65 protein-coding genes and 2 pseudogenes (1 of these 67 running past the window's edge) are annotated in these 52,570 nt (G+C 52.4%); 27 read left to right on the forward strand and 40 right to left on the reverse strand.

Annotated elements, in window-relative coordinates:
• Window positions 1-73 carry the start of an LPD7 domain-containing protein gene (locus JJD66_RS16320; RefSeq protein ID WP_200648563.1) on the reverse strand. The gene continues 2,957 nt to the left of window position 1, outside the view, so only the first 73 of its 3,030 coding nucleotides appear in the window; the start codon lies at window positions 71-73; the stop codon falls past the left edge of the window.
• Window positions 74-287: 214 nt separating this feature from the next.
• Here JJD66_RS16320 and JJD66_RS16325 point away from each other — a divergent pair, with 214 nt between their 5' ends.
• The gene (locus tag JJD66_RS16325; protein WP_004666778.1) at window positions 288-821 is read left to right on the forward strand and encodes a hypothetical protein; all 534 of its coding nucleotides are present in this window, start codon (window positions 288-290) and stop codon (window positions 819-821) included.
• Entirely contained in the window at window positions 808-1,506 is a 699-nt protein-coding gene (locus tag JJD66_RS16330; RefSeq protein WP_200648564.1) for a hypothetical protein, read from the forward strand. Before JJD66_RS16325 ends, JJD66_RS16330 begins: the two co-directional genes overlap by 14 nt.
• 51 nt (window positions 1,507-1,557) lie before the next feature.
• Here the strand turns inward: JJD66_RS16330 and icmT are convergent, their stop codons facing one another.
• The 6 genes from icmT to mobA form a co-directional block, all read right to left on the reverse strand.
• On the reverse strand, window positions 1,558-1,818 hold the full coding sequence (icmT, locus tag JJD66_RS16335; RefSeq protein WP_004666780.1) for an IcmT/TraK family protein: 261 nt from the start codon (window positions 1,816-1,818) through the stop codon (window positions 1,558-1,560).
• Between the two features lie 4 nt (window positions 1,819-1,822).
• Window positions 1,823-2,992 carry a plasmid transfer ATPase TraJ gene (gene traJ, locus JJD66_RS16340; RefSeq protein WP_106116939.1) on the reverse strand — a complete coding sequence of 390 codons (1,170 nt, stop codon included), beginning with the start codon at window positions 2,990-2,992 and terminating at the stop codon, window positions 1,823-1,825.
• Window positions 2,989-3,873, reverse strand: a complete 885-nt coding sequence (locus tag JJD66_RS16345; protein ID WP_200648565.1) for a type IV secretory system conjugative DNA transfer family protein — start codon at window positions 3,871-3,873, stop codon at window positions 2,989-2,991. The genes traJ and JJD66_RS16345 overlap by 4 nt, the downstream gene beginning before the upstream one ends.
• A 14-nt stretch (window positions 3,874-3,887) precedes the next feature.
• Window positions 3,888-4,346 (reverse strand): DotD/TraH family lipoprotein, encoded by a 459-nt coding sequence (locus tag JJD66_RS16350; protein WP_106116938.1) that lies wholly within the window; start codon window positions 4,344-4,346, stop codon window positions 3,888-3,890.
• Window positions 4,347-4,408: 62 nt separating this feature from the next.
• Entirely contained in the window at window positions 4,409-6,619 is a 2,211-nt protein-coding gene (gene traI, locus JJD66_RS28325; RefSeq protein ID WP_309578211.1) for a TraI/MobA(P) family conjugative relaxase, read from the reverse strand.
• Window positions 6,616-6,921 carry a plasmid mobilization protein MobA gene (mobA, locus tag JJD66_RS16370; protein WP_106116936.1) on the reverse strand — a complete coding sequence of 102 codons (306 nt, stop codon included), beginning with the start codon at window positions 6,919-6,921 and terminating at the stop codon, window positions 6,616-6,618. The genes traI and mobA overlap by 4 nt, the downstream gene beginning before the upstream one ends.
• Before the next feature lie 242 nt (window positions 6,922-7,163).
• Here mobA and JJD66_RS16375 point away from each other — a divergent pair, with 242 nt between their 5' ends.
• The 7 genes from JJD66_RS16375 to JJD66_RS16405 all read left to right on the forward strand — a co-directional run bounded on the left by JJD66_RS16375 (window position 7,164) and on the right by JJD66_RS16405 (window position 11,418).
• Window positions 7,164-7,604, forward strand: coding sequence for a hypothetical protein (locus JJD66_RS16375; RefSeq protein ID WP_106116935.1), 441 nt, complete (start codon window positions 7,164-7,166; stop codon window positions 7,602-7,604).
• Complete coding sequence (locus JJD66_RS16380; protein ID WP_200648567.1) at window positions 7,594-8,295, forward strand: nucleotide-binding protein; 702 nt, start codon at window positions 7,594-7,596, stop codon at window positions 8,293-8,295. The genes JJD66_RS16375 and JJD66_RS16380 overlap by 11 nt, the downstream gene beginning before the upstream one ends.
• A complete protein-coding gene (locus JJD66_RS16385) occupies window positions 8,288-8,926 on the forward strand; it encodes a hypothetical protein (RefSeq protein ID WP_106116933.1) in 639 nt (212 codons plus the stop codon). The genes JJD66_RS16380 and JJD66_RS16385 overlap by 8 nt, the downstream gene beginning before the upstream one ends.
• 98 nt (window positions 8,927-9,024) lie before the next feature.
• Window positions 9,025-9,525: a hypothetical protein gene (locus JJD66_RS16390; RefSeq protein WP_106116932.1), complete on the forward strand. Its 501-nt coding sequence runs from the start codon at window positions 9,025-9,027 to the stop codon at window positions 9,523-9,525.
• A gap of 68 nt (window positions 9,526-9,593) precedes the next feature.
• On the forward strand, window positions 9,594-9,812 hold the full coding sequence (locus JJD66_RS16395; protein ID WP_106116931.1) for a hypothetical protein: 219 nt from the start codon (window positions 9,594-9,596) through the stop codon (window positions 9,810-9,812).
• 98 nt (window positions 9,813-9,910) lie between these two features.
• Window positions 9,911-10,462, forward strand: coding sequence for a GNAT family N-acetyltransferase (locus JJD66_RS16400; RefSeq protein ID WP_071667625.1), 552 nt, complete (start codon window positions 9,911-9,913; stop codon window positions 10,460-10,462).
• Entirely contained in the window at window positions 10,459-11,418 is a 960-nt protein-coding gene (locus tag JJD66_RS16405) for a tyrosine-type recombinase/integrase (protein WP_106116930.1), read from the forward strand. Before JJD66_RS16400 ends, JJD66_RS16405 begins: the two co-directional genes overlap by 4 nt.
• Before the next feature lie 14 nt (window positions 11,419-11,432).
• Here the strand turns inward: JJD66_RS16405 and JJD66_RS16410 are convergent, their stop codons facing one another.
• The 12 genes from JJD66_RS16410 to JJD66_RS16465 form a co-directional block, all read right to left on the reverse strand.
• Complete coding sequence (locus tag JJD66_RS16410; protein ID WP_004666699.1) at window positions 11,433-11,729, reverse strand: hypothetical protein; 297 nt, start codon at window positions 11,727-11,729, stop codon at window positions 11,433-11,435.
• Window positions 11,730-11,790: 61 nt separating this feature from the next.
• Window positions 11,791-11,976 carry a hypothetical protein gene (locus JJD66_RS16415; RefSeq protein ID WP_106116929.1) on the reverse strand — a complete coding sequence of 62 codons (186 nt, stop codon included), beginning with the start codon at window positions 11,974-11,976 and terminating at the stop codon, window positions 11,791-11,793.
• A gap of 76 nt (window positions 11,977-12,052) precedes the next feature.
• Complete coding sequence (locus JJD66_RS28295; RefSeq protein WP_004666701.1) at window positions 12,053-12,271, reverse strand: TrfB-related DNA-binding protein; 219 nt, start codon at window positions 12,269-12,271, stop codon at window positions 12,053-12,055.
• Window positions 12,272-12,292: 21 nt separating this feature from the next.
• Window positions 12,293-12,484 carry a hypothetical protein gene (locus JJD66_RS16425; RefSeq protein ID WP_234452248.1) on the reverse strand — a complete coding sequence of 64 codons (192 nt, stop codon included), beginning with the start codon at window positions 12,482-12,484 and terminating at the stop codon, window positions 12,293-12,295.
• An 89-nt stretch (window positions 12,485-12,573) separates the two neighbouring features.
• On the reverse strand, window positions 12,574-12,873 hold the full coding sequence (locus JJD66_RS16430) for a hypothetical protein (protein WP_106116927.1): 300 nt from the start codon (window positions 12,871-12,873) through the stop codon (window positions 12,574-12,576).
• Between the two features lie 25 nt (window positions 12,874-12,898).
• Entirely contained in the window at window positions 12,899-13,087 is a 189-nt protein-coding gene (locus tag JJD66_RS16435) for a hypothetical protein (RefSeq protein ID WP_106116926.1), read from the reverse strand.
• 82 nt (window positions 13,088-13,169) lie between these two features.
• A complete protein-coding gene (locus tag JJD66_RS16440; RefSeq protein WP_106116925.1) occupies window positions 13,170-13,364 on the reverse strand; it encodes a hypothetical protein in 195 nt (64 codons plus the stop codon).
• Window positions 13,365-13,460: 96 nt separating this feature from the next.
• Complete coding sequence (locus JJD66_RS16445; RefSeq protein WP_106116924.1) at window positions 13,461-13,781, reverse strand: hypothetical protein; 321 nt, start codon at window positions 13,779-13,781, stop codon at window positions 13,461-13,463.
• Window positions 13,782-13,823: 42 nt separating this feature from the next.
• Entirely contained in the window at window positions 13,824-14,051 is a 228-nt protein-coding gene (locus tag JJD66_RS16450) for a hypothetical protein (RefSeq protein WP_146133231.1), read from the reverse strand.
• Between the two features lie 215 nt (window positions 14,052-14,266).
• A complete protein-coding gene (locus JJD66_RS16455) occupies window positions 14,267-14,629 on the reverse strand; it encodes a hypothetical protein (protein WP_106116922.1) in 363 nt (120 codons plus the stop codon).
• Window positions 14,630-14,851 (reverse strand): hypothetical protein, encoded by a 222-nt coding sequence (locus tag JJD66_RS16460; protein WP_106116921.1) that lies wholly within the window; start codon window positions 14,849-14,851, stop codon window positions 14,630-14,632.
• On the reverse strand, window positions 14,848-15,345 hold the full coding sequence (locus tag JJD66_RS16465) for a hypothetical protein (protein ID WP_106116920.1): 498 nt from the start codon (window positions 15,343-15,345) through the stop codon (window positions 14,848-14,850). Before JJD66_RS16465 ends, JJD66_RS16460 begins: the two co-directional genes overlap by 4 nt.
• A gap of 151 nt (window positions 15,346-15,496) precedes the next feature.
• On the opposite strand from JJD66_RS16465, the gene JJD66_RS16470 reads away from it, so the two are divergent.
• Window positions 15,497-15,925, forward strand: a complete 429-nt coding sequence (locus JJD66_RS16470; protein WP_106116919.1) for a LexA family protein — start codon at window positions 15,497-15,499, stop codon at window positions 15,923-15,925.
• Window positions 15,915-17,198 carry a Y-family DNA polymerase gene (locus JJD66_RS16475; protein WP_200648568.1) on the forward strand — a complete coding sequence of 428 codons (1,284 nt, stop codon included), beginning with the start codon at window positions 15,915-15,917 and terminating at the stop codon, window positions 17,196-17,198. Before JJD66_RS16470 ends, JJD66_RS16475 begins: the two co-directional genes overlap by 11 nt.
• Before the next feature lie 567 nt (window positions 17,199-17,765).
• Here the strand turns inward: JJD66_RS16475 and JJD66_RS16480 are convergent.
• The 8 genes from JJD66_RS16480 to JJD66_RS16515 all read right to left on the reverse strand — a co-directional run bounded on the left by JJD66_RS16480 (window position 17,766) and on the right by JJD66_RS16515 (window position 25,934).
• Window positions 17,766-18,734 (reverse strand): ParB/RepB/Spo0J family partition protein, encoded by a 969-nt coding sequence (locus JJD66_RS16480; protein WP_234452249.1) that lies wholly within the window; start codon window positions 18,732-18,734, stop codon window positions 17,766-17,768.
• Between the two features lie 70 nt (window positions 18,735-18,804).
• The gene (locus JJD66_RS16485; RefSeq protein ID WP_016355665.1) at window positions 18,805-19,935 is read right to left on the reverse strand and encodes a ParA family protein; all 1,131 of its coding nucleotides are present in this window, start codon (window positions 19,933-19,935) and stop codon (window positions 18,805-18,807) included.
• A gap of 169 nt (window positions 19,936-20,104) precedes the next feature.
• Window positions 20,105-21,169: a DNA cytosine methyltransferase gene (locus JJD66_RS16490; protein ID WP_106116915.1), complete on the reverse strand. Its 1,065-nt coding sequence runs from the start codon at window positions 21,167-21,169 to the stop codon at window positions 20,105-20,107.
• Between the two features lie 641 nt (window positions 21,170-21,810).
• A complete protein-coding gene (locus JJD66_RS16495) occupies window positions 21,811-21,990 on the reverse strand; it encodes a hypothetical protein (protein ID WP_004666715.1) in 180 nt (59 codons plus the stop codon).
• Between the two features lie 92 nt (window positions 21,991-22,082).
• Window positions 22,083-22,397, reverse strand: a complete 315-nt coding sequence (locus tag JJD66_RS16500; RefSeq protein ID WP_004666716.1) for a hypothetical protein — start codon at window positions 22,395-22,397, stop codon at window positions 22,083-22,085.
• A gap of 149 nt (window positions 22,398-22,546) precedes the next feature.
• Window positions 22,547-23,476: a replication initiator protein A gene (locus JJD66_RS16505; protein ID WP_055001373.1), complete on the reverse strand. Its 930-nt coding sequence runs from the start codon at window positions 23,474-23,476 to the stop codon at window positions 22,547-22,549.
• 187 nt (window positions 23,477-23,663) lie between these two features.
• On the reverse strand, window positions 23,664-24,497 hold the full coding sequence (locus tag JJD66_RS16510; RefSeq protein WP_016355669.1) for a hypothetical protein: 834 nt from the start codon (window positions 24,495-24,497) through the stop codon (window positions 23,664-23,666).
• A gap of 171 nt (window positions 24,498-24,668) precedes the next feature.
• Complete coding sequence (locus tag JJD66_RS16515) at window positions 24,669-25,934, reverse strand: replication initiation protein (RefSeq protein ID WP_106116914.1); 1,266 nt, start codon at window positions 25,932-25,934, stop codon at window positions 24,669-24,671.
• A 978-nt stretch (window positions 25,935-26,912) separates the two neighbouring features.
• Between JJD66_RS16515 and JJD66_RS16520 the strand changes: the two genes are divergently transcribed.
• From JJD66_RS16520 to JJD66_RS16595, 16 genes are all read left to right on the forward strand, one after another.
• The gene (locus tag JJD66_RS16520; protein WP_004666720.1) at window positions 26,913-27,668 is read left to right on the forward strand and encodes a DotI/IcmL family type IV secretion protein; all 756 of its coding nucleotides are present in this window, start codon (window positions 26,913-26,915) and stop codon (window positions 27,666-27,668) included.
• Window positions 27,669-27,680: 12 nt separating this feature from the next.
• A complete protein-coding gene (locus JJD66_RS16525) occupies window positions 27,681-29,015 on the forward strand; it encodes a DotH/IcmK family type IV secretion protein (protein ID WP_234452250.1) in 1,335 nt (444 codons plus the stop codon).
• Between the two features lie 7 nt (window positions 29,016-29,022).
• Complete coding sequence (gene traO / locus JJD66_RS16530) at window positions 29,023-30,372, forward strand: conjugal transfer protein TraO (protein ID WP_004666723.1); 1,350 nt, start codon at window positions 29,023-29,025, stop codon at window positions 30,370-30,372.
• A 23-nt stretch (window positions 30,373-30,395) separates the two neighbouring features.
• Window positions 30,396-31,100, forward strand: coding sequence for a hypothetical protein (locus JJD66_RS16535; RefSeq protein WP_106116913.1), 705 nt, complete (start codon window positions 30,396-30,398; stop codon window positions 31,098-31,100).
• Window positions 31,101-31,110: 10 nt separating this feature from the next.
• Window positions 31,111-31,644 (forward strand): conjugal transfer protein TraQ, encoded by a 534-nt coding sequence (gene traQ / locus JJD66_RS16540; RefSeq protein ID WP_004666725.1) that lies wholly within the window; start codon window positions 31,111-31,113, stop codon window positions 31,642-31,644.
• An 18-nt stretch (window positions 31,645-31,662) separates the two neighbouring features.
• Window positions 31,663-32,106: a DUF6750 family protein gene (locus tag JJD66_RS16545; protein WP_004666726.1), complete on the forward strand. Its 444-nt coding sequence runs from the start codon at window positions 31,663-31,665 to the stop codon at window positions 32,104-32,106.
• A gap of 45 nt (window positions 32,107-32,151) precedes the next feature.
• On the forward strand, window positions 32,152-32,877 hold the full coding sequence (locus tag JJD66_RS16550; protein WP_106116912.1) for an HNH endonuclease signature motif containing protein: 726 nt from the start codon (window positions 32,152-32,154) through the stop codon (window positions 32,875-32,877).
• Window positions 32,878-32,887: 10 nt separating this feature from the next.
• Window positions 32,888-35,944, forward strand: coding sequence for a conjugal transfer protein TraU (locus tag JJD66_RS16555; protein WP_032704376.1), 3,057 nt, complete (start codon window positions 32,888-32,890; stop codon window positions 35,942-35,944).
• Entirely contained in the window at window positions 35,944-37,188 is a 1,245-nt protein-coding gene (gene traW / locus JJD66_RS16560) for a conjugal transfer protein TraW (RefSeq protein WP_004666729.1), read from the forward strand. Before JJD66_RS16555 ends, traW begins: the two co-directional genes overlap by 1 nt.
• Window positions 37,188-37,781 carry a hypothetical protein gene (locus JJD66_RS16565; RefSeq protein ID WP_106116911.1) on the forward strand — a complete coding sequence of 198 codons (594 nt, stop codon included), beginning with the start codon at window positions 37,188-37,190 and terminating at the stop codon, window positions 37,779-37,781. Before traW ends, JJD66_RS16565 begins: the two co-directional genes overlap by 1 nt.
• Window positions 37,778-39,964 (forward strand): DotA/TraY family protein, encoded by a 2,187-nt coding sequence (locus tag JJD66_RS16570; RefSeq protein ID WP_106116910.1) that lies wholly within the window; start codon window positions 37,778-37,780, stop codon window positions 39,962-39,964. Before JJD66_RS16565 ends, JJD66_RS16570 begins: the two co-directional genes overlap by 4 nt.
• A gap of 120 nt (window positions 39,965-40,084) precedes the next feature.
• Complete coding sequence (locus JJD66_RS16575; protein ID WP_106116909.1) at window positions 40,085-40,582, forward strand: hypothetical protein; 498 nt, start codon at window positions 40,085-40,087, stop codon at window positions 40,580-40,582.
• 38 nt (window positions 40,583-40,620) lie between these two features.
• Window positions 40,621-41,421, forward strand: a complete 801-nt coding sequence (locus tag JJD66_RS16580; RefSeq protein ID WP_106116908.1) for a hypothetical protein — start codon at window positions 40,621-40,623, stop codon at window positions 41,419-41,421.
• 27 nt (window positions 41,422-41,448) lie between these two features.
• Window positions 41,449-41,661 (forward strand): hypothetical protein, encoded by a 213-nt coding sequence (locus JJD66_RS16585; RefSeq protein ID WP_004666734.1) that lies wholly within the window; start codon window positions 41,449-41,451, stop codon window positions 41,659-41,661.
• Between the two features lie 21 nt (window positions 41,662-41,682).
• The gene (locus tag JJD66_RS16590) at window positions 41,683-42,363 is read left to right on the forward strand and encodes a hypothetical protein (RefSeq protein ID WP_106116907.1); all 681 of its coding nucleotides are present in this window, start codon (window positions 41,683-41,685) and stop codon (window positions 42,361-42,363) included.
• A 61-nt stretch (window positions 42,364-42,424) separates the two neighbouring features.
• Complete coding sequence (locus JJD66_RS16595) at window positions 42,425-42,994, forward strand: single-stranded DNA-binding protein (RefSeq protein WP_106116906.1); 570 nt, start codon at window positions 42,425-42,427, stop codon at window positions 42,992-42,994.
• Between the two features lie 29 nt (window positions 42,995-43,023).
• On the opposite strand, the gene JJD66_RS16600 is transcribed toward JJD66_RS16595, so the two are convergent.
• The 13 genes and pseudogenes from JJD66_RS16600 to JJD66_RS16665 all read right to left on the reverse strand — a co-directional run.
• Window positions 43,024-43,812: a hypothetical protein gene (locus JJD66_RS16600; protein ID WP_200648569.1), complete on the reverse strand. Its 789-nt coding sequence runs from the start codon at window positions 43,810-43,812 to the stop codon at window positions 43,024-43,026.
• Window positions 43,813-43,815: 3 nt separating this feature from the next.
• Window positions 43,816-43,998: a hypothetical protein gene (locus JJD66_RS16605; RefSeq protein ID WP_004666741.1), complete on the reverse strand. Its 183-nt coding sequence runs from the start codon at window positions 43,996-43,998 to the stop codon at window positions 43,816-43,818.
• Window positions 43,999-44,066: 68 nt separating this feature from the next.
• Window positions 44,067-44,984 carry an Abi family protein gene (locus tag JJD66_RS16610; RefSeq protein ID WP_004666742.1) on the reverse strand — a complete coding sequence of 306 codons (918 nt, stop codon included), beginning with the start codon at window positions 44,982-44,984 and terminating at the stop codon, window positions 44,067-44,069.
• Window positions 44,985-45,485: 501 nt separating this feature from the next.
• Window positions 45,486-45,728 (reverse strand): annotated as a pseudogene (locus tag JJD66_RS16620) (antirestriction protein ArdR); the annotation flags it as partial.
• Window positions 45,729-45,988: 260 nt separating this feature from the next.
• A complete protein-coding gene (locus JJD66_RS16625; protein ID WP_146133230.1) occupies window positions 45,989-46,258 on the reverse strand; it encodes a hypothetical protein in 270 nt (89 codons plus the stop codon).
• Between the two features lie 32 nt (window positions 46,259-46,290).
• Window positions 46,291-46,572, reverse strand: a complete 282-nt coding sequence (locus JJD66_RS16630) for a hypothetical protein (protein ID WP_106116904.1) — start codon at window positions 46,570-46,572, stop codon at window positions 46,291-46,293.
• A 299-nt stretch (window positions 46,573-46,871) separates the two neighbouring features.
• Window positions 46,872-47,069, reverse strand: a complete 198-nt coding sequence (locus tag JJD66_RS16635; RefSeq protein ID WP_106116902.1) for a hypothetical protein — start codon at window positions 47,067-47,069, stop codon at window positions 46,872-46,874.
• Between the two features lie 94 nt (window positions 47,070-47,163).
• Window positions 47,164-47,433 (reverse strand): hypothetical protein, encoded by a 270-nt coding sequence (locus JJD66_RS16640; RefSeq protein WP_234452252.1) that lies wholly within the window; start codon window positions 47,431-47,433, stop codon window positions 47,164-47,166.
• 349 nt (window positions 47,434-47,782) lie between these two features.
• Window positions 47,783-50,422, reverse strand: a pseudogene (locus tag JJD66_RS16645) (Tn3 family transposase); the annotation flags it as partial.
• Between the two features lie 167 nt (window positions 50,423-50,589).
• The gene (locus JJD66_RS16650) at window positions 50,590-51,459 is read right to left on the reverse strand and encodes an HD-GYP domain-containing protein (protein WP_223198360.1); all 870 of its coding nucleotides are present in this window, start codon (window positions 51,457-51,459) and stop codon (window positions 50,590-50,592) included.
• A 91-nt stretch (window positions 51,460-51,550) separates the two neighbouring features.
• Window positions 51,551-51,817: a DUF3391 domain-containing protein gene (locus JJD66_RS28330; RefSeq protein ID WP_306419109.1), complete on the reverse strand. Its 267-nt coding sequence runs from the start codon at window positions 51,815-51,817 to the stop codon at window positions 51,551-51,553.
• A 156-nt stretch (window positions 51,818-51,973) separates the two neighbouring features.
• Complete coding sequence (locus JJD66_RS16660; protein WP_001054412.1) at window positions 51,974-52,354, reverse strand: hypothetical protein; 381 nt, start codon at window positions 52,352-52,354, stop codon at window positions 51,974-51,976.
• Window positions 52,351-52,570: hypothetical protein (locus JJD66_RS16665; RefSeq protein WP_106117528.1), on the reverse strand; the 220-nt coding region annotated here is incomplete at its 5' end. The genes JJD66_RS16665 and JJD66_RS16660, both read right to left, overlap by 4 nt.

The following is a 52,570-nucleotide window of genomic DNA, read 5'->3' on the forward strand; positions in this document are numbered from 1 at the left end:
TTTGTGGCGAGCTGTGTTTTTCGTACACAGCTTGGCGAAACTCTTGCAGTAAAGCTTCTGATTCAACGCTCATGGGCGCTCCTGCCTCTGTGGAGGTGGTGGGGAGTCCTTTGCCCGTTACTCCGCAAGCTAAGCGTGAAGTTGCGAGCTTCACATTGACCGCTTTCGGGCTGGACCGTGGCTGCTTAAATTTCGTATTGTGTATATTATTCAAAATAGCACGGATTTGGAAGAACCGTGTACAGAGGCCGAGGCAGGCGCTTTACAGCTTCATTTGAGGGGAGCAAATGTCTATCGACACTGATGAGATTCACCCGATCTGTGGGACAGATTTGGAGAGATGGCGAATCGAAAATGGTCTGACCAAGGTTGCGGCAGCGGATGCCTTTGGTCTGCAGAAGGCCAAATGGGAGGAATTGACGAATCCTGAGCAGTCAGCAGAGCAAATCAGTGATCCAGTGATTGCAATGCTGCTGCATCTGTACCGTCAACACCCTGCATCGTCGCCTGTTCAGCCACCGCTGGACATCAGGGAGTTTTATGAGTTTTTAGGGTTACAGGATTCCCCCCAAGATCGAGACGCCTTCGCGACTCTGATTGGAAGATCCCCACCCTCGGTTTATCGTCTAATGTTGCATGATGGCAAGCCAGGTAGGCCGGTGATGCGATGGATCGAAGCGCTCAAGAGACTTGCGCTTACTCCTAAGCAATGCAAACGCTTGATGCAGGATGTAGCGAGCAACGTAGGAGATCGCCAGAAGGTTGAAAAGGTCTTGATTCAGGGTTGGTCAAAACAAGGTGGCATAGGTGAGCACGACTGATAAGCCAGACTCACATATTATTGAGTTATCGAGCGTATATTTTTATTCCGGGCCAGCCCCGAGGGCAATTGCCCTCAAGGATTGCGGCGTGCCGACTGACGCACCGATTTCGGGTGCATTTCCAGCACTGTACGGTTATCAAAGCAAGCAAGATGGCTTTATGGCTGCACGTGCGTACGCGGACAAAAACAGACTCCAGTTCACCGTTGTGGATTTTTTGGTTGAACTGGATCAAAAACAGAACCCCAACATGATGCGTCCTGACGATATTCCAAACCACGATTTTATATCGTTTGCGAGAATGTCCAGGAGCATGATGGATGACCTACAGGCGGTGCTACACGAACGCCTGGCCAAAGAAGGGATCACACCAAGTAAGCTGGAACTGGCTAAGCCTCATTTGCTTTTGCAGCAAAGACCGGATCTGGTGTCATCGCTCATTGAGGCCCCGGGCTGGGATCATATGAAAGTGATCGCTTATCCAGCAAAATTAACAATCAGCGAAAAGCCACTGACAGTGGGGATCGTCCCCCATTCTCACTGGGATTCGATCAAGGAGGCTTCATGCCGGCTGAATCCTGGTATCCGCATTACCTTGGAACCGCCGAATCCAAGCCAAGTGGATTCAGCCACCTCCGCAGTAGCCTCACCATCCCTGAAAGATAGGGGACCGAGGAGCCGGTGAATCACTGCCAGGCAACTACGATAAAAAAACCGCCTGCTTAGGCGGTTTTTTTTAATCTCGAAAACGCTTTCGGAACCACCAGGGCCTGGCATAGATGACCCCTCCGCGTAAAAAACCAAGAAACTTGTTCCAGCAAACGCTCAAGGTCCAGCCCAGCTTGGCCAAAATCCCAAACATGATGATTACACCCGCGGCCACGTAGAACGTCAGCCAGCTCGGAAAGTACATCCAACCGAACAAGGGCAAGTAAGCCGAAACCGGAATGCCCAAAGCAGTCAAGGGTTCAGATGCGGCTCTCCAAATCGAAGGCATATATCTAGTTCTCCTGCGCGCTCAGCGAGCGCCTTCTGAATTCCTTCATGCCTGCAACACCGACAAATTCATCCTGCAGGATCCTGCCGTCCTGAAACAGCTTCCAAGCCTTATCATCAAGAGTGGCCTCGGCATCTTCAAGCTTGGTACGAATCAACAGAGCCCACTCGTTGTAAGGAAGACTTTGCATATCCGACCTGAACTCACGGTCAAAGACCAGGTACTCGCGAATAGCAGTTCGTTTCCCATCAGTCGTCTTAAGGAGCCGTTGTACAATAATAACCCGCAAAGCCCCAGCTAGACGCGACGCTATCCCAGACTGTTGCTCGGGTGGGTAGGTTTGGATGGCCCGGTTGATCGTTTCTGCGACAGACTTCGTGTGCATTGTGGCGTAACACGTATGACCAGACAGGCTGGCCTCAACCATTGCTTCGATAGAAACACGGTCCCGAGCCTCGCCGATACCAATGATGCTGGGCTTACGGCGAACAGCATTCCGCATTGCCTTTGGAAAGTCTTTGATGTCACGACCGATTTGCGATTGGGCCGGCTGTGGACCTTTCCAGTGTGGTCCACCCAGCACGAATTCAATTGGATCGTCGAACGTGATGACCTTGCGGTCAGGCATCTTAATTCCGATGTGCCCGTAGGTGCCCGCTAGCAAAGTCGTCTTCCCTGAACCTGTAGGTCCACAGACGATGACCAACCCTTCTTCAGGAAACAGCTCCTCAAAAAGGTCAGGCTCGATCTCCATTTTGGTAATATCGGGGAGGTCGACCGGAATCACTCGCATAGTGATCGAGAACGCTTCATCCAGATTCGCAATACGCGCTTGGACAAAGTTGGTACGAAAGCGCAGCGACATCCCACGCTCAAGACCAATATCGCTACCGGTAATCTCAAGAGGGCGGTCTACACCTTCGTCGCCTTGTTTGATCAGGCTCTCAATCTCAGGAGACCACACAGAGGCAATCAGGACTGAAAGTTGACCCTGTTTCACAGTTGAAACGGATCCCCGAAGCTGCCTCCCGTGCAATTCAACCCAGATGTAGTCGCCACCCTGGACCAACACATCTGATACGTTTCGATCCGAGCATAATTTTAAGAACCTCTTGAAATTATGTGGGCTGAGATCCCCCTCAAAATTAAAGGGTTCAAATTGCGGGTGAATCATTGCGCCGGATCCTGGGCAGCTGGTGTGACCGTAGGTACTTTCTTCGGCAAATCTTTCTTGACGCTAGGACGCCACTTACCAGGGTCCGTAACGAATTTGGCCTTGTCTGTAACCCTGCGCAGCTTGTCGCCTAACATCAGCTGTTTGCCGTCACCAGTTACGGTTTGCTGGGATTCAGCCACACGAGTAGTCGTGATCATGTCAGCTTGGAGCAGGGTTGAATAAAGGTGCATGCCGGTGTAATCGCGAGTGAGGCGATGAAAATTCGCTTCAAGAATCGCGTCCGCTTGCTTGTAGCCATCCGCCCAACCTTCACGGACTGCCTTTTTCCAGATCTGGTCTTCAGCATCATCCTGCGGTCGAGCTTCGAAGGCCGGGAGCTCCACCGACTGACGTACTGGTAATCCAACGTAAAGGTAGTCCCGCCAGGTGGGTGGGACGCTGACGAAGCGTTCTTCACGCTCAATCTTGTATACACGATTAGCGGTACGGATCTGATCCGGGGTAAATGCTGCCAGGTCACGAGCTTCAACGATAACCGGAGGTAGCGTCCCGTTTTTGGCAATCATCGGGGCGAATTTGTACATAGCGTCTAAGGCAGGCTCCCGACTGTTAAGCCCGTCAACCAGCTCGTGACCACGAGCAGCCATTCCCCCGCGAAAGCCCACTGTATGGCCAACGCCCGATAGCAGTTGAGAGCGGATATCGGTCACTTTGGTAGACGCTTGGGATTGAGGATTGAGCAGTGCGTCCAGATCTGGAGGCGACGTTTCTACAGTGGACTTTGTATCGCTACTCGAAGGATCGAGCACTGGCTCCTCAGCAGCGTGCGCGGCGAAGGAAACCACCAAAGGGAGAACCGCGAACATAAACCGTTTCATAGAAGTCCCCCTATTCAGCCTTGGGGCCGGTTGTATTGCAGAACCAGCTTACCTGGTGCCTCAGTAATGACGGCACGGTACCCGATTTGCGCGCGCAACATGGAAAGCACCGTCTGATACTGCACACCCTTTACGTCGATGTTCACAGGCAACGGCATGCGTAAACCCATAAACTCAAAACGCTCGCCGCGGTCTTGTGCGAGCTTTGTGAGAAGCTGCACAGCGTCGCCCTGCCAGCTAATAGTAACGAACTGTTTGTCGTCCAGATTGGTGTTGGGATTGCGCATCACAACACGGCTATTCAAAGCACCAGCCTGATACAGGTCGACCTGAGCAGCCTCAATTTTCTGTGAAGCTTCAAGGATCTGCTGGTCGATCAGAGCCTGCGCGCTGACATCTGGCTGCTTGGAAGCACAACCTGTCAGAGCGACAGCAGCAAGCAACGCGACAAACGGGTATCGGTTCAGGTCCATAGGATTATCTCCGTTGATTTCGTATGAATACTACAATACGGAAAACAGCATAACAACGTTTGTTATGCACGTGGCCCGCGTTTTATAGGCTTGGCCTTTGCCAAGGCCTGCTGGTCAGCCAAGGCTTTGAGTCGAGCGTTCAAGGTCGGATCGGCAAGATCACCGGAGTAACCACGCACAATAAGTGCCTTTAGAGCTGCGTCAACGAATTCGGGGGTACCTTTTATCTCAATAGGCCGCTCCCACCGAGCGCGTGTGTCATCAAGTGCATGGGCGAGCAGCTCGTCGTCGAGGAGACCTCCAGGGAAAGAAACCTTACCGCCGTGATCCACAAAACCCGGATCTCCTTCAGCCCTACGAAAAACTACGGCTCCATCACGGCGGACAGTGCCAGCGGAAAACAGATTTGAACTTGAAGTAGGATCAATATCCCCTGCAAAAATGATCGCGTTACCTCCCGTATTTGCTTTGCGTCTATCGCCATAAGTAAACCCACGTAACTGACTAATCGCACCAGGATCGCCGTTAGAAGCCTCCCGCTCTACCCACTCACGGAATGTAAGTTTCTTATTCGAAGGATCACTCCTTAACTCGCGACGTAACAACTGGATTTTAGTCTTGAGTTCCTCACGAGACCTTAATGTTTCAAAAGCAAGAATACTGTAGAATGCTTTACGATCAAGTGGATTATTGATTCGCGCTTTTATATCTGCCCGTTGTTGGCGGGCTTGATCGCGGATCATCATAAACTGTTGCTTTACCCACTCTTTATCAATTCGGCGTGTAACAAACGCAACACGGTAGGCATCATAACGTGCCCGTGTCGCTTTACGAAGCTGCGCACGTTCTTCTCGGCGATTTTGACGCTCCAAAGGATCTCGTTTAGGTGCAGCGTACTTATCGTAAGTTGAGCTGCTATTAAAGTCTTTAGGTAGCGCACGTTCTTGAAATTCGCCAATGCGTTTTACAAGCCGTGCCAACGACAATTGCTCGTGCATATCGCTAGCCTTGATACCTGTCGCTGACATTTCCTTGAAGTCATAGATAGATAAACCACGACCTTTAGGTCGAATACCTAAACCAAATTTGGCTAAGCATGAATGGAGTGTTTGCCATGAAAGATTTTCAGATTTTAAAAGCTTACCAATCTGCTTACGTGGTTCCCCACGCGCATAGGAGTGAAGGCTTTCCTGATCAGCATGGCGCTCCATATCGGCGGCTTTAGTAGGTATTTTACCCTGGAATTTAGGCTTCTTAGAGCTCCATTCAATCGTACGGTGACCATTGCTATCTACAACCTTACTTGGACCATTCACGTGCCTCCATCCAAACCGCATTTCGAGTTCACGCATAGCGTAATCTAACTTGAAGTAATCGCGATCTGGATACACAGCGTTGAAAGATTCAGGATGGACGCGATTGACTGTCATATGTAGGTGAACACAATCAGTATCGTGGTGGATGGCAAAAACGTACTGATGATCCCTCATGCCAACTGCTTCCATAGCATGTAAACCTGATTCAAAAGCTTGAGCGTCCGTTGGAAATTCATCGGGAGGCCAGCTCAAAATGACATGATAGACGGGGTCTTTGACTCTCGCATTCTGATCGGCAACGGCGCGCATTTCGGAAGCTGCGGTTTCAAGGCTCAAACAGTTATGCTGGCAAGATACGCCAGATCTGGAAGTAACGTTAACTGCGTCGCCTAGTAATGCGCCTAATTCGAGGTCGGCAATAGCGTCTCGCTCATCTGCTGCAACTCCTCGGTGAGCGGCTGCAGCATGAAACGTAATTGCGGCTCTACGGGCTCGGGCTCGTGTCTCAAAGTGAGGGTCAGTTCGAGTAGCTTGTCTGAGATGACTTGCTGCTGTTGCAAGATACTTTCGAGCAAGGGTAAGACTTCTTTCATTTTCATCGGACGTTACTCCTTCGGCGTCTCTGCTACGAGGCTCGTCAGTGTGGTTTGGAAGTCCGTATGTATCCGCGACAAGTCGACGCCCATTGGGATCAAGAGCCCTTCGAGCACTTCCAAGACGTTTTCGGATGGCATCTGCATCAAGAGAACTAATTCGTCCAGACGCTCGCAGATGATCAGCTGCTCTTTCGAGATGCGCTCTAGCAGCTTCAAGAATTGTGTTGTCTCTTCTGGAGTAGCTTGGATCGAGCTCATCAGTAAGTACCTTTTTTTCGTCTTCACGTTTAGTGGCGTATTCAACAAGCTTGGCGAAACTTGACTTGCCATCCGATCTACGTGGAGGGACCTTAGCGATCATGAAGAACCGATCCTCGAAATCGCAGCTTTCAGTTCTATCAGTACCTGCGCGTACTCCTGTGAGAGCTTTCCACCACCTTCATTGAACAGGTGTTTTTGAAGCCCTCCAAGGCGCCGTAATTCGTTAAGAATATGACCCTCCATTTTGCTTCGCGTAGGACGACCTAAAGCAGCTGACAGCATGAATGCACCCACGCTCAAACCGCAGTCATACGCTTTTTGCCTCACGATCTCCTCCTCCTCCTCAAAACACCTTACCGAGGGGAGAAATTTCGTTCGCCGCCGATTTTCACTATTACTCATACGTAAGCCTTTACGCGTTCAAGGGGTCTCGGGGCGTAGCCCTGAGCAAGGAGGTAGGCAGCGCAAGGGAGTGAAACGACTGCAGCGCTGCCGGTTGTGAGCACGCCATTTATGGCGGTAGCACAAACCCTACCTTGTCCTAAATTCTAAACCGCATTTCGTATGCAGGCTATCGTACGGACCTTGACTGCGCAAGAGATGCCCATACAATCGAGGTAAATGCACGTTTCGAGGAAAGGCGAATGGCGATCAGCGTTTCGCAGATTGAGATACTCAGGGGTAAGCTTGAGGAGATGCCTCAGGTGGAAGATCCAGATCGAAAGATTTCAAATCTGGAAGCAATAAGGATGATGGCTTCGTCTATTCGAGACTTGCAGTCTCGGGGGTACAGCATCGAGAAAATTACAGAGATCCTCAGGGAAAGTGGATTGGAGATCGCTCCTACAACGCTAAAAAGCTATCTCACGAAGGTGAAGGTTTCTCCAGCGAAGTCGAATACTCGGTCAACCAATAAACCGCGCCGATCATCAGCAACCACCAGCCGTGGGGACAAGAAAAAAGCATCTGAAAAAGCCGTTCCTGGGGTCGAATCCAAACCAGCGAGCAGCACGAAAAATTCAACCGGAGTAACTCCGGTTCCACCAGGTAGTTTCACACCTAAGGACGATACTGATGAAATCTAAAGAAGCTAAAAAAGGTGATATTTATTTCGTTGGCGGGGGTAAAGGCGGTGTAGGGAAAACATTCACTACGATTGCCCTCGTTGATGCGCTCGAACAAGCAGGTGTGAAGGTTCTGCTTATTGAATCGGACACATCCAATCCAGACGTTTGGAAGATGTACAAGGATCAAATTGAAACTCGACTGATTGACCTTGACGATGCAAATGGCTGGATTGATCTTGTAAACGCCTGCGATGAGTTCAAAGATCATGTCGTAGTGATCAACACAGCAGCGCGAAATAACAAAGGTGTTGTTGCCTATGGCGAGACACTGAATAGCACACTCGTGGAGCTGGGCCGTGAATTGACAACGCTATGGGTGATCAATCGTCAGAGGGACAGCCTGGAACTCCTAAAAGAGTATCGAGACGCTCTGCCTGGTACGAAGGTTCATGTGATCCGAAACGGATACTTCGGTAACGAGCAGAAGTTTGAACTCTACAATTTCTCTAAAACACGAGAAATGATTGAAAGTGAAGGTGGAAAATCTCTTTTGCTACCAGATCTTGCGGACAGGGTTAGTGATGATCTCTACAGCAAACGGTTGTCGGTTTCACAAGCAATGACCGAACTTCCTATCGGCAATCGTGCCGAATTATCAAGGTGGCGGCGTGATGCTGCACGAATGATTGGTGAGGTGATCGATGGATGACATCGAAAGTAGTTTTAAAGCGTTACTCGGTCGTCAGCCTTCTGACAAAGAAGTCGAACGATTATACCGAGTGAAAAACGCACTCAACATACGTGATAATGATGCTATGTGGATGATTCTGATGGCTTTGGAATCGTACGACACATTATATAGCAAGTATCCGGCTCTGATTGCAGGCCAGGTAGATGTAGTTATCGAAAAGCAACGTGAACTGATTGCTGAAATAGTTGATGCTGAGAGTAAAAAAGCATTAAGCACTCTGTCTTCTGCTGTTGCCCAAACAAGTCAACTTGTTGCTACGAAAGTAGCAGACACTGCCCGTTGGCAAGCCTGGGGTTGGGTGTGTGTTGGATTAATTGCATTCGGAGCGCTGTGCCTAACTGCTGGAGTTGTTCTTGGCAGCGGCAATATGCCTTTCTGGGCTTCAACTCATCGGTCAAGCAATCCACTTGAGATAGTTATTTCGATATTGATGAAAGCTCCTGTTGGATGGCTGGTACCACTAATCAGTTCTGCAGTGGTTATCGTAACACTTGCAAGCAATCGGCAGGTGCGCATCAACAAACCTATTATTATCAGCTTGATAATGATGGTGGTACTGTCAATTTTTTGCATACACACGATCATTTAGGGCAACGGGGGCTTTTTATTTAGCCCCCGCATTCCGTATAATGCCTACAATACGGAAATAAAAAGATATAATGGACGCCGATGTCCACGGAGGTGACTATGAAAGGGTATGAGAACATAAAGGCATTCAGGGCAGTTGCGCTTACATTGAAAGGATACAGTGAAGAGGAGACTAGTAACGGGCTTGCTTGGTCATGCAAAGTCTACTGCGATAACAAGAAAATAGGCACAGTCAGCAACACTGGTAATGGTGCTGTTACAGCTTGTGATGTAGCTATTGATAAACAAGTCGCTCTCGTGAGCAGCCTTAAATCGAAAGGTTACCAACTGACGCCGAGCCTCGCTGGTCAAGTCTGTACAGAACCAGCCGATCCTGATGAGTGGTTCGTTGCAGCAATAAGTCAAATGGTTGATGAAGTCACGCGCTTACGTCAGTTAAAGCGCTTGGTAAAAACCCATTTGATTATTCGTCAATACTCGTCTGAACATGAGTTTTCGTTTTACAAAGCTGTCCCCAGTGCTGCATCAAAAGCACGACTCCTAAGGCAACTGGGTAGTGATTTAATCTGCTTTATGAACGATGAAATTCATGGCCTGTAACCTGTCCGAAGGTGCAGGCATATCCGATCCTAGCCTGTAGCGTTTACCTGCCGATTCCGAGAGGGTTTATGGGCCACGATGACCTGACTGCCGACACCTCACTTGCCTACATAGCCTACGTAGAAGCCTGGGCATTTAGCAGTTCCCCAGCAGAAGTTCGCCTGAAACACGACGCCTCGACCGGCGAGATCAAAGGGACGATTGCCGTGGTGGCAATGACACGTATCGCGCTTGGAGATCCAGAATTTGAAGAAGCGTTTCCTGAATACGTACACGCAAAATCATAAAAATCTCAGCTAGACGCCAGTCTCGAAAGCTGATCTGAACCTTTCCCTATTTATGGTGATAAAATACGTTATCACCACTTTTAAAGGCAGAAGGGCGCATGGCACTTTTTGACCCCATCCGCGACTATTTCCATAGACGCCAAGCCAAAATTCTGAATGAACAAGCCTCCCGCGTTCACCTGGTGAATCGACGGCAGGAATCCCATCGCGGCAACTTTGTGTTTCCCGGTACCGACTTTGTGGATGACATCGAGGTCGGTGGCCAGCGCGTCGGATATGTCAGCTACGGCATCAATCCGCTGGATGACCGCGTGTACATCAACAAGATTGACATCGAGCTGCAGCATCAGCGCCAAGGGTTTGGCTTGGGGGTGCTTTGGTGCCTTTGGCTTAAGCACCAGGTGCCCATCGTGCCGCTTTACCAGTACGGCGCCTCTAACGGATTCTGGAGCCTGGCTCGTCAGCGGTTCTTGGCAGCCGGTGCGCTGATAGAAGATCAACTGCGCACTGACACTGAGCTTGATGCCGCCAAACAGCGCTGGCAGCATCTGGTGCCCGAGCTGGCACACGAGCGGCAGATCCGCGAGATGATGGCCTCGCCGGATTGGCCCGAGATCGAGGCTGGGTTCATAGCGAGGCAGAAGTTATGAGCGAGCTCGTCAGTTCGGGCGGCGCCGGTGAACGTCGACTGACTTCCGCTGAGTTCCAGCAGTTGGCCAGTGTGCCAGCTGCAGTCGAGTGGTTTGCCAATATCGACAACCCACGTACCCGACGTGCCTATCAGAATGACCTGGAGGACTTCTGCAGCTTTGTCGGCCTCACCGGCGCCGATGAATTTCGTGCTGTTACTCGCGCACATGTGCTGGCATGGCGTGCCCAGCTGGAATCCCGGGGCCTGGCCGGGGCCACGATCCGGCGCAAACTGGCCGCGCTGGCCAGCCTGTTCGATCATCTCCTGGAGAACAATGCCGTTGCCGGTGGGAACCCTGTGCATGGGGTCAAGCGACCCAAGATCGAAACCAACGAAGGGAAAACACCGGCACTCGGCGACGACCAGGCTAAAAGGTTGCTGGACGCTCCTGATACAGAAACAGTGAAGGGAGTGAGGGATCGGGCGATCTTGGCCGTATTGCTGTATCACGGGCTCCGACGGGAAGAGGCAGCAAGACTGACAATGAGTGACCTGGTGGAACGCCGAGGCATAAAGCATCTTCGGGTGCATGGAAAGGGAAAGAAAATTCGCTTCCTACCACTCCACCCAGTAGCTGCTGAGCGGATCTATGCGTATCTGGAGCGCGATAGTGTCCGGGATACATCGTCGGGACCGCTATTCAGATCCGTCCGGGGCAAAACTACCGGCGCGGGAGTTACAGCGAATGGGCTATATACGGTGGTGGCGCACTGGGCGCGTGTTGCTGGCATCGAGGTCGACGGCTTGGGCGTGCATGGGTTGCGGGCTACGGCCGCGACAAACGCGTTGGACCATGATGCCGATATTGCAAAAGTCCAAATGTGGCTTGGCCATGCAAACATCAGCACCACGAGACTGTACGATCGGCGCGGACAGCGACCGGAGGATTCACCTACGTATAAGGTTAAGTATTGAGTACGAACACATAGTCAGGCTGGGAGGTTGACAAAAACTGGGAAGTTAACCGCCGAAACGCAAACTTCAGCACTTTCGTCGCAGTCCCAGCAACCGCGATCATCGTCCCATGCGACAGGGCTAATACACCCTGCAGTTTCCATTTCTATTTCACCAGCATCGTTCAATGTCACGGCGTAGACTTCACCATCTTCGAGGAAGACGGCCCCGCCGTCAGGCAGACGTAGCGCCTTGCCCGGTTGGCTTTGGAGCACGGTGGAGTAAGCCGAATACATCGCATCAAAGGTCAGATAGTTAGGTGATAGGTTCATAGCTAGTTTTCCTTGAGATGGTGGAGTGGCCCGGCGAACCGGGCAGCGAGTGAGTTATCAGTTATTTTTTTAAGTTCTTAAAACTGGTCCACTTTTCCTCATCCATCAGCTCAGCATCACCAATCTCACCTTCTTCAAAATAAACAAATGAAGCGCGGAGCTTGGCATGTTCGGCATTGTCCGCTACAAAAACCACTGGCTTCGTTCCGCCTTCATTTAGGTTAATTGTCACTTGATAGCTCTGCATTTGACGCCCTCGATGATCCGTTTAGACAAGGCAATTATACGCCTATAGAGGCGTACAGACAAACACATTTCCAGCTTTATTTAACTTCGAAAACCTCACAGATTTCCTGATACGCATCGCGATATCGCACTACGGCGTCACCCACCGTTGAGCGTGTTGCGCCCGTTTCACGCATTGCATCCGCCTGAGCTATACCGTCAACTAAAACGCGCCTTGCAGCACGGTTTGCGGCACTCTCTGGATTACCGCGCATGAGCTTCACCAGCACGTCGTACTGGCTCCCCTTCATCACCATTAAATAATTCTCCGAACAATGTCACTCAAGCGCGCTGGATGCTGCTGTGAGCACCTTGCGGGCAGTTTCAGTTGCATCTAATCCTTTTGCCCAGGATTGCTGTATGTAAAAAGCCTGAGCGTCCACCACGCCTGATGCGTCTGAATAGCTGATCTCCATTGATTCAGCGAGCTGCTGGACAACAGCCGTTTCCCATTCGGAATAATTATTCATCGCCTTCTCCATCTTTGAACACACCTTCGCTGCAATCGTCGAGAAGGACCGGCGACTATTAATCCCGGCCCTGCCCTTGCTGTATGTGGTTAAGAAGCTGGCTGCTTGTCACAGGCCCAACTGCCGAGCGCCCAGTTGGTGTTCGCTCCGTCAGGTACCACTGCCAGCTCAAACGAGCAGGCAGCTTGCCCTGGGGCTTTGGTAGTTGCTGTAGCTGTGTACAAATCCTGCTTGGTGATTGTCACGTCTACTACAGAAGCATCGACACCGTAGAACTGGGAAGCGAAGGAGGCAGCGGTCGACGCTGGCGTGCTCTCGTTTGGAGCTTGTGCATGAGCAGCTTGCGCGGTAGCGATCAATAGTGCTGCGAAAAGGACTTGGTACTTCATGGTTTTCAATTCCTTGAATAGTTTGTTAGAGGAAATTCATCGAGCAAACAGAGTAACCAAGCAACCGAGCTTTCTTACCAGCGCTGGCTTTAGTGTTGGCATCAATGCAGATCCAGCTACGAACATCCGTACGTAGATCAATCACTTCAACCTCAAATCCGTAGACCGTTTTACCGGCCCCTAAAGGGGCTTTATAGGTGGCGGTGTAGTTCATTTCTTTGGCCTCACTTTTCCGTTTCAGTGAGGCTATTTTGAACTATAGTTAATTTCACTGCAAGCAATTTATTAACTATAGTTCAATTTTCTGCATCTGGAAGGCCGCGTACAGCATCATCCCAATGGGGTGCTCTATCCGGATTTTTCAGGATTTTGCTGATCCAGGCTTCTGATACTTCCCACCGCAAAGCAAGGGTTTTTCCGGTCCATCCGCGCTGTCTAAACAGGGCTTTGAACTCTACTGGGGACAAGCGCTGGGTAGCTGCTTCACTCATGTTCAGATCCAATCTCTATCATTGAAATGATTACTGTCGAAAACCGTCTGTATGAAAGAAACCTTTCGACAGGGCCAGCGCACTGGCCATGAGGGTTTAACTTAACGTCCGTAGCCATTTTTGCACCACAGTCGTGGTGTCAGTCATGCAATTCAATAGGGACGCTGCGAGGCCTTCACTGCTGGAGTCTTCAAGCCGCTCGAACCATACCACTCCGTCCCAGTCCTCGCCCTCGTCAAAGCAGTGCTGCGCTAAGCTCTCAGCCGCTGTGTTGGCCAGATCTAAGAGGTTGCCATACCCTACAGATACAAGGGATCGATCCAGCTTCTCTGCATTAAACTCCACGTACCTTATGAGTGCATGAAACAGCACACCTATGTCTTCGTTGTCTTTGGAGCGTTCGTTTGTAAGGATCATGATTCACCTCGGGTTGAAGGCCCGGATGACCGGGCCATTGTTTCAAATTGTCGACTTTAGATACTTGGCGAGGTCATTCGCCTGATCTCTGGTGTCGCAATCCTCAACCCACATGTGCAGTCCCTCAGCGGTCTGTGCATATACTCCAAAGAATTCAGCTTCACAGTCGACCGACTCTTCAACGCCATTTTCGTCACTTGTGCAGCCACGGATCTGAACCATTCCGGTCCACGTTGCCGGCATTTCGAATATGGCTTGCGGGATACTCATAAAGACACTCCTCATTGGTTTGTTCAATGAGGTTATTTTGAACTATAGTTAATTATTTGTCTACCTAAATTAACTATAGTTCAATTAAAAGCCTTCTACAATCCGAGCACATCGCGTCTTGTTACACCTGCCAGCCTGTCACCTACCGACTGCCACACCTGCCAGCCTGTCACCTACCGACCGCCACACCTGCCAGCCTGTCATCTGTGCATCTATTACAGCCCACTTGATCTAGACGCCCAACTGTTAGCCGCGGATCCGGCGTCAGACTCGGTCTCAAAGCGCTCATAGAACCAGCTAACATTTTCTTCCGTGTCGATCTCAGGGGAATCGTTGCCCAATTTCACAAGCTCCACGTGCACCGTGCCGAGCCAGGCAGCAAACAGTTGGTCATCACGCCTGCCGCCACTTTCCATCAAGTCACGTAGCTCATCGACAAACTCCTCTTGCTGCTGATCAGCACGTCGTATGTCCTGGAGCACTTCTAGGAGCTCACCCCGAGTGGCATCGAGAGGTACATTGAAGCCAGCGGAGTCCAATTTATCTCTCACGGCCAGGAACTCAGGTTGAGTAGCCATTTAGCACTCCTTGTTAACCGCAGTAGAAAGAGCCGTGAAGAGGGCTCGGCAAGCATCATTGTACGCTTCCAACAACAGAGAACTCTGTCGCTTGTAATCCTCAAGATTGACCCCTGATAGAGGCGCATCACCAAGATGTTTCGGCTGATTCATATAATTATTGTGAGCCTCATGGGCAGCGTCTAAATGGACTTTAATAGAGTCAACATCGATCATAGTCATACAAAGTTATCCCCACTTGGTGACAAAGAAATTAGAATCTTTCCAAAATCGCCACTTTTAACTGCGCTGCACAATGAAAATTCATAGCAGCCTGCTTTGAAGTTCAACTGAGGCTGATCACAGAAGAACGCACACTCTTCTAAACAGGTTTCATCATCTGCTAACCCAACGCGGAGGATGTACAGTGCTTTGTAATCCTCTGGGGTATCTAAACTTGTGATCGCCGTTACATTTTCAAGACCAGCGCTAATGACGTTAGCCCACGACTGGGATGAAATTTCATCAAAGTGTTCTATCTGGGTGTTTTCACTAAAATGCAAAACGTATCTGATTCGATCAGATTTCGAATTATGAAGTATGGGCAGCGTCCTAGCTACCAAAGCAATACGTACCGCAAGCGCCTCTGCAGCAGTCGTGATAAATCCAGCTCCTAACGGTGAATCCGCCATAAGATCTGGTAAAGCGTCGCCTACTGATCCGTCAAACTTAGTCATGTGTGATCCTTCGTCTGGTTATTTTTAGATTATACACATGCGTACGTACGTACGTAAAAGTAATGTCGTGCCCTACTCCTTCGGTCGGCCAACCACTGGTGGGATTGCCTGCACTCGTTTACTGTATATAAAAACAGTGCCTGGTGATCCTATGAACGTAGCAGCTATCCACCACCTAACCCCGTCAACGTTACGGTTGCAGTTCATTTCTGGGACGGCGGCCGGTGGCTTTCCCAATCCAGCCGCTGACTACTACCAGGCGCCAATCTCGCTGGACGATCTGCTCAATATTCGCGCTCCTCACGTGTTTATCGTCCAGGTGGAAGGACACAGCATGACAGGGGCTGGCATCCTGCATGGTTGCCGCCTGGTGGTGGACAGGACTATTACGCCTATGTCTGGCCACATAGTTCTCGCTTACGTTGACAATCAACCGATTGTTAAACGACTTCTTCACGAAGGTGGGAAATGGTTACTGGCGTCTGAACACCCGGACTTTCCTCCACTCGTACAAACAGACTTTTCTGAGATAACAACATTCGGCGTTGTAACATGGAATTTCAACCAACATGCGTGTTGAATGTAAGCCTGTATTTGGACTTGTTGACGTCAACGAGTTTTATTGCAGCGTAGAACGCATCTTTAGACCTGAATTAAAAAACAAACCAGTTGTTGTTCTAAGTAACTCAGATGGTTGCATAGTCGCTCGAAGTAAGGAAGCAAAAGCTCTGGGTTTGAAAATGGGAGAACCATTCTTTAAGATCCGAGCGTTTATCGAAAAGCACGATGTTTCAGTTTTTAGCAGCAACTACACTTTATATGGCGAGTTCAGTCACAGGCTTTCTTTAGCTATTTCCTCACTTGCTCCGGCTGTTGAAGCCTATAGTTGCGATGAATCGTTCGTAAGACTTGATGGTTTGCCCGAGCCATTAAAAGATGTAGCGAAGGCAATTCAAGCCCGTGTTCTGCAGTGGACAGCGCTCCCCGTTGGCATTGGCCTGGGGCACACTAAAACCCTCGCTAAAGCAGCCCAGCATGCCTCTAAGGTGTGGAAAGCCAAAACTGGTGGCGTCGTAGACCTCCGCTCCAAGGAGGCCGTGGAGTGGCTCCTGAGGCGCATGCCGGTGGAAGAGGTTTGGGGGGTCGGGCGGCGGATGAAAGACAACCTCCAACCTCTCGGCATAACAACTGCCTGGGAGTTAGCGCAGTGTGACCCGCGAGTGCTTGGAAAAAAGTTTTCCGTTGTCCTGGAGCGTACGATCCGTGAGTTAAATGGGGAACAGTGCCTAGACCTTGAGCCTGTTGGATTACCGAAACAATCCATCTGTTGCAGTAGATCTTTTGGTGAGCGTGTAACCACTCTGCAAGGGCTTCGTGAGGCTGTCGCCAGTTACGTGCATCGAGCAGCTGGGAAACTTAGGGCTCAAAAATCACTGTGCACGGTCCTGAGAGTGTCCATACAGACTTCCTTCTTCGGCGATGATCCGAAGTACGCTCAGGGAATCACGTGTACCCTCCCCTACCCTACAGATGATACTCGCGTACTGACCGGCGCTGCGCTTCGAGGTTTAGAAACCATCTTTCGGGAGGGGATGAGGTACAGCAAAGCAGAGATTCTTCTGATCGATTTGCGTCGCCGAGGGGAATTCACTGATGATCTGTTCACGATCAATCAGCCAGCGCGGTCTGAGGCCTTAATGCTCGTTATGGACCAGGTTAACCGGCGCTGGGGTCGAGAATGCCTACGCACTGCAGCTGTTCCGGCAGAACCCGAATGGGGTATGCGCAGAGATTACCTCAGCCCGAGCTATATGACGGATTTCAACCAACTATGGAAGGTGAGCTGCAGGTAGTTGATAACCCTTAGGACGGACATTTCACAGCCGCTCTACCTTACGATGCCGTGCAGCCAAGCTCACGGGGGCCGGCCAGCCTCGGCACGTAGGTGAGTTTCGGAGTCCGGGCTACATCATTCTCCCTTGCGCACATCCTTGCTCCATCCTCGTCTCTGGCACGTACATACATGGTGTGGATGACCTTGCGCTTTGGGCCCGAGCCCGCAACAAGGTCTACCGCAAATGTTTTCCATTCTCGCGTTGCCCAATAGGCATGAGCATCAGCTTCGTCACCAAACAGCATTCGCGTCTGTGTTCCCATATCATTTCAACCTTGCGCAGGAAGGGGGATATCAGACCTTATGCGCTGCCATCCTACGCAATCCAAGCTGTGCTTGAATGGAGGAGGAGGATTCAAAGCCTCTTTGAGGCAACGATCATGCCTCTCATCATCTACAGCGGCTATGACTTCCTTTCTGTGCTCCAGGTAAAACAACAAACCTAAAAGCAGTGCACATACTGCGGCTATACATGCAAGATGTTCCAATAACGCTTTCATTCTTAATATCCCTTTATTCATGTTCCCTACTCCGCTTCCTTTGCGGCAAGTTTGCTACGATCAAAGTTATTCAAAAAGTTTTCAAACTCCTGCATTAGTAAGTTTGGATCTATTCCTTTTTCACACTTCAATTCCAGCTTTTGACCGGAAAGTTTAATTGTTCCAATTCCAGCTACCGGGCGCGGAACAAATGCCGGACGACCTTGATTAGAACATGCAGCAATTTTCACGGCAATTTGGCGGAGTGCTTGTTCCTGCTTGGTACCTTTTTCGACCATGCTCAGCACCTGTCTCTCGACGATGTGAACATCCTGCTCCGCTAAATCTACAAACTTTTTAGCGTAATTGGCAGTAATCAGACCCGGATGCTGATCAAGTACTTGGCGTATAGACGTCGGGAGCTTCATAAGGTCCAGGCACCGACTTACTACAGAACGGTTGATCCCCAAGCGACGTGCAATGGCGCTTTGGCTCTTATCATTACCATTTTGAAGGTAGCGGTCGTAACTACGAGCAAGCTCATAGTCAGTCAACTCTTCATGCTCGTTGTCAGCCAGAGCGAGCAACATTGCCATGTCGTCACTCATTGGCTTCACAACAGCCGTTATTCTGTCCCATCCCAAGATAGTGACAGCTCTCCAGCGTCTCTCACCCCCAACGAGCTCGTTTCGGCCGTTAGGTAGGGGTCTTACAAGAATTGGTTTGCCCAGACCAATTTCACGAATTGATTCTACAAGTAGCGAGATTGCCACCTCGTCAAACACTAACCGAGGCTGGTATGGCGAAACATCGATGCTTGAGACATAGACCTCCTCTAGGGTTTGGTCCTTGCCTATAAACTCACCAACCAACGGCTCCTGGGCCTTTTCATCCAGCATTTGGAGCATTGCTGCCCTCCCCTGCGCGCTGGATGGAGTTCCTTGAGGAATCTCTGCTGGCTTGCGAAGGCCAACGACGCCAGTTTTAGGTTTTCCAGGGTAATCGTTTGATTTCATGTGGTGCGTCTCCAACATTCTGTGTTGCTAGTAGCAACACGGGTTTTCTTTTGTTGCTACTAGCAACAACTCAGACCGAAGCGATTTCCCGGATTTTGCTGAGGATTTCGCGGTGTACGCTTCGGACTGGACCAAGACTTTTTGAGGTAGCCCCTTTCCACAGCAGCAGGGGAATACCGTCATCCAGTGACTTGGCATACTCCTCAGAGACATAGATTTTTTCTTCCGTTACCCGGCCAGGAAAAAGCTCATTGAGCCGGAAAAGGTTATTGATTAGAGACGGGCGATTTCGGATAAACATCGTCGGGATCGCAAGCAATTTGGGTGCGTAGCTGTATTCCCGTGCAAATCGGGCGCACCAATCGTTCAACCGAAGAAGAGCGCGGAATGAAAACTTGTCCATTCGGATCGGACACAGAAGTAAGTCGCTAGCTGCTACTGAATTTTTGGTCAAACGTGAACCGGCAGGGGCATTATCAAAGATGATCAGGTCATAGCTCGAAAGATCACAGCCAGGTATTTGGCCGGTCTTGGCCTGTTCAATCCAGCGGGCATACCACATATCGGGGTTGTTTGAAGCGTCCAGGGCAACACCTAAATCCTCGATGTAGGAATCTGCAGGAATCAGGTGAATGCCATCCTCACCAAACGGCTTCTTGATGACCTCATCAAGCGTTTTCGGATCAAATGCACGCATGCGCAACAGAGGACTGATCAGGTTTCCAAGATGACCGTCTACAAGTCGATCCTGAGGAATACCCATCTCGGTCAAATCCTCCGGCCCCAAATCAGGGTCGTAGCCCAGCATGCTGGATGTATCGCCCTGAGGGTCGTTATCGATGATCAGAGTTTTCAGTCCAGCGAACTGAGCAGACAGCGCCAGGTTAACAGCCGTAGTTGTTTTAGCCGTGCCGCCTTTTGGTACAAATGTCGAAGCAACGATTTGGCGCGGTAGACCTTTCGAGTGTCCCAAGCGTCGACGTAGGGCTGCGATAGCGAATAGGTCGGCGAGTCCATAAACCCGCGCAGTAGAGGTGCCACGAGGAACACGACGAATCTCAACACCATTCTCTTCTTCAATGTCCTTCAGTCGCCTGGTCGTCAGCCCAAAGCACTCAGCGGCAAACTGCGGAGAAAAAGTTAAGCCTCCAAAGTCGACAAAACTCTGTAGCTCCAGCTGAGATTCTTCGGTTGAGTTCATGTGAATGCCCTTCTGTAGGTTGAGAATTGATTATAGTTCATGAATACTGCTTGTAAACAGTAGAATTCAGGAATATTTATGGTTTTAGCCATTTAAGCTGAATTGACTTGTTGCTAGTAGCAACAAACCCGCTCTGCCCAGCATAAAACCGGGCAAGAACGAACCAGCTCTAGAAGCTCATTGCTACCTGCCCGCCTTCATCCACGAAGCTATCTAGGCTAACGCCGCGCAAAGACACAGCCTTGCTCAGCAGGAAGTGGGCCTTGTTGTCATCAAGATCCATAAGGTATGCGTCGTCGATGAGCTCGCTGATCTCATGAGGTTTCAAACCCGCGTCAATGGCCTGCCCCAAAAGTCGCGACGAAAGACGATCGTACTTCGCACGTAGGGCAAATTGAGGGTTATCAAGTTGATTATTTGCCATGAAGAAAGCGTACGAAAATCCCTCGGGGGTTACGCTTCTTGCGTTTTTTGTCGCGAGGCTCCGGCCTCCGTACTTGAGGTGCATTTTGGAGCCCTCAACAGGCATGACCGGAGCAACAGGAAGGTCTGCGTTGAAACGACCCCAGATCAAGGTCTTCTTCGTATAGGGATCTCCAACGTGGCACGGATCGAATGAAAGTCTCCAACCCGGGAGCCCTCCTAATTTTTCGATACGGCCAACTGGATTTTCTACAGCCCATAATGCTGGTTTGTAGTATTCGATTAACCGAAGGGTTTGGTGAACGAGTTCGACGGAGGCTTGGGTTCGGCCATCCAGATCCTTACCACCGAAATGCCTGCAGCCTGAACGAGCGAAGTCTGTGCAAGGACAAGCGGCAAGAATCGCGAATACCTCAAGGCCGTAGAAATCGCCGAACCACTCTATGAAGAACTCGACATTGAAGTTGTTCACGTCACCGAGCTCAGGATTGTCTTGAATGTCGAAGCGGTAGACCTGGTAGCCGGCTTCTTCCCAAGGCCGGGACCATTCACCTGAGGTATCGAAAAGCGAGAGCACCACTTTGTCACTGTTTTCCCTGCAAGCAGCTTGGCTTCTAGCATGATCAATCCATGCCTCTATACGATCACGGGCATGCGCGGGCTTCATAAACCCTTGGACCTTATCAGCCAAGCGGACTACATCTCCCTTCGATGGATGATCGAAAAGATGGTGAATCCCAATCGAATTTTCAAAAGCTTGTGATTCTTGAAATGCCGAAACCATTGAATCCAAGTCGTACCCAGAACCCATGCAATTCGCTCCTAGACCTTTTTTCAAAGCAGCACAGTGGTAGCCGCCACTGTCACCAATTCGTGGAGAGAATTTTAACCTATACGCGTATGCATGTACATACGTACGTACGTATTTAGGCGTTTGTTGCTAGTAGCAACACTGCTTGAGATTTCGAGCTATTTTGCTGTTCTGGTTGTTCGTCTAATCATGTCTCGATAAGACTCAATTTCCAGATGGACACGCCTTTGCCTGACAGCCTCTTTTGAACACCCAATGATGTCTGCAAGCTCCTGGTCCGGTTGCTTACCCTGCATATGATCGTAAGCCGCAATATCGGGTCGAGGTTGTTGGTACGGTGTTATTCCTAAAGACTGGATGAGTTTTGAGACTTGCTGAAGAGGAACTTTAGCCGCACGTGCGAGCATTGTGGCGGGGTAGACGCCAAGAAAAGGTACAAGGAGCGCTAGGGCATCCTGGTGAGGAGGGGGAGGGGAGTACGCAGGTTTGCCGAGCTTGATTCTTCGAGCACGGACAGCTTCAGTAGTGGTTCCAGCCATCTGAGCGATAACAGGATCCGGGACATTTCCCGAAAGCCCGTCGTATCGCTCAAGCTTTGAGTATTTGGGCATACAGCTTAATCTAAATCGATAGGCCAGAATTTATTGTTGGATTCCCCACATTTCAGCCAAGGCTTTTTCAATGAGCGCTGAGGCTGTTGTTTTTTGCTTATGAGCTTCGTCGCGCAAGCGTTCGTTGAAATCTGTACGAAGGCTAATAGTCTTGTGGGATCGGGTAGGGGCTTCACCCTTTTGGGTTGCAGCGGATGGTTGAGCCTTCATACATGTTCCTCAAAATTTGACTGGTCACAAGTAGCTATTATACATGTACGCACGTACGCAAATACATACGTACGTACACAAAGTACGACTGCCTACTCAGTTTGCTCTTCCTTGTCGGAACGGTGCTGACCAGATGCTCTACGGTAATCTTGCAGCTGCTGGATGGTGTGGGATAGATTGCGAATCACATAGTCTGGAAACCCCTTTTTACCAGCCAGGTGACGCTGCTCTAGCTCAGCGATTCGAGCAGGGTCTAGCCCTAAACGAATTAGGGTTAGCTCATCACCCAGTTCCAAAGCCCGGTTCGCTTCCAGCATGACGTTTTGTGCCGATTGAAGTTTCTCAATTTCATCTTGCAGGTGCTGGGTGTCATCACGGTCAACAGATCGCAGTGGTATACGCTTCATTTGCAGACTCCTAGACTTCATTCTTCCCCGGTAGCCGCCGGGTGCAGCTCGATTAAGCTGCCTGCTCATTATACGTACGTACGTACGTATGTAAACAACGAGCAAAGAAAAAGGCTGCATCTGCAGCCCTGAATGTCGGCGATATACGACTATGCGGGCTTAAATCGCTCCAGCGTTTCAAACCAAGCAGCTTTATCAGAAGCGACAAGCTCATCGGACAAAAGCTTGGTGTTCCTGGTGTAGAACACGATCTTATGAGGCTTACAGCTCGTATCCAAAGCCATTCTGTAATCAGGTAACGAGTCACGTTTAATGATCTTGCGCACATCAGCCCTGAAATAACGCAGATCTTGCGTAGAACCGCATTTTTGCTGCATTAGCACGATATCTGCCTTCCAAATTGGCTTGTTACCAACATGTTTGCGAGCAAGCTCATACAAACGACGCTCTAGGGGCATCCTCAAAGCGAAATAGCGCCGGTCAATCGTCAAAACCTCATAGTGGAGGAGGGCTTTGTACATCCAGTCTGATATCTGAACGATGCCTTCAAGAACACCCTTGCCGTTTCCGGTCTTTTTGGTGATGGTGTAGTCATGTATCCAGCCAAAACCCTTGGTTTGCTCCTCGCCACCGGTGACGATGTTTGTCTCGATCTGCGTACCCTTGAGCCTCCGGAGCATGTCCAGAATGTTCACGTAAGCATTTCCTCCTGGCTCCCTACCTGTGCCGATGAGAAAATCATAAGAGTCAAATTTGACCGTGTTTGAAATCGGCAAACCCGCTTTCCGACCTTCGATAATTTGGGATCCGATGAACAACAGCAGATCTTTATCGAAAACCGTTGCGGCGCCGATTACGGGAGGAATGATTCGTACGCGCTTGTTGGTACCTGGCTGGTGATACTCGCGGATGGCGGTATCAGGAATTGTGGACAAAGAGAAAAGTGGAAACTCCATACTGGCCAGGTCGTCTTTCACCGGCCACTCAACCATATTGGCCTGGAACATGTCCGTCTGAACGTAAGGGACCAGGTTCGGTTTACGGCCGCGTTTGGGTTTCTTTTCGCCTTCATCACTCATAGCTGAATCTTCTTCTCTGGATCACTGCAGTCTACATGGGAACTGAATGGCGGACCGTGCAGCCGCACTCTGTTGAGGTGTCGTCGGGGAATCGCTATCATGGAAGAATCCAGACGCTCCTAGACGAGTTCACCCTGGTAGAAGCCCAGATCGGTAGCCGCCGTCTGGGCTTTGTTTTACCTCGGATCTACAAAGATGAGTGATCCGCTAAAATGACCATCTCGGAGAGCACACAGATTTCTCCGCGGATTTTAGCCAAAGTACCACGCTGATCACCACGCTCTTTCCTTCCAGCCTCCATTTCTTTGATGTTCTGGTCATAGGTGAAGCTCGATCCTGCCCAGTCGCGAAGTCGAACGAAAGCCCATGCTTCGCCTTCACGATATTCTCGACTGTAAACCGCGCTGGTAACGACATACTCACGGCCGTTTACCTTGACTGTGGGGACAGACGGAACCTTGTCGCCGGCTGAGGAGAACTGCATGCATGACACGGCATTTTCCCACCTGCAGTACACCTCAGGAATGACAGAAACACCGTCACGAAAACTGGGCCGAAAGAAGCAGGAACGCCAAGGCAGAAACTCGGCCCAGTAGCGGCAATCACCGGTACTCAACCATCCGTGAACGATGATTGAACCTACACCTTCCACATAGACGCCTATCACCTTGGATCGAGGTGCAGTACGAACCTTGCATTCCGCACCTGAACCTTCAAAGCTTGTTGCCACGGCGTTCAATTCGAGCCACATGCTGTCATTAAAGTGCGCAACAGCGCGCCACTGAGAAGGCCGCTGATCATCGGTGGATGCTTGGGACAGCGATTGCTCACTAGCCTCAACACCGAGAAGAAAGAAGGGCATCAATTCCTGTGGAACGGAAGAAATGTGTGCCCGCGCCTCGGTCACAAGCAGTTGATAATCACGGAGATTGAAAGAGGGGAAATTCCAAGATCCAGATTCGCTAACAGCGATATCGACACTGGATTCATCAAAGAACAACCCCATTTGTAACTGGTTCATATGATACCTGCTCCTAGAACATTGACCTGGTAGCCGCCAGGTGAGCGTCGTGACGAAGCTCATAGGATCATGGTAACAAACATACGTACGTACGTACATATGCAGACTTAACAAAGACGAATGTTTCTGGTGATCAAGGGGCTCAGTGTGCCTAAACACTCCCTGTCATGGTTACGAACTATCACTTGAGACAATCAAAGGATCGATCAAAACAAGCAGGGCGGGGTGCATCTCCCCCTTAGGGCTCGAAACCCCACCAGCAGGTATCTGATTGGCACCATGCTTAACACACGTAGATTTGCTGACCTGGCTCGGCCAGCCTGGTGTTTTCGGTGCTGCAGAGGTCGACGTCGTGAGGGGCGGTTGCAGCGCTACAACAACATTCGAGCGTGTCTCGTTAATGACATGACGGTACTTGGCCACCGTCTGCCTGGTGATCCCTGATAGGGCGGCAATGGTAGCGATCGCTAAAGGTTTAGCCTGGCTATGCAGAGAACGGCACGCAGCGCGGATTTTGGATTCTGTGGCTTTATGACGTACTTCATGGGTACGTTTTGCTGAGAGCTTTTGCCGCTCTGCGAGGGGCGTGGATTTGTCCAGCTCCATGACGCCCCTATGACATCTGCTGTTACCTGTGTAGCGATTCCAGGTCCAGCGGCCGACTGATCGGACAGTGGATCTGATCGAGGACAGGGGCAAATCATCACGGAAGGCACCACGACCACCAAACTGATTGCTGTTATGAGCATGTGCGGTAAGACGCTGCATGAAATGGTCGTAGCTACCATGCTCACGCTCGTGGTTGACAATGCTGTATGCAAAAAAACGGAGGTTCTCGAACAGCATGCAATGCCGAGAATGCGACACGGCATCCAGATCCGGCCCTTTGCCCCATGGGGTAACCGGTTCAAGCTCAACGCACTCTGCTAAATCGGCGAGCTCATAGACGTTGCTGTGTAATTCCCTCGTATGCCACCAGGGATGCCCCGGTGTTTTAGCGACAGGGCCACCATGATACTCAGGATCAGCTTTCAGCCGGTCAACGAAAGCCTTGTAAATGGCTTTCATATAGCGAATTGGCTTGTCACGGGCGCTATCCGAGGTACACACCGGAATGATCGCGTAGTAGAGGTGGCTAGAGCCTGAATGACGATTGCGGACAATCAGGTTCGGAGGTGGGAGACCGGCATCGTCCCAAATGAGGGAGTTAGCGTGATCCAGATCGAAGATGAGCCATGAGACTCGATCTAGCCGATTTACCTGCATGTAGGGATAGCGAATTGCGTGCTCGCGGGGACGCACTCGCATAGCCGTTTTGTTGTCGCTGCATCTGGCCAGATACGAAGCCTCTTCAAAGACTCTATTGAGGGCGGTATCAGCAACAAAAAAACGTGGGTCAACAGGCGTCTGCAGAGCACCAGGTTTACCCTGATTCAAAGCAGATTATCCGTACTGAGGAGCAAGGAAATTTCAGCGCGATAAAAATCGCGGTGTACCTTGCACGCAAAGGCGCAGGTGTCCATAATCGAGCTACCTAATCGGTGAGCCTCACGTCGACTATCTGCCAGGATGAGACGTGAAGGCTCTTTTTTTTGCCCGGCGTTCGCCAGGGTGCTTGTTCGTACTCTTGTTCTTCAGCCCGAAAGGCCGATCTCCTCAGAGTTGTTTGTTTGGTTTCTAGAGGCCAACGGCATCCACGGAAAAGAGGGGGAGGGGTGTCTACATATCCCTATAGACTCTTAAAAAATACTTCTGTGGTTCTAGATTCCGGCGAAGGCTAGAGCTTGCAAAAGCTTACGTCAACCCTCTGGAACCCGCGTGCGACGTGGCCTCCAGCATTTCTCACCTAGTTATAAAATCTTTTTTTTTGTTAAATCTGTAAAGCAACGTGCGCGTGTTATGCATACCTCATGATCGCTACAGGCCGCGTGGATCTTAACCTCAGGGTTGACCGTGTGTCGGCGATATACGAAAGAGGCGTCGGCGATATACGACGAAAGCGTCGGCGATATACGACGTGAGGTGTCGGCGATATACGAGCCTATCCACAGGCAAAAAAATTTTTGTCGCCGATGTACGAAACTCCCTCAAAACCCCCTTCCAGAGCATTGGCAAGCCACTCCCCCTCTAATACCCCGGCTCACCGGGAGCAAACCCCTATTACCCGGGGGGTTTGTCGCCTCCCAGCGTAAATAAATGTCGGCGATATACGACTCCTCTGATGAAACGTCGGTGATATACGAATGTCCAAACCGGCGATTTACCGGCAATGTGCCATTAATAGCAGTTCCGTATCGTAGCCACCTTGAGAAGGCCGTTCTGTGCGCGAGCCCTGATTTAAGGCTGTCAACATTGAACATTAGCTATTGACCGATTCCGCATCATGGTTAGAATACGGAAAACGGAGGGGATTTAATGACCGAATTGCGAGAGCCTACATCGGACGTTCAGCGCGAAGCTGTAGCAGGCGCCGGCAATGAAGAAGGTCGCACGGAGTATGAGCAAGAATTGCTCAATCTCGTGAAGACGCTGCACCAGAACGTTGACGCTATTGACCCGATGGTTCAGGAGCAAAAAGACCGCAAGCGCCTCAGCAACCTTTCGGGCTCCCTTGCGAAGTCCAACATGGTTTTGACATGGGGTCTCGTTGCATCCATTGCACTCAATGGAATGCTCGGTTGGTTCGCGGTTCATCCTGATCGTCAATATTTTGCAGCTGATGGGACGCGTGTGATTCGTCTGGTACCACTTTCAGAGCCGTACCTGAAATCAGCAGACGTAATCCAGTTCGCTCGCGATGCGATCAACCGCTCGCTGACCATCAATTTTCAGCAGTACCGCGGCCAGCTGGAGGACGCTCGTGCTGATTGGACTCGCGAAGGTTTCAAGCAATTCCTGGAACAGCTCGAAGCTGGCGGATACCTGGACTCGATCAAGACCAAGCGCATGAACATGACTGTCACAGCAGGTACAGGCGTAATCGTTAGTGACAGGCTTGTCGATAACATCTGGGTCCGAAAGGTAGAGCTTCCAATCGAGATAAAGCTGACCGGGCAGGTAACTGAACAACCCGCTCAGAACTTCATTGCTCTCGTGACTGTAACTCGGATTCCAACACTCGATTCACTTGTAGGCGTGGCCCTTGACAACATCGTCATCAAGCCCCGGTAAGGGAGTACCCATATGAAACCATTTCCGCTTGTAGTGCCGATGCTTGTCTTGGCAATCAACACAGCGTTTGCGCAAGATGCTCAAGCTCCGCAAAACGGTGCAATGCTCCCTGGAGCAGAGCAGCAATCAACGCAGCAACAGCAACCGGTGCAGCAGCAACCAACGCAGCAACAGCAGCCGGTGCAGCAGCAACCAACGCAGCAACAGCAGCCGGTGCAGCAGCAACCAACGCAGCAACAGCAGCCGGTGCAGCAGCAACCAACGCAGCAACAGCAGCCGGTGCAGCAGCAACCAGCACCTCCAGGTCCTGGGCAATGGGTACAAGTGAAAGGCCCGGGCACACCAGGTAATTTTCCGGTGCCGCCTGGCCAATCAAACGCAAATGTTAATCCTCAGATGCAAAATGCATTTCCGCAGACTAACTACGGCGCAGGTAACTACGCCGTAGCTGGCCAGCCACAAGGGCAGCCACAAGCTCAACCGCAGGGAAACGCTGCGCCTCAACCGCAGCAAAATGGTGTCGCGCCCATGCCTCCCTTGGATGCTCCAAATGGTTCAGCAGATTTCAATGAGGCTATGAAGGTAGTAGCACCATTCGCTCCAGACCAAATTCGCGAAATGCGGGGAAGCCTTGAAAACACGAGGAAGGCAAAAGCCTTTCAACCTGTCAGAGCCATCCCGAGAATCACGAGTGTTTCAGTCGACCTGAGCCCGGGTGCATCGCTTCCAGTTTTGCGTGTAATGCCTGGCGAGATTTCTAACTTGGTCATCCTTGACTCAACAGGCGCACCTTGGCCTTTGGCAATCACACCGAGGATCTCCAGAGATGACATCTTCTCAGCTGAGTGGATGCAGGGATCCCACGTAGTTGTGGTGTCTACGACATCCTCCTACGAATCTGGAAACATCGCTCTTTTCCTACAAGGCGCCACGACACCAGTTGTCGTAAAGCTCGTGACTGGTGAACCTGACAGTGAAGGCGAGAAATCCAGAATCGTGGACGCCCGCTTGGACGTACGGATACCCGGTCGAGGCCCTAATGCTAAGGCACCGCTGATGGGGCCAGGTAAAATCGCTCTTTATGACGACACCCTTCAAGCATTTCTTGACGGTATTCCACCCAAAGATGCCAGAGCAGTAGTGGCGCATGGTGACGTGCCGACCCATACAAAAGTGTGGCAATACAACGGAGATATATTCGTCCGAACGCAGCAAGATATTCAAACAGCGTTTGATCAAAGCTTATCCTCAGGTGATGGAACTAAGGTTTATCGGCTTCCAGCTACTCCGTTCGTAACCCTGTCTCAAATGGGCCAGTCAGTTACCCTTCAACTTGACATCAACTGAGGTCCATATGAGTACTCAAGCTGATATTGGTCGCCAAACCAAAGTTATTGTAGTCTTAGCAGCAATAGTGGTCGTTGGTGGCGGCTATCTGGCGTATACATGGTTACAAAATCACAATACAAGTAATTCGTCGGTACGCGGAATCACCACGGACGCGAAGGGAACTAAAACAGAAGAAAGCGAACAATACCGACAGGTACTTAATCGGTACAACCAGGTAAACGCACAACAAGCTGAGTCGAACGGTGGTTCGTACATGTCGGTGATGTCCGCTCAGTCTGCCAAACCTGTCACACCTGGATCAGGTCAGCAGCAGCAACCTCAGCAAGTAAATTACTATTACCAGCAACCCCAGCAGCAGCAACAAGTCGTTACTCGTAACAAAGAGTACGACAAGCAAATCGCAGATCAGGTCAAAGGGTTGATGTCTGCCTGGGTAGAGAAACCGCACGGGTTGGGTAAGTCGAGCGAAGACGCCACTATCACCCCATCTGCTTACGCGCAATCAATCATGCCAGCATCTATGGCAGGGGCGGGCGGCACGGTAGCCAGTAATCAACGGGGAGCTAATGGGGCCGCGAGTCAAAGAGATCCAGACGTGGTAGTAGTACCAGGGTTTACCCTTGCACCGTCTATTCTCAAAACTGAAATCGACACTGACGAAAACTCGATGGTACGTGCGGAGATCGCAACCGGGCCTTTCGCAGGTGCGGTTTGTTTCGCTATGGGCTACAAACGCATCAACGAAACTGTGGATATGACATTTAGCTACATGGAGTGGAAAGGTCACTCTTACAAAATCGCCGCAAAAGCTGTTGATCCTGACAGTATGAGAACTGCACTATCGGGCGAAGTTAACAACCGGTATTTCGAAAGAATTATTCTCCCGGCACTTGCCATTGCTATTGGCAAAACTGGTCAACTTTATGAGCAAGGGAGCGCTCAAAATATTATCACCAGTCAAGGGGCGGTCATTTCGACCTACCCTGAAACTCCCAACGGTGCGGCTGTTGCTGGCACTTTTGCGGGAGGCATTGGTCAGCAAGCCGGTAAAGTTCTCGCTAATGACGGCGCAAACATGCCTCAGAAGCAAGTAATTCGACCGATGGGCTCAACTATCGGTATTCAATTTATCGGCCCTGTTATGGCCAGTGATGCGCTGGATAAAAATGCTATTCAAGCAAATCAGAAAGACGAGCTGAATACCTTGAGTCAGCCTGCAGGACAGCCAAAGCAACAATATCGCTTGTCACCCAGCGCAACAGGAAGCGGTGATCAGGAAGGTATGAGCAGCGGTTATCCGGGCTTTACACCTGGCCTTGGCCAACCCAACACAATGAACTCGACTCGCTACTGAGTCAGCGCTGAAAGGATGCCAACATGACAACACAGACAGCGGGCGATATTGATGTTTTTGCATCCCCGGCCCCAAAAGCAGGCGTTGCTCAACCAGAGCCGGATCCGAAGCCGGAGCCCTTGCAGAAAAAGAACCTGAATTCCTTTGTAGAAAAAGTGAAGCCATGGCACTTCTTTGTTGTGCTTGGACTCATAGCAGCGGTCTGGATATTCGCGCCTAAGTTGTTCCGCTCGAATTCTACCGTGCCGCCAGGGCAACCGTTTGGGGTCCAGAACACACAGGCTTCGTACGAGACGTATGAACGCCAAAAACCGGTAAAACCGGTAGAGGAACCGTTGAGTTCTGAACCGACAGCGAGCCAACAGGTTGAGCTGCTCCAGGTGCAAAACCAGATAGAGACTTTTTCAAAAATCACCTCTGAGCTGCAGGGCCAGGTTCGTGAACTTCAGGCGAAAATTGCGGTGCTGGAGTCCCGTCCATCAGAGACTCCTACGAAGGCTAAGGAAAGAATCCAGCCGACCCGAAGTCAGCCTGCCGTTCCGGCCAGCACAACTTCCAAGGCACTTAGTGGATACAGCATTAACACTGTGTATACCGATCAAGCGTGGTTGGCACATGACCAACGAACATTCGTTGTACAGGTCGGTGATGCTTTTGACGGCATCCGCGTTCTTCGCATTGATCCAGTATCCCGCCAGGTCGTCACAAACCTCGGCGTGATCCGCTAGGGAGTAGGGTATGGATCTCGCGAGCATGATCATTGCGGCAGCTAATTCGCTGACCGGAGTGATGTGGGGCCTACTGTGGAGCCTCGGAGCGCTGATCGGCTTCGCGTACTCAGGCTCGGTGCTTCGCAAGATGCAGCTCGCCAGTATTCAACCGGGCCGACGCCCAATATCTGCTGGCGGCACCATGATGGTGCTGATCATCGGGGCCATGCTTTTTAACCTTTCGGGAACAATTGGAACTGTCTGGACGACGTTCTCAAGTGGTCAAGCAAACTACGGCGCAATTTCCTGGAGCGGAGCAGAGCAGTTCGGCGAATTCAAAGAAGCTGTAAATGCTGTTCTTACACTCGCGAGTCTTGCCGGAGGTTTTTGTTGCTTTAGGGGTTTGTTGATTCTGAAAAAAGCAAGCATTGATGGAGAGTCATCCAATGGTGCAGATGATCTAATCTGGCGTGCTTTAACTCACTTGATTGCGGGTGCAGGACTGGTTCACGTAGACAAAATGATTGATGCATTTCAAGAAACATTCAAACTTTATTGGTAAGTCAAACGGAGCGTTGCTATGAAAATTAATCCTTTCGAAGTAGTCGGTGATGTTGTACGTAAAGCTCACGTACACCTGATCACCAAAACTGATGAATACAGTCAGCACCCAGTACAGCGTCGCATCATGCAGGCAAGCGCCGGCATCACCATGGCAACCATGTTTGTTGCACAAGCACATGCAGATGGCTGGGCTGACATGGGTAAAAAGGGGGCAGAACAGGGCGACTCGTTGAAAGAAAGCTTAGGCAAACTATTTGCTGTCCTTGGGTTTGGTGGAGCCGGATATGGTGGCATCAACATGTGGAAAAAAACCCAGCAAGGCGAGAACAGCCGCGTCACAGGTACTCAAATCTGGGGCCCGATGTTAGGCGGGGCGGCACTCGGCGCTACCGGCTTCATGATGGTTGCTACAGGTGAGACTGTAGGTATCGATGCCGGTCAACAAGGCGTCGTACCTTAACTAATAGCAACAACAGGCAGTCTTATAGACTGCCTTGGAGGTTTGATGAGTAGCGCAGAAAATGCCCCAGACATGGTAGTCCCCGATGCTACGCTCGGTCGAAATTTCGAACGTCCAGCACTACCCGGTATGAGCTTGTCAACTAAAGCAAGGGTTTGGGGTGATAAAGAACCAACCGCTACTGAGCCTAATAAAAAATCGTTGAGCCTAGAATTGCGGACGGAAGTTGTTCGTGAGAGCAAACATCGGTGCTTCTTCTGTGGTTTTCCTTCGCAAAGTTTGGAAATTCACAATATTAACCACAACCACCAAGACGTACGGAAAGATAACTTACGCGCCGTCGATTCTTTGTGTCACGGCTGGCAGCATCTTGGGGAGTTGGGGGAGGGGAACGCTTTTATTGGATACCTTCCAGGGCTCGTTGCGCAGGATGTGAACAATCTGCAGCGATGCATTCTAGTCGCCTTGGAGACGGGCGATGAAGCTACTAAAGCTGATGCGAAAAAGTTGTTGAATTGGCTCGCTTCGCACAGACAGTACACAGAGGCGGCTTGGGGCACGTTTGAACCAAGTGTATTCGCTAGTGCATTGGTGAAAATGGAGGGTGTTGGTGCTGATGTTCATGCCGTTGTATTTAGAGATCTTGCGGTGATATTCAACCCTGGTACTTACAGCGCAAACGCAAAACAATGGGCTCAAGATGCTTATAGATCTTCACCTACAGCATCTTGGCCAAATGTGTATCACAACATAATGAATGCGCCGAGCTGAGGGGAAGGGTATGGGAGTTCTGGAGAAATGCGTAGATGCCGTTGAAGGTGCGATTGAGTACCTGGCACGACATCTGATTAACAAAGACATGACCAGCTACTGCGAACTGATGACCGCAGTGGGTGTGACCGATGAAGACATTCGGCGTTCTCCAGATCTGAAGGACCCGTACACATTGGTCAACAATGGCTATTCGCTCCTGACCGTTTTTGACCTGCAAGGCACATTTCAGATGCTTTCGGAGGCCGAATTCGCAGCAATGATCGAATCATTGCGAGTTCGTATGACTGGATACATGAAACGTTATGGTCATTCGCTGACCTTCTCATTTGAGCGTGATCCCGAACGCGCTAAAGACGAGTTGATGCGCCTTGCGGAGCCATTACTCAATACGGCCCGACGGATCGGTCTCGAAACTGAAGACATAATTTTAGACCGTGTAATGCGTAATTACCCTCTGTGTTCCTGGGAGCAGAATATTCTCGTTGTGTACACTCACCTTAGCGCTATGAGTTCAGAAGAACAAAAGCGTGAGATGAATGCACTAACCAAAAGCATGGCGAAGCACAATGTTCCACGGACGCAGTTTGGTCAAAATCCTGCATTTGCTTTATCTGCCTTAAAATATCGTCACGACACAATGGTTAAGCGGTTGCAGGATGATTTTGCGAACTGCGGTATCGACGGCCAAAAAGGGATCATGATGAAGCCTCTGACTGCGCACGAGGCAGTGAAGCGCGTCAGAATCATGATTAACCGCGAAGGTACCTCCCAGAAGTTCCGTCCGTCCCTTCCTGGTGATCGTCACATACCGAGTGGGCCAGAGCACGCCGACGATTATTCAGACCTGGTTGCTCCACGTTTGAGTTACCAGATTTGCAGCAACAATGTAGAACCGGACGGAAACTACATTCGTACCGACAGACTCTGGCACGGCTCCTTCGGAATGGAACTGGGCCCACAGGATCCGCTTCCATTTAAGGAATTGTTCGGCGCGGTCGATCAGGTTGTTCCATGGCGAATTCGCTTCGATCTGAACCCATGTGGGCTCAATGAAGTACGCATGCGTCGCATGGTTGCAGGGTTTGTAGGCCTTCTGCCCAGTAACCGCTCGATTCGTGAATCTTTCGCTGAATTGGAAAGGCTTCAAAAGGAGGAAGCCGTCCTTTCAATGAAGGTGTCGGCTTCGACGTGGGGTGAAGACAAAGACACCGTTAAGCAGCGCATGTCCTCCTTGGAAAAGTCTCTTCAATCGTGGGGCACGTGTCAGGTAAGCCAGAACCATGGGGATCCTATGGCAGGCCTTGCTTCAACTATTCCTGCTTTTACTACCAAGAACACAGCGAACCGGTTGCTGCCCCCACTTCAAGATGCCTTGGCTATGCTTCCCCTGCAACGGCCTGCTACGCCGTGGGCAGAAACCGGCTCATGGATACTCAGGACGCCAGAGGGCAAAATCTACCCAGTAGGTCTCGGTAGCAGTATCCAGGACACTTGGATCGACCTGTTTTCAGGCATACCTGGTTCTGGTAAATCCGTAACTGTAAACACAATGAACAATGCAGCGATCCATCGGCCGGGGGCGATTCAACTGCCGCTGATGACCATTGTGGACGTTGGTCCGTCCTCATCTGGACTGATCCAGGTCATTAGAGATTCACTACCTGACCATCGCAAAAATGAAGCTGTGTACCTCAAGCTGCAGAACAGCGTTGATTACGCAGTTAACCCCTTTGACACGCAGCTCGGTGCCCGCGAACCAACTACTCGCGAGCGAGAGTTTCTCGTCGATTTTTTGAACCTGCTTTGCACCGATACCGATATCGGCCGCGCTCCTGCAGAGGTGTCACGTGTCAACGAGCGTCTACTGACGTTGGTTTACGATGACAGAGCCGGAAACGGGGCAAACCAATACGAACCTGAAGTAGTTCCATTGGTAGATAAGATCCTTTTGGAAACAGGAATTCTGGCTGAGCATGACGATAAATGGTGGTCCACTGCTACCTGGTACGAAGTGACCGACATGCTGTTCGCTGCGGGCTATATCCAAGAGGCAACAATCGCCCAGCGCCAATCTTCGCCCGTGCTGGCTGATTTTAACGCCATGCTGAATAACGAAGGTATTCGACAAATGTTTGGATCCATCCAAACAAAAAGTCATGAACCTTTGCTTAACTACATGTCTCGTTGTTTTGTGGTAGCGACCACCAGCTTTGCATTGTTTTCCGGCCGTACCCGTTTTGACCTTGATGCAACAACTCGGGTTATTTCTATAGACCTTAATGACGTCATCGGTTCAAAAACTGCTGAAGGTGCTATTAAGACCTCATGCATGTACCTTTTTGCTCGACAGCTAGCTGCTAAAAACTATTTTCTGCGCAAAGAGGAGTTGGTGAAGGTTGTTCCTGAGTTGTATGCGGAATATCACATCAAACGCGCAGACGATGTTGCCTCGCAACAAAAAATCATTGCCTATGATGAATGGCACAACACTGACGGCCTCGAAGCGCCGGTGCAAACCGTTATTAAAGACGGCCGGGAAGGCCGTAAATGGGGTATCCGAATTATCGCGATCTCCCAGTTCATGAATGACTTCCCCCAGCCGCTTTTGGATGCAGCGACGTCGGTATACGTTCTGCGCGGCGGCAACCGTAGCGATGAGAAAGTTCTTCGTGATTCCTTTCAGGTGTCCGACCAGACAATCAGCGAACTACACCGTAAATGCGTTGGCCCGACTGAGGAAGGCGCGAACATGCTCGCCATTTTCAAAACCAACCAGGGCACCATCACGCAGATCCTCACAAACACCACCGGTGCCTTGGAGCTGTGGGCCTTTTCGACAACCCAGCAGGACGTTTCACTACGAACAGCGCTGTACAGCCGACTGGGCTCAATGGCGGCACGTAGAGTTCTCGCCGCTAGGTTCCCCCTCGGTACCGCGAAAACTTACATCGAGCAGCTGGAGCTGCAGGCGGGAGCCGAACAAGCGAAATCGGTTGTTATGAAGCTCGCTGACGAGATGACTGCCGAGTACCGGGCAAGCCGCATAGCAGGAGCAAATATCTAATGAACGTACTCAAGTTTTCCCCCCTTGCACTTGCAATGCTGACGGTAGGAATGTTCGCATCCAAGCCAGCCTACGCAATTTGCGACGGTTGCGTGGTTGGTGCTGTGGAAACAGCAAATCTCAGTATCACATTGGCTGTGAACGCAACAACTGCTGCAGTAGGAGCGATGGCCACATCAGTGAATACGATGCTGTACCAGGTCGGTACCGCTGTGACCCAAGGCAGTAGCAAAGTCGCTAACACGGTCGAAACCGCGGCTCGCGTGGATCGAGAATTCGCAGCGACTCAGGAAAAGAACCGACGCTATGAGGATGCACGTCAGCGTTACTACGTCTCCAACGCCATTTGCAGTGAATCTGCTTCCGGAGGCGCAATCGATGTCAAAGCTGGTGTTGCCGCAATAAAAACAACCATGAGGTCTGGTGGCGGCGGCAAAACTGAAAACCGCAAAATTGCTCAAGCATTGACTTCGCCCTCCGCGCCTAGCGAGGTCGATTCCATGCGCTCTGCAAGCATTCACGCTGATTACTGCGACACAGATGACTACGCCGCATATGGCGGGGCCAGCGCGTGCCCGAGTGTTTCAACAACAATGCCCGGGGCAGACAAGCGTCTTGATTCCGTAATGATCGGCGCCGGTCCTAATGGCAAGAATGCAGATCTCACCTTCTCCCAAGAGCAGACTGACGCAGCGCAGATGTACACACAAAACTCAGCTCGGCGATCGATCGGCAGTCAACTGCGCAAGGGCGAAGCTGAAAGCGAAGCGGGCTCGCAGTACATCGGACTCATGAATCAGTACAACTCGATCCTTTCGGCTGCAACTGATCCGCAGGATCAGCTCATCGCTGATAGCCAGCCCAACCCAGCGACCAAGGATTTGCTGGTAGACACACTCAAGTCCTCCTCGGCCCAGGCCTACTACACCAAAACTGCGTCATCTCAAGCAAAGGCAACGGGAACGATGTCGGCGCGGGAATTTGAATCGTTTGAGGTTGGACGCAGGTATGCCAATACCGAGTACCAAGCAGACTTGCAGAACATGGAAGGGGACAACCTGCTCCGTGAGCAGATCCGCGTGCAGTCCCAGACCAATTGGTTGCTGCTTGAGCTACGTAACGACGTCCAGCGTGGGAACGTGATCAACGGTTTAAATCTCGCAAGCGGCGCACGTTCAGAGTTTGAGCCCATCTTGAGCCAAAAATATCGCGCTGTATCGGGCCACATGGGAGGCAGCAACTGATGACGGAACAACAGCCATCCAAATCGAGGCAGGCGGCTTCAATAGCGCTGCGTATCGTTCTCCCATTCTGGTCAATGAGGCAAACCGTGCGGCTTGCTAAGCAGGAAGCTGCTAAAACCAGGGAGAATTGGACACATATCAAAGAAATGTCTGCAGAAGCTAAGCAAGCGTTGTTGCACAGTGATGGTGACGAGTCCTCGGAACGCAAGCCGATGTCGTTTGATGAAGCGATGGCCAACCGTAAACCAGGTGCGATGTCTGTTGAACAACTGCACCTTTTCTTCTTGCGCCGTAAGCGCGCTGCTCTACTCGCTGGTTCAGTATTTTGGTTGCTGGGGCTTATCAGTCTTTCAAACGGGCTCATCGACGGTTCGACCAAAACGGTCGTACAAAGCCTGCTGTCGATTGCGACTGCATCCCCCCTGTTATTCGCGCTTGCTTTAAGCGCTCAATTCCGGATGTGGCAATTGACAACCCGTCGCCTGTCTGCGGCAGAACACGGCGGGTTCAACGACTTTAAAACCGAAAACCCAGACTGGTTGCTGAAGACGCTGAATCCACAATTCGGCAAAACCAACGGAGCCCGGCTATGAAAGCAATCGCGAGTAAAAGCTTTTGGCTCTTGGTAGCCTGGCTGGTTTCTGTGCCAGCTCGGGCAGCGGATGGAACAACCATCAGCGAAATTGCAGCAGCTGCGAAAAGGACAGGCGATAAGTCCAGAGAAGCACTGGTATCGATTTACGGGAATGTCGTCAACAACCCATTGGCAGGGGGAGACTCCAGCGGCGATACCATTCTTGCGAGCATATTCTCGGTATTCAACGGCGCACTGTTGGTGGTCGGGGCGATTTGGGCTTGCTACATCGTTTTTAGAAGGCTGACCCGGACTGCTCATGACGGGTCAGTTTTCGATAAACAGCAATCAGCCATCTGGGGGCCGGTACGGCTTGTCTGGGGCTTGGTCTCCCTGGTGCCTACGGCGAGCGGCTGGTCACTATCACAACTGCTGATGTTGTGGGGTGCCTCCGTGATGGGTATCGGCATTGCCAACCTCGGCGTCGACAGCGCGATGGAAGCTTTCACTGACGGCACCTCGATGGTAGTTCAACCTGTGATGCCGTCGACGGTAGGACTCGCGCACAGCGTTTTCGAGGCAAACCTTTGCCTGCACGGTATCAATGCGGGGATAGCCCAGGCCCAAGCTAGCGGCGCTCTGGTAACCCAAAATGGATACGTCCAGCAATCTGCAACCCAAAGTGGATTCATACTCAAGAATTCAAGTTTTGTATGTGGTGGGGCAGACATCCAAGGCGATCTGGAGCCTCAGGCGGTATCAACTAATTGGTTTGGCGGCACCATTGATGTGTCGGACATACGCCAAGCACATCTTGCTGCGCTTCAGGCCATGCAGGCCTCTCTGACCACTAGCGCGCAAAACTTCGTTAACGCGGTGATCCAACGACAGTCAGGACAAACAAATTCCCTTCCTGATGTGGAGATGGCCGTTCAGTCAGCAGCGCAGGCGTACGAGAACTCCGTCAACAGCGTCGCAGCTACCAAGCAGGGGAATATTGGCGAGCTGGCCGGCAAGATGAACTCAAGCATCAAAGAGGGGGGATGGTGGACTCTGGGTGCCTGGTACCAGACGTTCGCACAAGCAAACACTAAACTGTCAGATGCTATGGCAGCAAAAGCATCTGTATTCGGCATGTCCTCTGGAGGGGATCCTGCAATTGTGAACGTCTACGCCTCCTCAATGGCGGCGTACAAGGCTCAACAGGAAACCTCTACATGGACGAGCACCTTGGGTACTCAATCCAGCGGTGACTATTCCAAAGGGGCTGGAGGGGCCGATGCGGGTAGCATTATTGGCAGTATCTTTTCCGCGCCAGGTCAACGGATCGTCAATTACCTGGTCGACGTCAATGCCGGCGGCGAAGGGATGGGGCAGCTGAATCCTCTGATCAAGATGAAAAACCTCGGCGATTACACAATGGTCGCTGCCGAGACAGCCCTTGGTGGCTACGTAGCTGCCAAGACTCTTGAAAAGGTCAAGGATGGCTGGAGTGTTGCCGGTGCGTTCTCGAAAGTTGCGAACGCAGTCACATCCGTGGGCGATGCACTTTCCGGCGTCCTTGGCGCAGTAGGCCCCTTCATCATCATGCTCATCATCGCCTTGTTTATCCTGGGCGGCACACTCTCTACCTATTTGCCGATGGTGCCCTTCATCATCTGGTTTGGAGCTGCAGTTAATTGGCTGGTTGTGGTTGGCGAGGCTGTTATCGCAGCACCTCTTTGGGCTATCACTCACCTGAACGGTGAAGGCGATGGCATGGGGCAAAAAACAACCCACGGCTACATCTTTCTGCTCAATGTGATGGTCCGACCGATCCTGATGGTTCTGGGCTTCTTTCTGGGCGGTGCAGCTCTGATCGCAGGCGGCACACTGCTGAACCAGTTGTTCGGTGTAGCACTAGCGAATGCTCAGTTCGACTCGACCACGGGGCTGTTCTCGATCATTTTCTTCCTGACCATCTACTGCTCGATGAGCTTGAACCTGGTCCATAGCTGCTTCAACCTGATCATGATTGTCCCTGACCAAGTGATCAACTGGGTAGGTGGCCACGCATCTGCAACCATGGGTCGTGATGATAACGAGAAGATGAAAAATGCGATGAATGTGTTCGGCAGTAAGCTGGAACATCTCGTACCACGCCCTGGACCTCAAGGAGGACAGAATAAAGGGACAAAAGCAGGTGACGGTATAAGATCTTAGGAATGACGAACGGGGCCAATTGGCCCCGTTATCAATAGGGCTTTGACCTGTCAAGAGGTCGTGGTAGAATAAAATCATAGATTCCGTATCGTATACCTGATACGAAAGATGGAGATCATTATGAACATTGCATGGTGGATTCTTCGGCCGTTTTACCTGATGGGGTTGGTGCCGGTCGTACCGGTCGCCTTGATCGCATGCTTTGATTACCGCCGTGACCCTGAGGTTGCAGGCATGCTGATCGTGGCTGGATTGTTGTACGTAGTGCTTGGGTACTTTTTGCTTGCTGTCGTGCCAGGGATGTTGCGACGACGCCTGGAAAGCAAGGTAGACAGCTTCAAACGTGCGGGTTTCCAGCCTCGCTATGAAGCTGTTTCCGTCGCATACAACCTCTACGTTGGTTTCGATCCGGTGGCTAAGCAGGCCTTGTACGTCGACATCAGCACCGGTGGCGTGATGATGGATTTCGACAAGATCGATAGCTGGGAGATCAGTCCCGACAATAGCCCTCATCCGTTACTCAGACTCGTTACAACCCTTCCTAACCTGCGTGAGATTGGTGTGAGAATCAAACGCCCAGGGGCTTGGAAGTCCGATATGCATACTTTGTTCGGATGAGCTGCACGAACGATCTACTCAAAGGAATGGAGCTTTCCATGAAGTTTAAAATGACTGCGCTGTCTCTCGCAGCCTGCTGTCTCATGGTCGGATGTGACAAGCCAAACACAGAACAAGCGCCTGGCGCCGCCTCCTCGGGTTCATCACTGCTGAACAGCCCTAAAGTCAGCAGATCGACAGAGTCTAAAGCTCCAGTTGAGCCTCAATTCAAGAGGCCTGCTGACGCTTCGGTGCCCCTGAGTGGGTACGTCGACCTCAACACTCTTCCAGGCGGTCAGGCACTCACGTACCTGGTGCTGGCCAAGTCTCCAAGCGGCACGACAAACGACCAGAAACTGGGCTGGTTATCACCGGAATATCAAGCGACCTCCGACGCGTTTAAAAGACGTGACATCGAAAAGGCTAAATGGCCTGCGATACAGGAGCAGCTGAGCACGTACGGCAAAAACGATTACTACTCTCTTCCGATAAAAGCCGCTTCGGTAGCTGAGGGAATGGGTTTGCAAAATGTCATGGTGGGCCCCTACGACTTCACCAGCTCTTCATTTCCGATCACCAGCTACGGCCAATACTGCTGGGCGAACCCGGTGCGCAATACTGCGGGTATGAACCTGCAGATCAAACCGTCTGGGTTCCCCTGCAGCATACGAGTCGAAGACCAAAATAAAGCCCGGGAGATCGAGCAGGCGAGAGCGCAGGGCTCCCTCGACCTCAGGGGTACGCTGTACCTGTACATTCCGATTTCATCCGGAATGACTGCCACTGGTGAAGTTGTGCACGGCGTCATCGAGCTGCGCGATCGTCAGTCCTCAAAAGTGCTAACGACTATCAATTTGTGATGGCCACCGTAGATCTCGGAGGTGCATATGAAGCAATTAGTGAACCGCGAGCCTTGGTGGGAGGTTCCTCCTAAGCCTGGGCAAAATGAAACGGATTGCAGTTGGGGCTACCTGGAGCAATACGACGACGGCTCGTTCAGCTTCGACAACACGCAAAGGCCCAGCGATGACGAGATCCGTAATCGCAAAGGCTGCAGATCAAACCCAAATCGTGAAGGCTTCACCACTCAGAACGATTGAGCTATTTGAAAGGAGGCACCCATGAGTGCATTGAGCGTTCCAGACTGGCAGGTAGTCCTAAAGGATATCGCTGACCAGAAACGTCACAGGCTGACCGGAAGTGAATATAAGGAGTTGGTGGGGTTGATCGATGCCCAACCGAAGGACGTAGAGCACCTGGTGCAGACGAGAAAACTCATTGCCCAGTTGGCACAACACCAAGGGCCGGAGGCTCCAGCTCCGTTTCGGGACCCTGGCCATAACCTTGCGTTCCAAGTTGAGTCGTTGCCGGCAGCGCCTGCAGAAGGCGACGAACGTCTCCGCGAGCGGGTAATCGCCGGTGAAAGGGTTTTTGCATCACGTGAATTCAAACACACCTCCGAAGCCGCGCAGCTCAACGAGCGAGGGGAGATGGGGCGCTTGGTGCACGGACACCGCCTTGATGTCATGCACAATACTGACGGGCCTGGTGATCGGTTCGACGTGTTCCTGGTCAAAACCGCAACTCATATCCCATACAGCACCGGGATTCCCGGGAAGCCGGTAGACGGCGAACGAAAGGCGCATGGTCAGTTCCATTCATTCGCCGAGGCAGGTGCAAGCATCGATCAGACGGTAGGGGTTAAACGCCATTCTGAGCTGATCCGTGAACGCCAGGCTGAACACGGTATCCACTTCAAAGAAGCTCCTCCGGCAATTCCAAAAGCACCGCGGCCAGCGTAAAACCACGCAGCAAACCACGGCGACAGCTACTTCAAAATTAATTTGAAAGGAGGGCCACAACATGGCACGAGGTGTAAACAAAGTTATTCTTGTCGGTACTTGTGGTCAGGATCCCGAAGTTCGCTACATGCCTAACGGTAATGCCGTGACCAACCTGAGTCTGGCAACAAGCGAACAGTGGACCGACAAGCAAACCGGTCAGAAGGTCGAGAAGACTGAATGGCACCGTGTGTCGATGTTCGGCAAAGTGGCTGAGATTGCTGGCGAGTATCTCCGTAAGGGTTCGCAGGTTTACATTGAAGGCAAGCTGCAGACCCGCGAATGGGAAAAAGACGGTATCAAGCGTTACACGACTGAAATCGTGGTCGACATGCAAGGCACCATGCAGTTGCTCGGTGGCCGTCCTCAAGGCGACGGCGCTCCTCAAGGCCAAGGTGGTGGCGGTTATCAAAACTCCCAGAACTCCGCGCCGCGTCCGCAGCAGCAGGCACGCCCGCAAGCCGCGCCTCAGCCACAGCGCGAGTCCAGCCCTGCGCCGCAACAAGTTCCGCAGCCGGCATCTGATTTCGACAGCTTCGATGACGACATACCGTTCATGGATCCCTACAGATTCAGTTGGCACTTGGTTTGAGAACGTTTTTTACAGGTACGCTAACTGATCTACTGACCTAAAACTTCAAAACCGCCCTGGGCGGTTTTTTTATGCTCGCCGGATAGCTGCTTCTGATAATCGGCAACCCGGGTGGGTGAGACACCTGCGAGCATGGCTATCAAATTGTTTGGCACCACACCGAAGAGGTACCGATACTGCTCCAATTTGGAAACCCTTCGGTAGGGCTTAACCCCAAGGAAGATCCGGCGTTGCTCGATTACGGAAATTGGTACATTAACAGTGCGGCTGACCTTAGGATCCGACATTGATCCAAGCAATGATTCGAATCCAAGCCAAGGGCCGTGAAAATCATGCCAACCGGGCTGGTGAACTGGTTGAGGATCAGCGGCCAAAACCCGATTCAATCCAAATTCTTCCCTTATCGATGCGATATTCTCCACGTCGACGCCAGAGAGCTTGGATACATCTTCATCGGGTACCCGTCCCAAAAGCTGTCTGAAGGGCCTCACAGGGTGTCCAAGAGGTAGTATTTGACGGCGCTGCAGTGGATCAGGACGCAAAAATACAGCTAAGCCCTCGCTTCGACGATACATCGTGACGCTCTTCACCGATGCCCCACACAACCGGGCAATGGTCAGATCCGAATTGTCATCAAACATATGGCGATAGGGTTTGATCAACTGTTTGATCGACCAGACCTCGATGCAGAACAGCTCACGTCGGTGCCGAATTACCGCCACCGAGGTGCCCACCAACCCAGCAAGCTTCCTGTCGGTCATCGTTCCTAATTTGCAGTCATACCACCTGGCTAAACCGATCTTGCCCCAATCGACCATGGCTTACCGGTTCTCGATGTCAGCCAGGGTTTGCGCGAAGGCCTGATCGAGCAGGCTTGGTTTCTTTTTCCAAGGCCTTTTTTCAGGTTCTGGCTCTGCAGCGTAAAGTGTCACCGCTTCAGGGTTAGCCTGCAGGTGACGCTCAAACTGATCCTGCAGCTGCTTCCGCAATTCTTCTTTTGTCACAGATAGATCCTCGTCTTCATCAAGTGGGCTACACCTGGGCCAGGTCCTTGCCTGCAAAATCGCACACCTCAATTCCAGAATGCGCGCTGGTCCCATCCAGGAGAGAACCCCATTATTGTCTCGGCCAACCCAGCTTTTTGTAGAGTGCCTGCAGGGCAGCTCTGTACCACGGACTTGAAACGCTGCTTCCAATTAGAGGTGGGGTCGATCACTCTCAATAGCGCAACGAGAGTCACTGCACGTGCAGCCACTCGTCCTCGATCCGCATGGCTTGGGAATTCGGCTTTCAAGGCATTCACTTGTAAGGGCGCGTTCACCAGGTTGTTTTTGTTCCAAAGCCGAGAATGGTGTGCACAAACATTGCGCAACATGTTGATGCTTTTGAACCAAGTGACAAGCACCTTCTCGTCAAAACCAAAAGCTGTAGCGATTGCCTTCCTGTGTGAAATTTGCAGATTTGCATACAGGTGCGATAGAGGGCCAAATGTGACAGCCTCAAGAATCGCCCAGATCGGCGCATGCGGAGGGGTGTGATAAGTCTTGAGGTAGTGGTCCACTGGCTGATGTTTAGCGGTGTTCGGGTCACAGACAGCCTTCATGAAAGCCGTGTGGCCAGGCGCGTTAGCAAAATGCGTCGCATCGAGGTAAAAGTGCGGACCTGCGGCAGGATCCGGAGCAAGTGTGTTCGTTATCGCGGCACGCAAGGCCACCTCTATACGTTCGACTGCATCAAGACAGATAAGCCTCAACCGCCGGTCGAAGTCGTACAGCGCCATGACGTCATCGAACTCGACGGCCGGATAAAAAAACTTGGTATGGCTATCCTGTAGCGGACGCATGTAGATCAGTAACCGGTAGTAGCCGATAAGATCGAGGGAATGCAGCGCCTTTGCTTGATCAGGGACAGCTAAGCCCTTGGCAAGAAGGTGTGCAAGCAGTTGAGGCGTGGTTTTCGCCTGTTTTGTGTAGGCTATGCGTGGGGCCATGAGAGCTTCCTGCTCACTTTTCTACAGGCAAAAAGAAACCCCCTGGTGCGCAGTACAGGCCGGAGCCCGCCCGAGGCGTGGAGGTTGTGGTTGCTTGTAATTCTACGCATAGATGACACGAGCGTCAACTTAGGGCACCTGCAGACGTTACCAGCTCGTCTCGTTCGAGTGCAGAGCATTCATGGAGCTGGGGCAGGATAGGGTGACTTGTCGCCCTTGATGGCTCCAGCCAGCAAGCCAAAGGCGCGGTAGCCGCTTGATTGCCCGCAGGGCTCTACCAACCCGCGTAATAGTCGTTTGCGGGCTTGGTCGTATTTCTCATCACCGGCATTACGGGGGGGTGGTGGTCATTTCCACGCCGCCGTCCCATTCGGCTAACACTTCAGTTCCGCACGCAGAACAGGCTGTAGTGATCTCCGCTGTCAGCTCCATCAGATGCACCTGCCCAGCGTGACCACAGCCAGCGCAGCGGTAAACGTAAAGCACTAGGGGTGCAGGTGCATCAGGTGAAACAACTACCCAACATTTGGCACCGTCATAATCGTTGCCACCTTCGGCGAGGAAGACGTGGCCATCCTCGTCTACCGCATAGACGCCTGGCCGCTCATGAGTAGCATCACGCAAGCAGTCTTTCCAGCCATAGACCGCACCTTGCCACAGCAATACAACGCCACTCTGGTGTTCCTGGTTGCGTGTGCGCCACTCTGTAGCAATACCGCATAGCAGATCTGTAAATTGACTCATGCGTACCTCCTACGAAGCTGCAGGTGACGCCAACACGTGCAAAAGTTTCCCAAACGCAGCCTCCAACAGGTGAGCTTGAGAAGGGTTATCCAGAATGGCGCGGCACTGGTCAGGCCCGATAAGTCGCAGCGCCTCAACTAGAGCTTGGTACTCAGCTTTGTCAAAGCGACTTGCGCCTGCATGCGGGATCTCAGTGTCCCCCACAAGCGCGGCGGTAATTGTTACGTAGGGGGAGCTACTCAAGATCATTTTCCTCTGACTTAGTGCGGGTAGCGGTGACGTGCTTTTGCCCGCTTGTTCGCGTCCTGAATAATGGCCGGTGTCGCCATCCAGGCCAGCCCGGTGAAGATCACCGCGACCAACACTGCGATGCCGAACCACTTTGAATCAGTAGAGAACAGATACAGTGCGGCTACCGCGCTAACACACATGGCCAGTGTTGGAATCGGGGCAACCTTGAGAGCTGAAATCGCCTCATCCATTGGGTTTCTTTTCATCGTCTTTCCGTTATTCGTGGAGCTGGTGGACATGGGTGGCTGCTCCCTATGATTTTTTCTAGGTCCTATTTGGATTTCTCAGCTGTCGCTTCTAACGCAGCAGATTTAGGCGCATCGAAACATTGCATGCTCGGTTGAGAAGTCGTGTAGCTAGTCAGAGACACCACGCACTGTTTTGACCCGCAAGAACAGTTGGCCATCATCAATTGCTGTGTCTGCGACATTGTGCAAACACATGCATCGGGCGCGTTTTGAATGGCCGTTCTCGGCTGCATGATTTCATCGGCCACCGCAGTGTGCGCAATGGCCATTAGAAACAACAATAATGCTTGGAGCCTTGGTTTCATGCTGGATCTCCGTAAACCACTTTTGTGTCACTCATTCAGATTTTCCAGCGCTAGTCTCCAAGTTCTCAGGACTGGTGCCTGTAGCTCCTTGGCACGAGTCTGGAGGAGGACGCTTAACGCTTTTGTTCTCAGGTAAGGCCCAGACCAATTTTTTCAGCATCGGGTGCCAGCGCAGCTTGTAACAGTAGCGTCCGTGAAGGCGACTGCTTTTGGTCCCCACGACCTGTGTGAACTCGTCGCCGGCACGAGCCATTCGCTGGCCATCAAATGGACCGCCGATCACCAGCAACTTTTGGCTCTCATCCCTCGACATGTGATTCATTCGTTTTGAATGATTCAACGACTGAGACAAACATGTCTGTAAACAACAACACAATCGATATGCAAAGGAAACCAAACCCCAGTTGGCTCACCCAATGCAAACCCGTCTGGAGACCGGTTTCAAGCAAGCAAATTGCAAAAACCAGAAAAAGCACCATCGCTATAGTCAATTTCATGTTCATTCCTTTGGAAAAGCGGACACTCGTAAATGGTGGTCCTTATACCTCAAAACCCTGCGAATGCAGGGGTCTGAGAGTCATTTTTAAGCTGTCAGTACCAACGCCGTGTCGGACCTGGCTGATGGCTATCTGGTCCAGGTTTGACCTGCTCTATTGTGGCTTTGATATCAACACAGCACCTGTCATTCACAATCCACTGAGGAACCTCCAACACAGCTTGCAGCTCTTTAGTCTGCTCAGTTGCGTACGAAAGAAGGTCTTCGAGGCTCGAAAAATGCCCGTTTTCAAGAGCAATTTTCAGGTCGCAGATCTCGTACATCCGGCCAGCCATTTCACGCTTATCCTCAGCGTCTGGTGTCATGAGTCTCATCGTTAAATATCTCTCCGTGTGACGCATTACATTGCGTGTCAGCGGTGATCCGAGGAGAAGGCACCGCTGACGTGGGTAAAGGTTTGTCAGGCTGCTGACGGCCCCTCGCGCACGCTGAGCCTGGACACCAGTATCAGCGGGTCGGGTAATGAATGTTCATCCCGAACCAGGAGCGTTTTCCTCTGGGAGAATTCAGCCATGATCAGGTTTCGCTTTTTCAACATAGACGTGATGCTGGATTGAGTAACTTGGATCGTCTTCCCGTTGCAAGGAATCAGCAGGGACTCACCTGGTAGAAGCTCTGCAAGGGGCGAATAGAGAAAACGGAAAAAATCGTACGCTAAGGTTTTCCGGGCAGCCGTAGCGGCCGAAACTTCCCGCCCTCCAGCCTGCAGCTCTGCCGCCAGACGTAATCGCCGGTCAAGTTGATGTGCTCCCAACCCAGCGGCGACAGGTATTGCAGCAGCTCGCTGTCCACCGGCTTTCCGGTCTCGCCCAACCCCAGGGTGGCGCGTTCCAGGTACACCGTGTTCCACAGCACGATGGCGGCCGTCACCAGGTTGAGGCCGCTGGCCCGGTAGCGCTGCTGCTCGAAGCTCCGATCCCTGATTTCGCCGAGGCGGTTGAAGAACACCGCCCTGGCCAGGGAGTTGCGCGCCTCGCCCTTGTTCAGCCCGGCATGCACGCGGCGGCGCAGCTCGACGCTTTGCAGCCAGTCTAGGATGAACAGCGTGCGTTCGATCCGGCCCAGCTCGCGCAGGGCCACGGCCAGGCCGTTCTGGCGCGGATAGCTGCCGAGCTTGCGCAGCATCAGCGAGGCGGTGACCGTGCCCTGCTTGATCGAGCTGGCCAGGCGCAGGATGTCGTCCCAATGGGCACGGACGTGCTTGATGTTCAGGGTGCCGCCGATCAGCGGGCGCAGCGTCGGGTAGGTCTGCACGCCCTGCGGCACGTACAGCTTGGTTTCGCCAAGGTCGCGGATGCGCGGTGCGAAGCGGAAGCCCAGCAGGTGCATCAGCGCGAAGACGTGATCGGTGAAACCGGCCGTGTCGGTGTAGTGCTCCTCGATCCGCAGGTCGGACTCGTGGTACAGCAGGCCGTCGAGCACGTAGGTGGAGTCGCGCACGCCGACATTCACCACGCGGGTGCTGAACGGCGCGTACTGGTCGGAAATATGGGTGTAGAACAGCCGTCCCGGCTCGCTGCCGTACTTAGGGTTGACGTGCCCAGTGCTCTCGCCACGGCCGCCCGCACGGAAGCGCTGGCCATCTGAGGATGAAGTGGTGCCGTCGCCCCAGTGTGCGGCAAAGGCGTGGCGATACTGGTGGTTGACCAGCTCGGCCAGGGCTGCCGAATAGGTTTCGTCTCGGATGTGCCAGGCTTGCAGCCAGGACAGCTTGGCGTAGGTCAGGCCGGGGCTCGACTCGGCCATCTTGGTCAGCCCGAGGTTGATCGCATCGCCCAGGATCGCGGACAGCAGCAATGTGCGGTCTTTGGCCTCGGCACCGTCCTTCAGGTGGGTGAAGTGGCGGCTGAAGCCCGTCCAGTCGTCCACGTCCATCAGCAGCTCAGTGATCTTGATTCGCGGCAGCAACTGGCTGGTCTGGTCGATCAGCGCTTGCGCCTGATCCGGCACCGCCGCGTCCAGCGGGGTGATCTTCAGCCCGGACTCGGTGAGGATGGCATCGGGCAACTCGTTGTCCTTGGCCAAGCGGGTGACGGTGGCCAACTGCTCGTCCAGCAGCTGCAAACGCTCTTCCAGGTACTGGTCGCTGTTCGGGTTGATCGCCAGGGGCAGGGCCTGATCCCGCTTGAGCGCGGCGAACTTCTCTGCCGGCAGCAGGTAGTCGTCGAAGTCGCGGAACTGTCGCGAGCCCTTGACCCAGATGTCACCAGAGCGCAGCGCGTTCTTCAGCTCGGACAGGGCGCAGATTTCGTAGAAACGCCGGTCAAGGCCATCCGGCGTGATCACCAGCGGCTTCCAGCGTGGCTTGATGAAGGCGGTGGGTGCATGTGCTGGCACCTTACGCAGGTTGTCGGCGTTCATCTCACGCAGGGTCTGCACAGCGGCCAGCACGCCCTGCGCAGCTGGGGCGGCGCGCAGTTCCAGCACCTCCAGCAGGGCCGGCGTGTAGCGGCGCAGGGTGGCGAAGTTCTCGCCGACCAGGTGCAAATGGTCGAAGCCCTCCGGCCGGGCCAGCAGCTCTGCCTCGCTCACGCTCTCGGTGAACTCATCCCAGGGAATCACCGCCTCGATGGCGGCGTAGGGATCGCTGCCGCTTTCCTTGGCCTCCAGCAGCGCCTGACCGATCTTCGAGTACAGGCGCACCTTGTCGTTGATCGCCTTGCCCTGCTTCTGGAACTGTTGCTGATGCTTGTGCTTCGCGCCGCTGAACAGCTTGACCAAGATGCGGTCGTGCAGATCGACCAGCTCATCAATCACGGTCGCGGTGCTCTCCAGCACTACGGCGGCCAGGGTCGCGTAGCGCCGCTGCGGCTCGAACTTGCCGAGGTCTTTGGGCGTCATCTGGCCACCCTCGCGGGCCAGCTTGAGCAGGCGGTTCTGGTGGATGTGCCGGCCCAGGCCTTCGGGCAAGTCAACCAACTTAAATGTCTTCAGTCGCTCGATGTGTTCGAGCATGTGCCGGGAGTTCGGTTTCGGCGGGGCCTGCCGCAGCCAGGTCAACCAGGTGATGCTGCTGCCGGGCTTTAGCTTCAACAGCTCGTCCAGCTTGGCCCGATGCGAGCTCGTGAGCGGTTCGACCAGGGCGCGGTAGACCCGGCTATTGGCCCTTGCAATGGCTTCAGAGCAGGCCCGGTCGATCACGCTCAGCGCCGGCAGGATGCACCGCTTCTGCCGCAGGGTATCCAGCGCCTGACCGGCCAACAGCAAGCCCTTGTCTGTCTGCTGAGCCAGCTCGGTCAGCTCGCGCACCAAGGCGCGGAAGTCGGACAGACCGAACGGGGCCAGTTGCAGGTAGGGGATGTAAGCCGGAACCCCAGAAATTTCCGTCACCCTAGTTGGGTGGGCTCAACACTCGTGTCACCAGCTACCTTCTGGAGAATCGAGCTCGGCCATCCCTCCCTGGACGGGCATCGCTCGACGATGTTCAACGGCTCCCTCACGGGGCCGTCGTTTTGTGGGGGCTATTCCATCCACAAGTCGTCGAGGTTCTTGAAGTTCCAGAGCGTCGGGTCTTCGGGGCCAGTGATACTGTCCTTGCAACTCGTGGCCGCCAGGTCGATGGTCTGCATCGGGATCGGCTCTCTCGAGCGTAGCGAGAAGAACACGCGAACCTTGGGAGTCAGCAGTGATTCCATTCCCGGCTCAACGACAACGGCCAGACGCTGAGAGGACAGGCGAACCAAGGAGCCGACGGGGTAGATGCCCACGGCCTTGACGAAGGCGTGGAAGATGCGTTTGTCGAAATGGCCCTCCCACTTGGCCATCTGCCGCATCGCCGCGGACGGGTCCCACGGCTTTTTGTAGGCTCGCTCCGACGTCACGGCATCATAGACGTCGCAGATTGCGCCCATGCGGGCCAGGAGTGAAATGGCGTCACCGGCCAAGCGATCCGGGTAGCCGGTTCCGTCGATCTTCTCGTGATGGTGCAGGGCAATGTCCACCACCCCGGGCTCGGCCCCGCCTGCGCGCAGCATCTTTGCGCCCTCCACAGGGTGGCGCTTCATGATGGCGAACTCGGCATCGGTGAGCTTGCCTGGTTTGTTAAGCACTTCCAGCGGCATCGCGGCCTTGCCTAGGTCGTGCATCAGTCCGCCGATGCCAGCCAGGCGCGTTTGCTCCTCGTCTAGATCGAGATGCCGGGCCAGCGATAGCATCAGGGCGCAGACGGCAACCGAGTGCAGGTAGGTGTAATCGTCGTGCGTTTTGATGCGTGCGACGCTGATGAGGGCATGAGGTTGGCGCAGCACCGAGGCAGCGATTTCTCCGACCAGCGGCAACGTCGTGCTTGGGTCGACGGCCTTGCCAAGCCGGGCTTCCTGGAACATGTCCATGACTTGGGACTTGGCCGCAAGACAGAGTTTCCGTGCATAACACATTTCGCTCTCCATTGAGGTTGCGCCGTCACTTTTCTTGCTTAGTGGACTAGACGGCAGAGATTGCTCCTCCGACAATTCTCTGGGCTCTGGGCTCTGGGCTCTGGGCTCTGGGCTCTGGGCTCTGGGCTCTGGGCTCTGGGCTCTCTGGGCTCTCTGGGCTCTCTGGGTCGACTTGGCTTTTGGCCAAGTCGACCCAGACCTCCCCGACGCCACATTCTCGAATGGCAGAGAGATCCTGAGGCTCGGTCAGCAGGAAGCTGCCGCGCCAGAATGGGTGTCGAACCCAAGAGCCGGCGAGCTTGTGGATGTACATGCCGAGACGAAGCTCGGATACGGGAATGCGTTTTACCAACTTATTTTCCTTTCTGAGTTGGGTGGTTAGGCGTGCGCCGAGGCTGGCACCCAGCGGTAGAGCGGAGGTAAGGTCACGCCAAGATTCTTGGATCAGCCGGAACCGCCGAAATTTCCGTCAGCCGATCAACATGGCTTTGTCTCGCGCTCGGTCGATGCGTTCCTGCATCGCCTGCATGACTTCTTCGTGGGTGTACGACTTGGCGTTGGGGTCGTCGGCCTCTCGGAGAGCTTCCTCGACCTCGCGGGTCATCCGCGCATATTCTTCCGGCCACAGCGCTTGCTCCATGCGCAGCGACGCCTGCCCAAGCAGGTGCAGCAGGCCGAACAGCCGCATGTCATTGGTGGCGACGACGTGCTCTCGAATCCGCTCCTGGATCACCTCGCAGGCCCGATGCGCCTCTGGCGTCGCCGTGCCCTCGTAGCCGGCTGGGAGTTCTGCTTCTTCAGCGATTCGCGCCCAAGCGATAGCCAGCGCCTCGATGGTGGACAGGTTCATTTGCTCATCCACTTGCGCAGCAGACGCTTTTTCAGGGAGGCGCGCTCTTGCGGATTGCGTCCCTTGTGGTTGGCAATGCGATCCGCCGTGGCGGCCTGGCGCTTGATGGGCCAGTAGGAGCGGCCATCCTTACCCATCGACCAGACGTTGCTGACCTGGTTTTCCAGTAGAGGCAGATGGGCGCATAGAGCTTCCGGCGACGCGCTGGCCAGCGCG

Origin of the sequence: Pseudomonas sp. MF6751, from assembly GCF_016613265.1 — a bacterium.
Classification (GTDB): Bacteria; Pseudomonadota; Gammaproteobacteria; order Pseudomonadales; family Pseudomonadaceae; genus Aquipseudomonas; species Aquipseudomonas fluorescens_BV.

What these genes read in the sequence shown, in the direction of transcription:
- JJD66_RS16325 (WP_004666778.1), top strand. Translation starts at nt 288, where the DNA reads ATGTCTATCGACACTGATGAGATTCACCCGATCTGTGGGACAGATTTG.
- icmT (WP_004666780.1), bottom strand. Translation starts at nt 1,818, where the DNA reads ATGCCTTCGATTTGGAGAGCCGCATCTGAACCCTTGACTGCTTTGGGC.
- traJ (WP_106116939.1), bottom strand. Translation starts at nt 2,992, where the DNA reads ATGATTCACCCGCAATTTGAACCCTTTAATTTTGAGGGGGATCTCAGC.
- JJD66_RS16345 (WP_200648565.1), bottom strand. Translation starts at nt 3,873, where the DNA reads ATGAAACGGTTTATGTTCGCGGTTCTCCCTTTGGTGGTTTCCTTCGCC.
- JJD66_RS16350 (WP_106116938.1), bottom strand. Translation starts at nt 4,346, where the DNA reads ATGGACCTGAACCGATACCCGTTTGTCGCGTTGCTTGCTGCTGTCGCT.
- traI (WP_309578211.1), bottom strand. Translation starts at nt 6,619, where the DNA reads ATGATCGCTAAGGTCCCTCCACGTAGATCGGATGGCAAGTCAAGTTTC.
- mobA (WP_106116936.1), bottom strand. Translation starts at nt 6,921, where the DNA reads ATGAGTAATAGTGAAAATCGGCGGCGAACGAAATTTCTCCCCTCGGTA.
- JJD66_RS16375 (WP_106116935.1), top strand. Translation starts at nt 7,164, where the DNA reads ATGGCGATCAGCGTTTCGCAGATTGAGATACTCAGGGGTAAGCTTGAG.
- JJD66_RS16380 (WP_200648567.1), top strand. Translation starts at nt 7,594, where the DNA reads ATGAAATCTAAAGAAGCTAAAAAAGGTGATATTTATTTCGTTGGCGGG.
- JJD66_RS16385 (WP_106116933.1), top strand. Translation starts at nt 8,288, where the DNA reads ATGGATGACATCGAAAGTAGTTTTAAAGCGTTACTCGGTCGTCAGCCT.
- JJD66_RS16390 (WP_106116932.1), top strand. Translation starts at nt 9,025, where the DNA reads ATGAAAGGGTATGAGAACATAAAGGCATTCAGGGCAGTTGCGCTTACA.
- JJD66_RS16395 (WP_106116931.1), top strand. Translation starts at nt 9,594, where the DNA reads ATGGGCCACGATGACCTGACTGCCGACACCTCACTTGCCTACATAGCC.
- JJD66_RS16400 (WP_071667625.1), top strand. Translation starts at nt 9,911, where the DNA reads ATGGCACTTTTTGACCCCATCCGCGACTATTTCCATAGACGCCAAGCC.
- JJD66_RS16405 (WP_106116930.1), top strand. Translation starts at nt 10,459, where the DNA reads ATGAGCGAGCTCGTCAGTTCGGGCGGCGCCGGTGAACGTCGACTGACT.
- JJD66_RS16410 (WP_004666699.1), bottom strand. Translation starts at nt 11,729, where the DNA reads ATGAACCTATCACCTAACTATCTGACCTTTGATGCGATGTATTCGGCT.
- JJD66_RS16415 (WP_106116929.1), bottom strand. Translation starts at nt 11,976, where the DNA reads ATGCAGAGCTATCAAGTGACAATTAACCTAAATGAAGGCGGAACGAAG.
- JJD66_RS28295 (WP_004666701.1), bottom strand. Translation starts at nt 12,271, where the DNA reads ATGGTGATGAAGGGGAGCCAGTACGACGTGCTGGTGAAGCTCATGCGC.
- JJD66_RS16425 (WP_234452248.1), bottom strand. Translation starts at nt 12,484, where the DNA reads ATGAATAATTATTCCGAATGGGAAACGGCTGTTGTCCAGCAGCTCGCT.
- JJD66_RS16430 (WP_106116927.1), bottom strand. Translation starts at nt 12,873, where the DNA reads ATGAAGTACCAAGTCCTTTTCGCAGCACTATTGATCGCTACCGCGCAA.
- JJD66_RS16435 (WP_106116926.1), bottom strand. Translation starts at nt 13,087, where the DNA reads ATGAACTACACCGCCACCTATAAAGCCCCTTTAGGGGCCGGTAAAACG.
- JJD66_RS16440 (WP_106116925.1), bottom strand. Translation starts at nt 13,364, where the DNA reads ATGAGTGAAGCAGCTACCCAGCGCTTGTCCCCAGTAGAGTTCAAAGCC.
- JJD66_RS16445 (WP_106116924.1), bottom strand. Translation starts at nt 13,781, where the DNA reads ATGATCCTTACAAACGAACGCTCCAAAGACAACGAAGACATAGGTGTG.
- JJD66_RS16450 (WP_146133231.1), bottom strand. Translation starts at nt 14,051, where the DNA reads ATGAGTATCCCGCAAGCCATATTCGAAATGCCGGCAACGTGGACCGGA.
- JJD66_RS16455 (WP_106116922.1), bottom strand. Translation starts at nt 14,629, where the DNA reads ATGGCTACTCAACCTGAGTTCCTGGCCGTGAGAGATAAATTGGACTCC.
- JJD66_RS16460 (WP_106116921.1), bottom strand. Translation starts at nt 14,851, where the DNA reads ATGACTATGATCGATGTTGACTCTATTAAAGTCCATTTAGACGCTGCC.
- JJD66_RS16465 (WP_106116920.1), bottom strand. Translation starts at nt 15,345, where the DNA reads ATGACTAAGTTTGACGGATCAGTAGGCGACGCTTTACCAGATCTTATG.
- JJD66_RS16470 (WP_106116919.1), top strand. Translation starts at nt 15,497, where the DNA reads ATGAACGTAGCAGCTATCCACCACCTAACCCCGTCAACGTTACGGTTG.
- JJD66_RS16475 (WP_200648568.1), top strand. Translation starts at nt 15,915, where the DNA reads ATGCGTGTTGAATGTAAGCCTGTATTTGGACTTGTTGACGTCAACGAG.
- JJD66_RS16480 (WP_234452249.1), bottom strand. Translation starts at nt 18,734, where the DNA reads ATGAAATCAAACGATTACCCTGGAAAACCTAAAACTGGCGTCGTTGGC.
- JJD66_RS16485 (WP_016355665.1), bottom strand. Translation starts at nt 19,935, where the DNA reads ATGAACTCAACCGAAGAATCTCAGCTGGAGCTACAGAGTTTTGTCGAC.
- JJD66_RS16490 (WP_106116915.1), bottom strand. Translation starts at nt 21,169, where the DNA reads ATGGGTTCTGGGTACGACTTGGATTCAATGGTTTCGGCATTTCAAGAA.
- JJD66_RS16495 (WP_004666715.1), bottom strand. Translation starts at nt 21,990, where the DNA reads ATGAAGGCTCAACCATCCGCTGCAACCCAAAAGGGTGAAGCCCCTACC.
- JJD66_RS16500 (WP_004666716.1), bottom strand. Translation starts at nt 22,397, where the DNA reads ATGAAGCGTATACCACTGCGATCTGTTGACCGTGATGACACCCAGCAC.
- JJD66_RS16505 (WP_055001373.1), bottom strand. Translation starts at nt 23,476, where the DNA reads ATGAGTGATGAAGGCGAAAAGAAACCCAAACGCGGCCGTAAACCGAAC.
- JJD66_RS16510 (WP_016355669.1), bottom strand. Translation starts at nt 24,497, where the DNA reads ATGAACCAGTTACAAATGGGGTTGTTCTTTGATGAATCCAGTGTCGAT.
- JJD66_RS16520 (WP_004666720.1), top strand. Translation starts at nt 26,913, where the DNA reads ATGACCGAATTGCGAGAGCCTACATCGGACGTTCAGCGCGAAGCTGTA.
- JJD66_RS16525 (WP_234452250.1), top strand. Translation starts at nt 27,681, where the DNA reads ATGAAACCATTTCCGCTTGTAGTGCCGATGCTTGTCTTGGCAATCAAC.
- traO (WP_004666723.1), top strand. Translation starts at nt 29,023, where the DNA reads ATGAGTACTCAAGCTGATATTGGTCGCCAAACCAAAGTTATTGTAGTC.
- JJD66_RS16535 (WP_106116913.1), top strand. Translation starts at nt 30,396, where the DNA reads ATGACAACACAGACAGCGGGCGATATTGATGTTTTTGCATCCCCGGCC.
- traQ (WP_004666725.1), top strand. Translation starts at nt 31,111, where the DNA reads ATGGATCTCGCGAGCATGATCATTGCGGCAGCTAATTCGCTGACCGGA.
- JJD66_RS16545 (WP_004666726.1), top strand. Translation starts at nt 31,663, where the DNA reads ATGAAAATTAATCCTTTCGAAGTAGTCGGTGATGTTGTACGTAAAGCT.
- JJD66_RS16550 (WP_106116912.1), top strand. Translation starts at nt 32,152, where the DNA reads ATGAGTAGCGCAGAAAATGCCCCAGACATGGTAGTCCCCGATGCTACG.
- JJD66_RS16555 (WP_032704376.1), top strand. Translation starts at nt 32,888, where the DNA reads ATGGGAGTTCTGGAGAAATGCGTAGATGCCGTTGAAGGTGCGATTGAG.
- traW (WP_004666729.1), top strand. Translation starts at nt 35,944, where the DNA reads ATGAACGTACTCAAGTTTTCCCCCCTTGCACTTGCAATGCTGACGGTA.
- JJD66_RS16565 (WP_106116911.1), top strand. Translation starts at nt 37,188, where the DNA reads ATGACGGAACAACAGCCATCCAAATCGAGGCAGGCGGCTTCAATAGCG.
- JJD66_RS16570 (WP_106116910.1), top strand. Translation starts at nt 37,778, where the DNA reads ATGAAAGCAATCGCGAGTAAAAGCTTTTGGCTCTTGGTAGCCTGGCTG.
- JJD66_RS16575 (WP_106116909.1), top strand. Translation starts at nt 40,085, where the DNA reads ATGAACATTGCATGGTGGATTCTTCGGCCGTTTTACCTGATGGGGTTG.
- JJD66_RS16580 (WP_106116908.1), top strand. Translation starts at nt 40,621, where the DNA reads ATGAAGTTTAAAATGACTGCGCTGTCTCTCGCAGCCTGCTGTCTCATG.
- JJD66_RS16585 (WP_004666734.1), top strand. Translation starts at nt 41,449, where the DNA reads ATGAAGCAATTAGTGAACCGCGAGCCTTGGTGGGAGGTTCCTCCTAAG.
- JJD66_RS16590 (WP_106116907.1), top strand. Translation starts at nt 41,683, where the DNA reads ATGAGTGCATTGAGCGTTCCAGACTGGCAGGTAGTCCTAAAGGATATC.
- JJD66_RS16595 (WP_106116906.1), top strand. Translation starts at nt 42,425, where the DNA reads ATGGCACGAGGTGTAAACAAAGTTATTCTTGTCGGTACTTGTGGTCAG.
- JJD66_RS16600 (WP_200648569.1), bottom strand. Translation starts at nt 43,812, where the DNA reads ATGGTCGATTGGGGCAAGATCGGTTTAGCCAGGTGGTATGACTGCAAA.
- JJD66_RS16610 (WP_004666742.1), bottom strand. Translation starts at nt 44,984, where the DNA reads ATGGCCCCACGCATAGCCTACACAAAACAGGCGAAAACCACGCCTCAA.
- JJD66_RS16625 (WP_146133230.1), bottom strand. Translation starts at nt 46,258, where the DNA reads ATGTCCACCAGCTCCACGAATAACGGAAAGACGATGAAAAGAAACCCA.
- JJD66_RS16630 (WP_106116904.1), bottom strand. Translation starts at nt 46,572, where the DNA reads ATGAAACCAAGGCTCCAAGCATTATTGTTGTTTCTAATGGCCATTGCG.
- JJD66_RS16635 (WP_106116902.1), bottom strand. Translation starts at nt 47,069, where the DNA reads ATGAAATTGACTATAGCGATGGTGCTTTTTCTGGTTTTTGCAATTTGC.
- JJD66_RS16640 (WP_234452252.1), bottom strand. Translation starts at nt 47,433, where the DNA reads ATGACACCAGACGCTGAGGATAAGCGTGAAATGGCTGGCCGGATGTAC.
- JJD66_RS16650 (WP_223198360.1), bottom strand. Translation starts at nt 51,459, where the DNA reads ATGGACATGTTCCAGGAAGCCCGGCTTGGCAAGGCCGTCGACCCAAGC.
- JJD66_RS28330 (WP_306419109.1), bottom strand. Translation starts at nt 51,817, where the DNA reads ATGTACATCCACAAGCTCGCCGGCTCTTGGGTTCGACACCCATTCTGG.
- JJD66_RS16660 (WP_001054412.1), bottom strand. Translation starts at nt 52,354, where the DNA reads ATGAACCTGTCCACCATCGAGGCGCTGGCTATCGCTTGGGCGCGAATC.